Here is a 57671-nt window from a genome sequence, read left to right as displayed (position 1 = left end):
CGGAGAAGCTTTTATACCTAAAGGACGTAATGTCGTTTTAGACTTACCAAGAGGTTCGAAAGTACTGAACGCCACTAAAACTAAACGTCTAGTACCTAAATATGCTGATGGTATAGGAAACATAACGACGGTTTCATCTACGCTAAACTTAGATGCTTTAATTTTAGCTATTAACGAGCTAACGACGGTATTGAGAACTCAACTGATGGCAGGAATGCCTAATGCTAAAGATACTAAACTATCAGATGAAACAAAAGTTGCCGATCCGATTATTCCGGACAGTCTTTCAGGAAAATCAGATCAGTATCTAGGAATTGGAGCTCAATGGTTAACTAATCTAATGAATGGTTGGAACTCAGCGGTTCCTCAATATATGAATAGTGAAATGGCTTTTATTACAAACTATCTCAATGCGCTAAAACTTCAAAACAATCCTAATTATACGCAAGGAGCAACATGGAATAAGAACTTACTGAATGGATGGAATAGTTTAACTGGGACATTTATTGCTACAATCAATTCATTTTGTAATCAAGCAATGGTTACGCTTAGAAACTACAACACTCCTATGTACAACAATGGCCGAATGTGGCAGCAAAATAATCTTAATGGTTGGAATTCATTGTATGGATCATTCATAGCCCGTGTAAATCAGCTTGGTAACGATTCGATTAACAACCTTCGTTCTAAAAGCGGTGGTTTTTACAATGCAGGGACATTCTTGTTGCAATCTTTAATAAACGGAATGAATTCGTTAGGTAATTCTCTTTCTACAACAATGAACAATGTCGCTAATACAATGGTTGGTGGTATGGGCAAAGGGGTTAATGGCGTTATATCGGGAGTTAACTATGTGCTTAAGGAAGTCGAGTCAAGTAAGAATATCGGAAACTGGCCAATTCCACAATACGCTAAGGGAACTGATGGACATCCTGGTGGACTTGCTATGATTAATGATCAAAAAGGCCTAGTTCACGAAGAATATGTTCAGATGCCAGATGGACGTGGTTTTATTGCCAAAGGTAGAGACCTTCTTGTTAATTTGCCTAAAGGTGCTCAGGTCTTAAATGCTTCTTTAACAAAGAAATTAAAGGAACGTTTAAATATTCCACACTACGAAAAAGGTATTGGCAATTTAGATATTGTTGATTTGTTAGATGATGAAAAAAGAATGTTAGAATTCTTAACTAGCAAAGTTGACTTTTCAGGTATTAATGAACCATGGCTTGATATGACTAAATCAGGAACGTCATTAATGTCCAAAGCTGCAAATACAATGCTTCAATCAAAATTAAGTGAATTCTTCACTCATGGCAATTTTGATGGTGCAGTAAATGCCAATGGTGTTTATCAATATTTAGTTGATGTTGCACAGAAAGTAATGGGTAAGTTCCCCGGACTTACAGTAACTTCTGGATATCGAGCAGGAGACGCCTACTATCACGGAAAACGGCAAGCTATCGACTTGGCTTATCCAGGTATATCTGGAGATCCGAGATATACAGCAGCAGCAAATTACGCTTTTGAAAAGTTCCCTTCAAAAATTGCGTATGTCATTACGAATGGACGTGTACGTGACCGCATGGGATTATCTGGAACAGGGTCAAGCGGACAATGGACGAATTGGCCAGATGGCGATCACTTCGATCATATTCATTTAAACGGTTCGATGGGGTCTGGCGATATATTCAATGGAGGAGTTGGAGGAAGTGGTGTTGCACGCTGGCGTTCTTATGTGTCTAAAGCATTGAAAATGAATGGATTACCAGCTACAGCAGCTTATATAAATGCCTGGATGTCCCAAATCCAAACGGAATCTGGTGGTAATGAGAAAGCAATCGGCGGCAATGATGGGCTTGCTGAAGGCAATGCAACAGGATTACTTCAAACGAAACCCGGAACTTTTGCAGCTAACGCTTTTCCTGGTCACGGAAATATTATGAACGGATTTGATAACATGTTAGCAGCAATCAATTATGCTAAGAAACGTTACGGAATTGCAGGTATGTTGCAAGTTATCGGGAAAGGACATGGATATGCCAATGGCGGATTGATTACCAAAGACGGACTATATCGAGCGGGAGAAGGAAATAAACCAGAAATGGTTATTCCATTGACAAGAAAAACAAGAGCTATTGAATTGATGGGTCAAGCATTAGCTTTTCTTTCTGGCGATGACAAGAAACGCTCCAACACTACAAATACAGCTGATAATTCAGCAGAGCTTGTAACTTTGATTAAACAGCAACAAAAACAGCATAATGAGTTAATGATGATTCTTAGAGCGATTCTTGGAAAAGATTTAAGTCTCAAGTCTTCTGACATTGGACAAGCTGCTAATCATTATATGGGCTCTGATTTGAATAAACTTCGATATACGAATGGAGGTGTTTGATAATTGTTTTACAAATTACAGTTCAATCAAAATGGGAAGTTGTTTGATCCGCAAAGAAAAGAAAAAATTGTATGTAAAGAAATCAAACGTCAAGCACCAGTGTATGAAGTGAATTACGAAGATTTTGAAGGGACGAACGGTAGCAGAGAAGCTAATGCTAGTTTTCGTCCTTTTGAATTAGTGCTGACTTTTGATATCTTTTACAAAAATAAGCATGATAAAGAACTGCTATTAACAGAGTTCTATGAGCTAATTTTTGTTGGTTATCAATATTACATTTCCTATGATTTAAGTCCAGGGAAAAGATTCAAAGTAAATCCAACAAATTTTGAAATTACTGAGGAAGAGAACGATTATTCTACGATAGAAATAACCTTTAATATTCCATCAGGGAGTGCTGAATCCATCGCAACCACTTTAACGGATTTCATTCTAGAGGAAGAATGGCAATTCTCGCAAGGTCTAGTGGCGGAAGATTACAAGTATACGCATCAGACTAGTCACTTCATTATTTACAATGCTGGAAGCTTTGAAATTGATCCACGTGAACATTATCTGCGGATCGTATTAGAAGGAGAATCAGAAGGAAATGTGACGATTTTCAATAAAACGACTGGTGATCGATTTATTTACTATCCATCACTTTCTACGAATCTCGGACAGACATTAGTCTTGGATGGCGTGATTCCAAAATTGAACGGTGTAAGTTGTGGGATCAATACGAATCATGGCCTAATCAATTTGGTTGAGGGAGCCAATGAAATCGAGATCCAAAATATTACTCGCGTGAAATCTTCATGGGATTTCCGTTTCTTATATAAGTAGGTGATTGAGTGACTGATTTAATTATTCGAAATTATGAACAAACCAAAGAAGAAATCCTTGTCGGTTATGACAAGGGTTCTTTTTATGAAAACTGGCAACAAAATGAAACGTGGGAGATTGGCTTTACCGTTACCAGCAATTCGTTGAATCAAGAAGTATTTGATTTAGTCGAATACGAGTCTTCAGTTTTCTACAACGGACAGGAATTTGTGATCAAAGAAATGACTCGCAAAGCACTTGGACAGTTGTTGACGAAACAAGTAGTTGCGACACATATCTATTACACGGTTCAAGATGGCTATCAGTACAATACAGTAACTGGTGCGAGATCTATTAGCCAGTTACTCACACATGTATTTAGTGCAGGTAGTCGCGGCTTTACATGGGAAGTCATTGATCCAAACAAGAAATTTCTTACAGTCGAACAAGAAAACTTCGGTAATGCGAATTATTTGAAGCTGATCAATGAGATTCTGTCTGACTATAATGCAGTCGTGATTCCGAATAATAAACATCTAACTTTCTATCCTGCCAGTGAGTACGGCCAGCAGACGGAAGAACAGATTCGCTATAAATACAATACAGATGAAGTGTCATTCGATATTGATACGTACAGTCTAAAAACACAAATCAAAGGCTATGGAAAATTGAAGGATGGCTCAAATACTGAGAATCCTAAAGATAGTGACTATAGATTTACTCCTATCACTTACACAAGTCCTGAATCACAGAAGTGGGGAATCAGGATACAAGATCCTGTTAAAGACGAACGGTATACCGTATCAGGGAACATGCTCGAGCGGTTAAAGACAGACTTGCAAGACTATCCAAGTATTTCGGGATCTGTAACGTTGAAATGGAAAATCAGTCCCGAAAAAGGCGATCATGTCCCATTCATTTATGAACCTTTAAATATCAATACGTACATTCAAGTGGTAGGAATCAAGGCGTATCCAGCAATACCAAATAAGCCACCAGAAATCACATTGAGCAACACAAAGAAAACAATGACGTCGATACTCGCTGAAATGGCACAGAAAGGAGTGATTTGATGGGGTTATTAAAATTAATCAGTAACCGTATCTCTACAGAATGGAAAGAGAAATTCAATAAAAACATTGACTACCTCAATGATCTTGAAAAGAAATTGTCTGATCAAGACAAATCAACGAATAGTCGTATTGATAATCTCGTAATCAACTCGGGTGGTGATTCACCAAACGAAGTGGTGGATGCACGTGTAAATAATAAGGGAGAAATCTTTGATGCATTGCAAGGACGTCTAAAAGCACACGAGAATAAATCAGATGAAGAAATTAGTCAACTTTCTACTGACATGACAAATCAAAAAGAACAAGTAGAACAGTTGAACGATACTATTGCTCGCTTGTATGCGGCGCATGGAACAAATTATGAGATTTATGTATCGGCAGATTCAGGAAGCGATGTAAATGGTACTGGAGAAGAAGAAAAACCATTCAGATCTATTCAAGTTGCAGTCAATCAAATTCCGTTGATCAATAGAAGCAATGTGACTATTTATGTCGATTCGGGAGTTTATTTGGAAGATGTTGTTGTTTCTAACGTGTCAGCTTCTCGTTTATATATTCGGCCAATTGAAGATGACAGTTTAATTAATGGGAGTACTAGCGATTTACCTGTAAAGGTCCGCTCTATCGCGTTTATGTATTGCACAGGTTACTATCAAGTTAGAGGGATTGAATTTGTTGATCAAGCCAACGCTCCCGTTTTCGGTGGAAGAAAGTACTCAATTGCAGCAGAACAAGGCTCATATGTAGCTGTGAATCATTGTTCATTCAAAGAAAATGTAAAAAATCTCACTCATCATACGGTGTACGGTGGAGGTATGTCTAATATTAATATCTATGGAGCTTGCACTTTTGTCAATCAATCGATAGTTGCCTTTTCTTACTTAATGGCCCAAGTAACTTTTAATGCAATACAAGGTAGTGGAAATGATACGTTAGCATATGCTAACCAAGGGTTGATTCGATCTAGTTCTACTTCAATTGCTACTACAGCACATAGAACGGATTCTACTGGATTGATCATTACAAAAGGGACGGTGTTGTAGTAATGGTCTATAAAACAAATGAATCGATCATTGTGATTCAAGCAGAAGCAACTAAGCCTAATGATACGAATGTTGTTTTTTGGTCGCACGATCGTGGAACAGCCAAGCTTCGAATGAAGTTAGTTCGGAAAAACGGCATTCCTCAAAGCTTACCCGAAGGAACTACGGTTCCTATTCGTCTGATATTTAAGTCTGCAACGGCAGAAGGGGGTTATGGAAAACATGACTATCTTGCCACCATTGAAGATCGTGTGAATGGCATTGTTTCTATCGTATTAGCAGATAATATTTTAGGATATGTCGGCAAAGTAGAAGGTAGCGTATATATTGATTTCCCAAACGACTGCTCATTAGATACAGCTGGTCGTTTTACTTTTGACATCAAACGCAGTCAAATCGATGACAGCACGCCAGAACTAGAAGATTATTATTTCAATGGTTTTAGCCAGATAATCGATAAAATCGAAAAAATTCTAGCTGATGGAAAGCAAGAGATTGAACAGAAAATTGCGGAATCCGAAACGCAGATTGATGCGAAAGTAAAAGACACAAACGACAAAATCACGAAAGCCAATCAAGATGTCGCAACTCTCAATACTAATATTGATAAGGCAAATGATCGTATTGATCAAACCAATCAGCAAATCGGCGATCTCGGCAAGTTGAAAAAGATGTACTCCAACAGCATCGACTTCGGGAACTATGATTATTCGGGGAATCCGAATTTGTTGCCAAATTTAAAAGCGAGTGACTTTAATACGCCTACAGGTATGACGGCTGAACAGGTAGGTAGTGCTATAAAGTTTACTTTTGATGGTACTCCATCGTTATCTGCTAGTACAGTACACATTACAGCATTAGCACCGAACACATATTATGCTTTATCCGCTGACATTACAATATTAGATTCAACCGGCGCTGATACAGACCAATTGAGATTGTATATCAGAAAAGAAACTGGAGCTAGTTTAATTAACCTTGTTTTTCCTGCTGGTATGAAACTAAACGAAAAAACTAAAGTTCAATTGACAGGTAACTCTAGTGCAACCAACGACCCATCTAAGTTTGTATATATGTACATGACATTGCACACAACCACAGGTGAGCCGTTCAAAGGAAGCGTATTGGTTGAGAACATAAAGTTAGAAAAAGCTATTTCTGCTGAAAGTAAAGCCACCCCATACCAGCCAAATTTACTTGAGGATCCTTATTGGTTAGGTAAAACACCGTTGGGTGAGAATATTGCTGATCCTAAAGTTAAATTTCCAATAACCACTACACAATATCCTATATACACCCATGGTATTCTAAAAAAATGGACATTGGGCAAAACATATTCTGTAACTATGAAAGCCACAAAGCCAGCTACTCAAAAATTTTATGTATATCTAGCAAGTGGATCAATATATGTAGGAAATATGACGCCGGTTGAAGGTCTAGTTGATGTGTGGACGCTTACTTTTACAGTACAACAAGATCATATAGATCAAGGCGCTGATAAAGTGGTATCTATATATCAGTACCCAGCAGAAACAAAAGGCGAAGTCAAAATTGACTGGCTTAAGGTTGAAGAAAGCAACACCCGAACCCCTAATATTAGTCAGTTTAAATACTTTGGTGAAGGATTGAAAGACAGCAACAATCCCAATGATTACAGCTGGGACATCACGCCTGAATATGCTGAAAAAGGCTTGAATGATACGGTTAGTTTAACCGAACCACAGTCAGTTGAAGGTTTAAAAAACTTCGAGGATGGGTTGCAGGTTAGAGGTAAAGAAGTTGCTGCAATTACTGATTTAGATAAAACAGCTTTCACAACTATTAATAACAAAGACGGTGAAATCGCTGATTTTAATCTAAATGGGGCAGTATTCGGTTTTGGATCAGAAATCAAAACTACGGGAACAAAAGCAGCATTTACACGTAACTCTGACAAAAAATTGGTCTGTCAAATTGCTGGAACGTATATTTTTAATGGACAATTGAGTGTACAAGTTCGAACCGCTATTGACGCTTGGCACTATGTAGATATGCGAGTAAATGGAACAACTGCAGGTTCTCCTTGGGCGCGTGGTGTTCAGAGTTTTAGAAATAGATGGAACTTTTCTGGCATGCTACAAGTTTCGTTAAAAGTCGGCGATGTCATTGATTTCGTTTCAAGTTCATCTGAAACAGGAGCAACAACAGGACAATTTATAAGCTGTCCACTAGCGGTTTTTCAAAGAATAGGAGATTAAAAATAAGAGGAGGTATTTATTATGAAAAACATTTGGAAATACGGACGTACTGGCGGAGAGTACGCAGGAAAAGTATTGGACGACATGCTTGTATCAGTTCCTTACACAGATCAGCCACCACTTGAAGGGGTACGTGCTGATGGTGAACCACTAACGATTGCTGATCAGATGTTTGATCCTAAATTGAACCAATGGATTGTTTTAGCAAACGCACTAGATCACAACGATTTAAACAATCTCAAAGCGATGTACAAGGCTCTGGAACATGAAAATGACAACCTAAAACAGCTAAATGCCAAACTCATGCTAAACGATGTAGCAATTAAACAGGAAAATACTGCATTGAAAGAAAAAGCTGACAGTTTAGCACAAATCAATTCAAAGACAATGCTTGCTTCGCTTCAAAACAGCAAGGATATTAAAGAAATTAAAGCGCAATTAAATCCAGAATCAGAAGGAGGCGAGTAGTATGTTTAGCTTTAGCGATGTGAAAATGATGTTTGACTGGGGATGTTTTACAGAAGAACAGGTTCGTGAATTTGTTCCATTATGCATCACAGATGAAGAAGCAGACGAGATTATCAATAGCGAAGAATAGAAGCGTACTCAAACGAGTGCGCTTTTTGTATAAAGGAGATATGGATAGTGGAAAAATATTTAAACACACTTTCAGTAATGACTGGGGTGATAGGCGGGACAATTGTTGGTTTACTGGGAGGGATGGACAATATACTACATGTTCTAATTTTTCTTGTGGGTGTGGACTTCTTGACTGGACTTGCGAAGGCATGGAAATTAAAAGAAGTAAGTAGCGAGGTCGGTTTCGAAGGATTATTGAAGAAAGTTTTAATCTTCGTGGTGATTGCCGTTGCGGTTGAAGCACAGAAAATTGTTGGAAACTCTATACCTCTAAGAGAAATAGTTATTATGTTCTATGTCGCAAATGAAGGGATCAGTTTTTTAGAAAACATTTCGGTATTCCTTCCGCTACCCGATAAGTTAAAAGAAGTATTTCAACAAATACGAAATGATACTGAAGACAAAGATCAAGGAGGAAACAAATGAAAAAGAAAATTACTATTACTGCGATGAGCCTATTAACGGCTCTTTTTTTATTGCCAATTAATGGGTTCGCCTATACGATTAACAATGAATTTAATTTGGGCCGAAACGAAGGTAGCTCACAAGTAGCAAATAATCAGTACATTTTACTGCATGAAACGGCTAATGAAACAGCAACAGGACGCAATGAAGCGCAGTATATGCAACGTTCATGGACTAGTGCTTACACTGCTTATATTGTGGGAGATGGTGGAATTGTTTACCAAGTTGGACAACCTGGTTATGTGCAGTATGGCGCTGGTTCGTATGCTAATGCCAACAGTCCTGTGCAGATTGAGTTACAACACACACATGATAAAGCAACGTTTGAGAAAAACTACAAGGCATACGTTGAATTGGCTAGAGATTCAGCAATGAAATATGGTATTCCATTAACGTTGGACACTCCTTATAACCAACCGGGAATCAAATCGCATTTATGGGTAACACAAAACATCTGGGGCGATCATACAGATCCTTATGGTTATCTTTCTGAAATGGGCGTAAGTAAAGAAAAATTAGCATATGATTTAGCTCATGGATTTACCGATGAAAATCCGACAACTTCAGATGATAAACCAGTCATTGATCCAACTAGAGCAGGTGCAGCAAATCCTACGCTGACAGATGGAACAAATTACGCCCACATTGATCAGTTTGGGGAAATCGAAAACGCAAACTTGCATGTGGCTGGATGGCACATTGCTAACTATAAATACGAGTATATTTTCATTATGGACTACAATACTGGGAAAGAATTAGCTCGAGTAAGAGCTGATGGAATTTATAGACCAGATGTAAACCAAGCTTATAATACTTCTGGAAATGTTGGTTATCATGTATCTTTCAATATGCGTAATTTTCCTAATAAGAAAGTCTATGTAATGATGCGGGCAACGAATGATCCAGAAGGGAACACTAAAGGCGGAGCACAAGATTTTCATGATAAACGCTGGTATTTAAATATTCCGCAACGATAAAAAATGGTCCCTCGTTGAGGGGCAGTACATATAATTAGGCTACATCTGCAATTTTAGTTATTGTTATAAAGACGGCTAAGATGTAAAATTAACATATATTTATAACAAATGATCGGAGAAGCGGCTGTTGGAAGAATTACATTTATTTTTTGATGATTCAGGCGTCTTGCATAGGAATGCACCTAATAGATTTTTTGTCTACGCTGGATACGCATTCATTGGCAAGGATAATAAAGAAATTGCAAAAAGAAAATATAAAAAAGTGGTTCAACGAATCCAAACCAAACGAGGTAACAGAGAAGAATTAAAAGCTTGTTATTTAGATAAAAGTGAAAAATACGAATTATACAGGGTTTTAAAAAACGAACATAGTATGGGATTAACAGTTGATATCAAAAGGGTACAGTCAAATATTTTAGATCATAAAAAATCAATACACAGATATAAAGATTATGTATTAAAAAGACTGGTCAAAGAAAAAATTAAATTGCTGATAAATAGAGGATTATTGAATCCAGAGGACGACTTAAAGCTATGTATCTGTGTGGATGAGCAAGCCACTGCAAGTAATGGCTATTATAATTTTGAGGAATCAGTATATGAAGAACTAAAAAATGGTGTTCATAATTTTAATTATGGTGTATTTTATGAACCTATTTGGAAAGGTAAGTTAGAAATAAATGTGTCTTATTGCGATTCTAAACATAATTATTTGATACAAGCTAGTGATATATTGGCAAACAGATTATGGACATCGTTCAAGATTGATAACAGAGAAATGAGAAATATACCGGAACATTCTTGTATGAGGTTGCCTTAAAAAATAAGCTAAATTTTTTTAAGCATAACTATTGCATTTAGCAGATAGTTACTTTATGATTAACTTACAGGCGAATTAATTTCGCACTGCCGACACAAGGAATACGATAATAATTATTAAGCGTAATGTAAGTACGCCGTCCCTTGTGGGCCACCTCCAAAAGGTGGTTTTTTTATTTAATTTTAATCAGTATTGTATTTGTATTTTCGTTCTGCAATTAACTCTTCTAAATGCTTAAATATAGTTCTTTATATTAAATCGTGTTAGCCTTGTGTTACCATTACATTCGTGTTATACTAAACAAGTAATCTAATTTGAAACGTAATCTGAGCGATATATTCACACTATAAAAACTCCTTTTACAAAGTAATATTAATTGCAACAAAACACGTATTATATACGTATCAGGAGGAAATATATATGAATAACGGTACAGTAAAATGGTTTAACTCAGACAAAGGTTTTGGATTTATCACTGGAGAAGATGGAAATGACGTATTTGCACATTTCTCAGCGATCCAGGGAGAAGGCTTCAAGTCTTTAGATGAAGGCCAAGCAGTTACTTATGATATTGAAGAAGGTCAACGTGGCCCTCAAGCAGTAAATATTGTAAAATAATGTTGAACTTTAAACACCTCATTTGAGGTGTTTTTTTATTTTAAGCTAGATACCGTAATTATTGCTAGCAATTTAGAGTAGTTCGTTACTAATTAAGGAGCAAATAAAATTATTATAATATAAAAAATTAAGCAAATAATAGACTAAAAAATAACTATGTGAGATAATAAACATAGAAAAAAGCTTCAGATACTCCCTCACCCTAGAGTCTTTCCCCAAAAAGATAAGTATCTGAAGCTTTTTTCTTTTTATGACTTGGAAATAATAGCATAAAATAATATATTTTACAAAGAATAAGTACAATCTAGTTTTTTGCTATTAAATGTGTAATAATTAATGTGCCATCACAACAAAGAATGAAAACCATTATTATCTAGTCTATGTCCATTCTTTTTGTTTGCAGTAGTTGTGATGGCTTCTCGTACCTTTAGCTCAATTGGTTAGAGCAGACGGCTCATAACCATCCGGTCGTAGGTTGAGTCCTACAGGGTACATATAGTAATTAAGTTAGTTCTGTGTTAAAATTATTTAGAAGAGTATTTATGTAAATAAAAGCTTTCTTCAGCCACCTTCGGGTGGTTATTTTTTTATACACAATCTTATGTCTATTTCCTTCATAAGTTATGATGACATCTGTTCAGAGCTACTCGAAAGAATAGTTTTTTAGTATTGATTTTTTATAGGATGAGATTATAATAATAGTCGTAATAGCTGATGAATCAATTTCCCAATCTTTTTACGCATTTAAACAGCGAAGCGTCTTCGGACGCTTCTTTTTTGTACTACAATCAATATTTATATTTGGATTACCTCCAGATAGTTTCTTTGTATAAAAAAACGACTCATAATGAGTCGTTTAATAGATCAGAGTAATAAGTCATTGATTTCTTTAAATTCTTTATCAAGTTCTTTTTCATCATATTTTTCATATTTATCAGCTTCATGAAGAACTTTTTTAATTTCATGAATAGCCTTTCGTTCAACTAACCATTTTTTTAGGTTATGTTTTTTTTCTGGATTTTCAGATAACGTATCAAGTTCGTCTAACTCTTTATCCAGTTTATTGACAACAGAAACAATTTTGTTTACAACTTTTTCTTCTTTGTTTTCTAAATTTGACATTTATCTTCACGTCCTTTTTATTTGATAATTTAAGTATAGAACTTTGATATAGTTTATACAAATAAAAACGCTTCTTTGTGTATTCTGTGCTTTTCTTTTGGAATGAGGAAAACTTTGGAGTAATATGAACGTGGACAGAAAAATATTTAGGAGGAATAAACTATGTGTACGTCTATTACTTATGTAACAAGTGATCATTATTTTGGAAGGAATTTTGATTATGAAATATCTTACAATGAAGTAGTCACTATTACTCCAAGAAATTATAAGTTGAATTTTCGAAAGGTAAATGATTTGGATACTCATTATGCAATGATTGGTATTGCCGCTGGTATAGCTGACTACCCTCTTTATTACGATGCGACAAATGAAAAAGGATTGAGTATGGCTGGACTAAATTTTTCTGGGTATGCTGATTATAAAGAAATACAAGAAGGGAAAGACAATGTATCTCCTTTTGAATTTATTCCTTGGATTTTAGGACAATGCTCAACAGTAGGAGAAGCTAAAAAATTGTTAAAAAATATCAATTTAGCAAATATAAATTATAGTGACGAACTTCCTTTATCCCCTTTACATTGGCTATTAGCTGATAAAGAAAAATCAATTGTCATTGAAAGTATGAAAGATGGACTTCATATATATGATAACCCTGTGGGCGTTCTTACCAATAATCCTTCATTTGACTATCAATTATTTAATTTAAACAATTATCGTGTCTTATCGAGTGAAACTCCTAAAAATAATTTTTCAAATCAAATAAGTTTGAATGCCTATAGCCGCGGTATGGGAGGGATAGGCTTGCCTGGAGATTTATCCTCAGTATCTCGTTTTGTTAAAGCGACTTTTACGAAGCTGAATTCTGTATCTGGAGATTCAGAGTCAGAAAGTATTAGTCAATTTTTCCATATCTTAGGTTCAGTAGAACAACAAAAAGGTTTGTGTGATGTTGGTGATGGAAAATATGAATATACAATTTATTCTTCTTGTTGCAATGTTGATAAAGGAATCTATTATTATCGAACATATGAAGACAGTCAAATTACTGCAATTGATATGAATAAAGAAGACTTAGATAGTCATAAGTTAATTAGTTATCCAATTATAGAAAAACAACAAATTAAATATATAAATTAGTTAGTGTGTTGTGATTGATTATTTAATATAGATATAATACAAAAAGGCAAAGATATTTTCAAAACATTTTTTCTTGATGTGATATCCTTGTCTTTTTTGTAATGTTTTTAACTTATTGCTTTTGCAAAATTTATTTACCTGTTTTCTGGATCAACGATAGTGTATATTATGCTATCCTTGTTTGGATTTTAGGACGTTTAAAGAGGCACTTTTTTACATAACTTAATCCATAGACCTTTTAAGCCTGCTGTGAGATAATAATAAAGAAGAGTTTAAAGCGCACCCCAAACCACTTCCCCATAAGTGTATTACGCTTTAAACTCTTTTATATTTGAATTCACTAAGAAGCATACCATATTTTTGAAAAAAAGTGAGAAAAAAGGCTTATAATTAGGATTTAGAGTAATTAATTAGATGTTTATTTTATAGGACTGATATTATAGATTACAAATAGTATCGTATTTCGCAATCTTAAAATTATCTTCTTACTATGAATAAGATAATAAAATTTGTATTTGTCCTTTTTAGGTAACTTATTTTAATCTATATACCTTTCTGGATCAACGAAAGTATACTTTATATAGTCATAACGCCGATGATCGCTTCGAGCGTCTGGCACGTCAGTCACGACATCAAACAAAAAATATACGTCTTTCTTCATTCTAGTTTTCGCAGCAGGGATTTTAAAGTAGTTCTTATTAGAATAGTAGAGATTGATTAATAAGCTATCTTCGATTGCTAAAAAGAAAACTTCTGAATTCCATACTTTATAAAAATCTTTGATAAATCTATTCGAAGGGTCAAATTTAAACCATAATTGCGTCTCATTAAAAAGCATAACCATTACTCCGATCTATTTTTAAACTTAGTTTCTACCTCTAAAATATATCGAGTTTTTATTTTGCCTTCAGAGAATACTGTTTCTTTTTTTGCAGTTACAGGTTGGTTATTTTCGGAAAAAGCTAATATAGCTAAGATTGAAACATCCATCTGGAATTTATCTTTTTTGCTGCTTTTCTCATAAAAGTCTGCATATTCGTCACTGATATTTTTTCTAATAAATTCTTCCATCATAAAAATCACCTCAAAACGATTATACGAACTTACGTTCTTATTGTAAAGCGATATTTGAGGGGCAAAAAGGGGGCAAAAATGCGTTTACCTTTGATATATCTCAGATTGAACATAGTGTTTATTTTATGTCGGTATTGTTGATTTATAGCTGTTTTGAGGGTGTTAGATACATAATAGAATATAGTGGTTTTGTTTACGTGCATTACACGGAAAAGCTGCTCGTATCAAAGAAATCCGTCGTTAATCATTGTTATCAGACAGAGAAAGAACCCTTGGTATTCAAGGGTTCTTTTTTGTTCTTATCATGGAATGCAATATTCTTGATTCAGTATTTTTTAATTACTCGACTGGGCGAATAACTTATTAGGATGAGTCTATCGACAAATATTAGTAAAAAAAAGAGCCATATGATAATATCTTTCTTGAGAGTAACCGCTTTAACAAAAAAATATAGAATATTCTAACATAAATGGAGTATTCTTAGAATCAAAAGGAGAAAGAAGATGATTTATACTTATACGGAGCAAGAGAAAATGAAAGTTTTGGAGACATTTATGAAGGATGGAAAAGTAAAACAAGTACCAAGCGCAACAAAAAAGAAATACATCCTGCTGAAAGAAGTCTTGAAACGATTCGAACATGGAGTAATCTATACAGAAACAGAAGTCAATTCGATATTGATGGACGTATTTTCTAGTGCTGATTATGTCGAACAAAGGCGTTACCTAATCACATTCGGTTTTTTCAAAAGAAGTTCGGATGGTCGAGCGTATCAGTTGATGGGAAATGAAAATTAGAAGTTTTGATGTATACTAATTGAAAAAAATTCAAGTATGCGGCGTAGAACCAATGTCGCATACTTGAATTTTTTTTGTCATCTGTATCTATAATACAAAACCAAGAACGTTATTCAAAATATGGATAGCCATGATAAAAGCTAATGAGCGATTCGCAGTTAAATAAGCAATCGTCAGTAAAATCGTTCCAGGAGCGTACATGAAAAAATCAATTGGATGCGTTACATGAATAAATGTAAATAGAAAAATAGAAATCAAAGAAGACAAAATTAAACCAATAGATTGAGAAAGCCAATTAATTAAAAGATGACGAAAAATAAGTTCTTCTAAAATCGGGCCAAGGAAAGCAAAAACAATCAAAGTCAAAAATAGCGGCGTTTGTTTTCCTAATTGCGATAAAGATTCCTGATTGGCTGATTGGTTAGTAGGACCTAAAATGTGTTGCATGAAGACATCTACTAAAAAGATCAAGCCTACCCAAAAAAATATACTAGCAATTCTCAGCCAAGTTTTTTCTTTGAAATAAGAAAAACTTTCTATGATCTCTTTACGAAACAAAATGATTCCAATAATAGAAGGAATACATAAGTTAACCGCGAACACAACAAACTCTGAATGTATTAAATCACTGTTCGTTACCATAGATAATAAGGCTAATGGAAGGATCCCTAATTGAAATCCTATGAATAAAAAATAAAGAATGAATAAAGATAATTCTCTTTTATTTGTACGAATAAATGTCAAAACGTACCTCCTAAAATTAGATTTTGGACAAATGTCCTTTAAAAAGATAACAAGATTTTGTTCTTGAAACAATATATATGCTTTTATTCTTCCCCCCCTAGCTTCCAAAATTAAGCAATACTTCAATTCATCAAGTTTTATCTTTTTTTTTTAATAATCGTAAAAAAAGAGTATTTTTTATTTAAAAATAAATCTTTTCTATTAAGCGTGAGGAATAGAATAATCTTAGAATAAAAAGAGAATAGAAATGATCCAAACTTTCCATGCATCAATAAAATAGTAAAAATTAGATTTTGAATAACGTGCACGTGCTTATTTGATAACGTTTTTTTATTGAGAGGAGGGATGAAAATGATCAAGAAAACTCAAAATAAAATCCAACGTATATGTCAAAAACATTTTGATTCTAGACTAAAAGCTGTATCTCGAAGAAAACACTTGCGTTCCATTGCAGTTTCGATAATCGTGATTCTTACTTTCTTAGGAAGTTTATCCAATAGGAATGTAACCGTTTATACAGAAACGTCAAGTTTTGCTAACCAAACGACAGAGGAGACAAATAGTCCACCCCATTCTGAAATACAGTCAACAGAAAGTACCAATCAGTCTAGCAACAACGAGACAACCTCAACCACATCCTCGACTCAGCTGATTGATCCGACAGAAAAAGAAATTGCAGCAGCAAAAGCAGCAGGGGAAAAAGCTTATTCAGAAACAGGTAGAAGTCAGACATTCAGTGCTGTTGCGGCCACTACGAATTTCAACGGACATACCATACCAGATGGATATACAGTGATATATGCCAAAGATGGAGTCATTGTTGCGGTTAACGGAACGATGAGTGCGGATAAAACCATGTTACAAGGTGTTACCAAAGCAATCGCTTTTATTGATAACCGTCCAGATATCCATAATCTGTTTATTGGCTCCACAGTAAATGGTACTACTACCACCTTCCCAAAAAGTATCTATATGGGGGTGGCTACCGCTGGAAATACGATCGATTCCGTTACACCCAATGCGGATAAAAGTTATTCTTTTACACCCTCAACATGGGGAGGGCTTCCTGCCGGAGGAGGTATGAGTACTTTTTCAATCGGTATACAGTTAGCAAACGATATTCCATTCACAGGGTACTCGATCAAAAATGGACAGATCGTTGATAACAAGGGGAATATTTCAGTTGTTCCAACCTATCAAGCAGCGGCGGTTCAGGTCAATGCAAACCAACCTGGAACATTCTCTTATACTGTTAATGGTGGGATAGCACAAACTGGAACATACGGGACTACACTATCTGGAATCCATGTGGGGGACAAAGTGGTTATTATTCCAACAGCAGTAACGGGCTATTCTTTTGCACAAACAAACGGTTCTTTCACAGCCCTAGAAAGTAACGTCGATACGGTGACCTATACAGGCAAACAAACACCAATCACTATTAAGTATCAAGACTATTTTGGACAGACGATTGCTCCTTCTAAAATAATGAATCTTACTTACGGAAGTGCTGCACAAGACCTGACGACTAATGTGCCTATTATCAGCGGATATACCTTTACAGCTGTTTCAGCAACAGAAACAAAGAACCAATCAGCAACGAGTGTTTCAGCTAGTTTAGATACAAATGGAAATGTAATCGTAAAGGACGCAAATGGAAAACAGATTTCTGAAGTCATCCTATATTATAAGACAAATGCAACAGTATCAATCAATGCAAATGGCAGTAAGTACTATGATGGTCTTTCTGTTGTACCGATCGTTAAATATACCTTTAATGATAAAACAGAATCAACATTCCTTTTAAACAATGATCTCAGTATTGAGCAAATCACATGGAATCCAACTGATTTCAAAGCGATGAATGAAAAGGGAGTTGAAGTAACTGCGCCTACTGAAATTGGAACCTATACGTCTTGGCAATTGACAGAAAGCGGATTAGCTAAACTAGCTGCCAGAACAAACTATCTATTTACTATCGTGCAGACATCTGATATCTATACGATCAAGCCAATCAGCGGTACGGTAGAGCTCGGTGGCAGTAAGACATATGATGGAAAAGCAGGAATCCCGTCGATCCATGTCAAGCTAGCAGAAGGTGTCACCAGTTCGGTTACTCCAGTGCAAGTGACACTTAGCAACACGGACTACACAGTAGATGCACAATCAGCAAAAAATATGGTTGATGTTGGCAGCTATGCAATCAAATTAACGAAAAGCGGAATAGATAAGGTCAAAGCAGCAAATCCCAAGATGTCATTTACTGATATAGCTAACACATCAGGAACCTATACCATCAATAAAGCTGATGCAGTGATTACTGTCGATGACGCTGCCTTTAATTATGATGCCCAAAGTCACTCGATACCGGTTGGAAATGTCCACGTTACTGGTGTTGTCTCAGGTGAAGCATTGGATTATACACTAACAGCTAACAGCCGGACAGATATCGGAACACAAATAGTAACGATTAGTTTAGGGGAAGGAACTGTAAACAATAATTATTCGATTACCGCAACAGATACCGCTGAGTTGACGATCAATCCGACTCTCTTGCTTCCTTCGACAGGCGGGATAGGTCTACTGCCCTTTGTCTTTTTAGGAATGATCTTTATTTTTTCTGGCTTCTTTTATTTTATCCATCGTAAGAGCAAAGCAGGTGAACAGTGATGAAAAAAACAAAAAACGTACGTGTGGATAGGTTTGCTGTTCTCTTTTTTATCCTACTGGGATTTTTTATTGGTTCTCCGACTGTGTCAGCCAGAGAATCATCTATTACATTTACTTTGCATAATCGAATGTTCGAAAGCGAACAGATGCCCAGTATCAGTCAAAACGACGGAATGGCTAGTCCAGATAACTTTCAGGAGGCAAAAGGGTTGAACGGTGTTACTTTTGCTATATATGATGTCTCGGATGAATTTTACAAGCTGCGATCAGAAGGAAGTAGTGTAGAAGATGCACAAAGAAAGCTAGCACAAAAAAGTGACAGTGGAAAAATACTGGCAGAAAGTGTAACAAAAACAGTAGACGGGGAAGAGGGCGTTGCTTCTTTTCGTGTATCGGACAAAGACGAGCAAGGTCGTGACGCTGTTTACCGATTTGCGGAAATAAAATCTTCAGATCAAGTAAAAGAAAAATCAGCACCATTTGTCGTCGTGCTTCCTGTGACAGATTCATCTAATCATAAATTGACGATCATCCACTTGTATCCCAAGAGCGAACAAAAAATACCTGCTGCACTCACATTAACAAAAAAAGTAGAGAACAAGCAGACAGATTTTGCAGATGGGGATAAAGTACCTTATCTCATCACTACCACAATTCCTGAGAACATCAACGAGATAGGAACCTATACGATCACAGATACAGCTGATCCTCAGTTGTGGCTAAAACCAGAAACGATCGATCTTTTGATTGGGGGAGAAAAGATTCATACATTTCATACACAAAAAACAAAACATGGTTTTGTATTATCAGATTCTGGAAAAGATCTCAGTTCGTTTGCTGGGAAAAAATTAACGATCCGTTACCAAATGTCATTGAAAGAAAACAGTGAAAAAACGACATTTGACAACGAGGTACGTTTGACGACTGACAATCAAACAGTAGAAACACATCTTGCCATCCAAACAGGTGGCAAACAATTTGTCAAAGTGGATGGGCAAACGAAACAAAGACTGGCAGATGCTCAATTTCTAGTCAAAAGAGATAACCAATATTTAGCGCAAGAAAATGGGATAAATCACTGGGTAGCCAAAGATGATCCGAGAGCATCGATTTTTACTTCCGGTAAAGATGGAACATTTTCTGTCCATGGTTTGTCTTTTGGAAGCTATGAACTAGTTGAGATCAAGCCGCCTAAAGGATATGTATGGAGTCCAGCACCAATTCTCTTTGAAGTTGAAGAAGGCAGTTATGATCCGCTTCATCCTATACCATTGGAAATCATCAACGAACCAGAAGCAAATCGGACAAATAACGGAAAAACGCCAGTTCAGATGCAGACGAATGGCCCATCAAATGAAAAAAGTGGAGGAAGCTTTCCAAAAACAAACGAAGAGATGCTTGGAAATTTTTCAATCTTAGGGTTGTTGCTAGTCCTTTCAACAGGGGCAGCTTGGTTTTATAAAAAAAAACAAAAAGGAAACAATAGGAGGGAAATAAAATGAAAAACATCAAAACAAAAATATGGGCACTTCTAGGAACTACTATTATGTTGCTTCCTTTCGTTCTCAGCCTAGGAACTGCAGATGTTTCTGCAGCCGTATCACCTACACCAGAAAATGTCACGGTTAATTTGCATAAATTGAAATTCACTTCAGCACCAGAAAATCAAATAAACAACGGAACGGAATTGACATTTCCGAATAGCGAACCATTGAATGGCGTAGAATTCAACGTATACGACATCACCGCTACGTACTATCCAAGTAAAGATACAGCAGTTCCAGCAGACGCTACACCTTTTGCAAGTGTAACGACTTCTGGTGAAGGATTAGCTAACTTGACTCTTCCAGGTAAATCTGATGGGAAAGATGCTGTATACGTCTTTGTAGAAACACCAAAACCTGGTGTCGAAACGTCGCCAAATATCGTGTTAAGCTTACCCTTTTACAACCCTGATTCATCAGACCCTGACAAACCTTTAGACACGATTCATCTATATGCTAAAAATGTCATCAAAGAAAGCAAGATCAAAATCCAAAAAGCTGGGAACTTTTCAGGGGTAGATAAGTTAGCAGGGGCGCAATTCCAGATCAAAAATTCAGACAATCAATTTGTGACTGGTTTTGATGAAAACACTGGTGTCGCTCTTTATGGCCCTGCCGAATCAGCATTAACATTCATAACTAATACTGAAGGATCCATCAGTGTCAATGGGTTACTAGACGGCAATTATACTTTAGTTGAAACAAAAGCACCAGATGGTTATCAATTGACCAATCCACAAAAAGAAACCTCATTTGTAGTAGAAAACGGAAAATTGCAACAAACAACCGGTATCATCCATGGCGCGGATGAAGCCAATCTTGGGAATCCAAACGGTGTAGTCAATCGGGAAAATACAACTACGGATAACACGATTACTGTAGAAAATGTCCAAAACTACGGTGATTTCCACTTCATCAAACAAGATGTGAACACGCAAGAAAAATTAGCCGGTGCAGAATTTTCTATTCTAAGAGCAAAAGATCCAACTGTTAAATTAATGAAAAAAATAGCAAACCTTGCCTCAGGAGAATACCCATATGCTTGGTCAGATGAAGTCACAGGTTCTGACTGGGAAGAAGTGAAACTGATTTCTGATTCAGAAGGGGAATTTTCAATCGAAGGGCTGAAACAAGGGGCATACTGCCTTCAAGAAACAAAAGCACCAGAAGGCTACGCATTACCTAAGAATGAAGCTGCGTACACTGAATTTACAGTAGATGATGATCCAACAACTTCTGATGAAACAACGATCGATAACCAACCTAAAGGAATCTTGCCTTCAACTGGGGGTATGGGGATCATCGTATTCATCTTGGTAGGTATTGCTTTAGTTGGAGGAGCAGTGATCTACTTCAAAAAACGCCATCAAGAAACAGAAGCTTAAACTATTGGAAACAAAAATCATACGATAAATAAACGACAGTGATTCAAATGGGGAGAAAGGTTGTGACAGAAGTGGTCGGTCTCTTGGTATTAAGTCAAATGTATGCAACAATGTGAGGAACCATTTTCACAAAATTTATCTTAATACTCGAAACTAAACTGCTTTTTCACAACCTCTTCTTTAAACGGTGTTCTCCTGCCAACTCCTCGGTCACAAGTCACAATATTCATCAAACATGAGAAGCTGTTTTTTGAAATTGTTCCTTGTGACTCAGAGCTGAACGGCAGGCTCACGACCTCTTTCTTAAACGGTGTTCAATCAGCTGACCTTTGGTATTAGCTGAGCAAACGGCAAAATATGAGGAACTATTTTTCCGTTTGCTTCTCTAATACTCAGGTCAAGGCGCTGATTTCACAACCTCTTCATATACATATTAGAAAATAGGTGGACATGATGAAAAAAAGCAGAATAAGAATACTGGACATCTTCATGGCAATCATTTTAGTCGTTGGGATCGGGATCTTTTCTTATCCTTTTGTAGAAGATTCACTGAATGATTTTCTTGCCCAGCAAATGATCATCCATTATCAAAAGCAGGCATCGAGTAAGAACTCAGAAGAAATAAAAAAACAGCAGGAAAAAATGACAAAGAAAAACCAACAGTTGGCAGAGCAAAACGTATCACCAGGGATAGGCAGTTTCAACCAAGCAGTTGATGCAAAAGCATTAAAAGATTTACCTAGTAATGCCTTTTTTATGGAACATATGCTTGGAGTCATCGAAATCCCAAAAATCAATGTCAGCTTACCCATATTCAATCAGACAACGGAAATATTTTTGCAAAAAGGAACGTCATTATTGGAAGGAAGTTCTTATCCGATTGGCGGGAAAAGCACCCATGCCGTTCTTTCTGGGCATCGTGGACTCCCAGAAGCAAAATTATTTACAGATTTGCCTAAGTTGAAAAAAGGAGACCAGTTCTTCATCCAGATCAATGGAAAGACATTGGCGTATCAAGTAGAAAAAATCCAAGTGGTCTTACCTGATCAAGTAGATTCTTTGGGTATCCAAAAAGGTAGGGATCTCGTGACTTTGCTTACCTGCACTCCTTATATGGTCAATACACATCGACTGCTTGTGACGGGGCATCGTATTCCTTATCAAGCAAAAGAGGCAAAAAAAGCGATCCAAGGAATTGATCAATGGAAAAAATGGAAATTTTTTATTTGGTTTATCGGTATACTACTTGGATCAATCGGCTTAGTTTGGCTACTCATCGCTTATTTAGATTCTTTGGCCATCGCTAAGCGAAACTATCCTTTATCTTTTTATGTAAAGAACACAAACGGACGACCAATCGAAGGAATGGTCTTTTCTGTAAAAACGCTCAACGGCAAACACTATATTACTAGAGAAAAAGTTCCATTTGTGAAAGCTTCTGATGAATACGGACTTGTGAGATTTTCTGATTTAAAAGGCGGGAACTATCGCTTGCAACACGAGGAGCTCCTACTTAAAATCCATGTAAAACATAAACATTCGAAACAATTTTCAATGAAATTGAAAAAAGGAAGATACAAACTGCGAAAAGAAAAAGAGGTGTACTATTTGATTGAGAAAGAATGAATGAAGATGTCCAAAAAAGCAGAGGGAACAGACTAAATGAAAAAAGAGAGAAGCTGACGAAATGGAAGTATAAACTGCTATTTTTGGTTTACTATCTGGAACGCCAGCTTCTATTTTTTTATGTTTCAGAAGAATTTTATTATTATAGTATAACTTTTGAATTAGTTTCCATAACATTTGGAGCAAGGGGTTAAACCACGAGCTTGAGCTTCGCTTAAAGTGGCAGGGGTATACGTACCATTTCCACATTTATGTGTATGGTATTTTGAACCGGTCGGTGTGACATAGACAGTTTGTTCATTATTTTGCTCAGGAGCTGCGGCTTGTGCCTGCTGAGAGGCCTGTTCAGCTGCTGCCTGCTGTCGCGCCTGTTCAGCTTGCTGCTGTGCGATTGCTTCTTGCCTCGCCTGTTCGGCTTGCTGCTGTGCAATTGCTTCTTGTTGCGCTTGTTCTGCTTGTTGTCGTGCAATTTCTTCTTGTTTTTTCCGTTCTTCTTCTGCTTCTTTTGCTTTGATTGTGGAATCAATTGCAGCAAGACGGCTTGTCAACTCTTGTTTGTTTTCAGGTAGCGCTTGGATAGCTGCTGAAGCCGTTGCATAGTTTTCTTTTGTAGGATTTGCTTCAGCTTGTGACAAAGCAGATTCCGCTTCTGTCACTTTTTTTTCTAGTGCAGCTTTTTCCGCTTTTTGTTTTTCTTCTTCTTTTTTCTTTTCAATTTGTTCTTGTTCTTTCGATGTATCTGCCGTACTTTCGGAGATCGTGGTACTGCTGCTGGAAGCCTGAGCTGAACTTGTGCTTTGAGTAGTAGACGTAGTAGCACCACACCCACTTAACAAACTTCCTGCGACCAAAAACAACGCAACTAATTTTTTCACTAAATTTCCTCCTTAAGTAAAAAACAACCGTTTTCAATAAATGTCCTTTTCAATTGTTTACTTACTTGTTATAATAATTGTGTTATGAATAGTGATTGAGGAAACTTAATCTAATCCCGTGTTGATACACGGGATTTTTTGCTATAGTTCTGTTATTAAGTATGTAATAATAAAATATGTACGTTATTTTATTATTAGATTATTGACATTTATATAATAAACGATTAAATGATTCATATCAAGAGAATGGTTAGGAAAAAAAGAGAAATAATAACAGATTTATGCACCATTAACTGTTTTGCAGTGGGATATTTGTATCCGTTTTTTTCTTGTATGTAGTATAGTAAAGTAGATACAGGAGGAGAAGATATGCAGACTTTTTTAACAAAAGTTTCTCAAAAGAAAATTAAAATGATTCATTTACTGCTTGAAACAGAACGTTGGTGTTCAATAGAAGAGCTACAAAACGAATTGAAGGTATCAAGTAAGTCTATCTTGAATTATCTAACAGATTTAGAAGAATTGTTCCAACAATATCCTGATAAGGTCATTTTGAAGAATGAGAATAATCGGCGCTTTTCTATGGAAAAGCAGGAGAACTTCCCAATCTACACTATTTATCTTCATTTCTACAGAAAATCATATAATTATCATTTGATTGAATTCATGTATCAACATCCTGAGAAAAATTTGGAAGATTATGCAGACGCTCAATATACGAGTGTATCCACAGTTTTTCGTTACGCGAAGTTATTAGTAAAGTACTTTGAGAGGTATCGGATCACATTCCATCCGTTTAAACTAGAACTTGAAGCAAAAGAACAGTATATTCGAAGTTTCTATTATTACTTTTATTGGCATTCTACTCGAACTGGCGGCTGGCCATTCAAGTTTCCAAAAGAAAAAATCGAGAACTATCTCTTGAAGTTTGAGAGAATCTATCATATCCAGCTAGATCCTCTTCAAAAACGAGTATTTTCTTATTGGCTGACTGTTATTTTAGAAAGAAGCTCATTTGCTTCGATAATAGTCGATAAAACAGATCAACAAGTCATCAAGAAAGATCCATTCTTTTTGTTGATCGGACAATGGCTCGAAGCAATCGAGAGCCCTTTATCGGAAGATGAACAGTATTTTTTGTATCAAGTGATTTATTCATTCGGCGTCATTGACGGAAATCCAACATACGAGAATAGTTATGCAAAGACACATGAAATTAGTGACAGCTTGTGTTACAGAACCTTAGTAGCTTTAGAAAACGCTGTAAAGAAAGAATTTGATTTTCGATTGGATACAGATGATCAAGAATTAGTATTCAATTTTGTTGCTTTCCATGAAAGAAGCCGTTTCTTTTTTGGGAATACAGATCTTTTTTTCAATCGCTCTTATGCAAAAGAAATCAAAGCAGAAAATCCAAGGATATATAAAAGAATCAAGCAACTCCAAAAAACGGTGAGAAAATATGCTGAAAAAGAGGTACTGCAAGTAATAGATAATTGGGAGCAGCTTTTCTTGAATTATTATTACATTCTTGACTATTACGATTTACTCTTAAGCGCAATGGATCCGATAAAAATTCTCATACAGGATGATCTGCATCACACGCATCGTCTTTGGCTGATGAACAAGATCCATCGATTATTTGGTCATTCATACTTACTAGCTTTTTATGACTATCAAACTGCAATCACAGAAGTAGATTTGGTTATCTCAAATTATTATTTAGATACACAAGATATTCCATTGCTTTTAATGAAAAATCTTCCGACCGAACGAAATTGGCGGCAGTTGGAAGAATTACTTTATCGAATCGCTCAAGAAAAATAGCTAGACTTAAACTTCGGTGGCAGATTTTCTCTTTAGAAAGTTCAAATTTTTGAATTTCTGAGAGAATCTGCCTCTTTTTTGCGTATAAATACTGAATTAATCATATTACTTTTATTTTTTTTCCTTTTTTTAGAAATTTCTTAAACTAGAAAAGACGTTCTCTCCGTGCCAAAATTAGCCTTGGTTAAATTAAACCAATTATTATTTAGGAGGAATTATAGATGAAAAAACAAGTGATTGCGTGTACGGCTCTAGGTTTGTTGGCGCTCAGTATCTCAGGGGGCTATGTTTTTGCAGAAGAGGACGATCATACACTTTCTGCAACAACGAACCAAGCAGATGTGACGTTAAAGGCTGGATCTGGAAATGATGTCACGCCTATCGTGCCAAATGATACGCATGATGATGACCCAAGCACTGGAGATACAGGAGCATTATCTATTCCATTTGCATCGAATATTACTTTTGGACAACAAGAAATAAAACAGGGAGATGCAGATTATTTTGCCTTGAATCAACGTCCACATGTCCAAGTCAATGATACTCGTGGAGGAGCAAAAGGTTGGACATTAGGCGTTTCGATCTCACCATTTATTGGAGAAAACGGACATGAGCTAACTGGCGCACAATTATCATTAGCTAATGGAAAAGTAGTGACAAAAGACAATCAATCCACACCGCCAACATTAGCAGATACGCCAAAACAAACTTTTGTTTTGAATAATGACTACCAAAACGTGATGCTTGCGAAAGAAGGAGAAGGGGCAGGCGCCTTTGCAGCAGTATTTGAAGGAACAGATGGCAGCAATGAAAACGTCAAGCTTCATGTACCCCGTGCGGGAGTGGAAGCACAAAGCTATACAGCAGAACTAACTTGGGTGTTGACAGATGCTCCAGCATAAAACAAGAAGATGGGGATATGTCTTTCCCATCTTTTTTAGTAGCTTGTTTCTGTTGATCTTACTGTATTTCTCTGCTAGTTCATTTGCTGATCAAAACAAAGTCAGTTTTGATGCAGAAGCGATTTTACCTGAAAACCAGATTTCAGAAGCTAGTTATTTTGACTTGAAAGTACAAGCTGGTATACAGCAAAAATTGACAATTCAATTAACGAATACAAGTAATCGTCAAGTAAATGTCAAAGTAGAAGCGAATAACGCTGTGACCAACTCTAATGGTGCAGTGGATTATTCCAAGCACGGGGAAAAGTTACTAGGAAGTCCGACTTTCGAAGAGATTGCTTCGAAGCCACAAACCATTACGTTAAAACCACAAGAAATAAGACAAGCAACCTTCCAGTTAGATATACCTAAGCAAGGATTTGACGGTACGATACTAGGTGGATTCTATTGTTATGAGGAAACAAAAGAAAAAGAAGAAAAAAATGATGGATTCAGTTTGGCAAACAAGTTCGCCTATACGATCGGTGCTCAATTAAGGTGTTCAGATAAAACGATCGATCCTGAATTTGCATTGTCTAAAGTAAAATCAGGTTTGCAAAACGGCTATCTTACGTTATTTGCTACTCTGGAGAATAAGCAGCCGGTCCTAATGAGTCAAATGCAAATGGAAGCAGAGATAACGAAAAAAGGAAAAGATGGTGTCTTGCATCAATTGTCGAAAAAAATCTCTATGGCTCCAAGAAGCAAATTTGAGTTACCAATCAGTTGGGAAAACAAACCATTGAAAAAAGGTTTCTATGAATTAACGATCCATTTGAAAGACGCTTTAGGGAAAAAATGGACACTGGTAAAAGCATTTGAAATCAAAGGAGATGACGAAAAACTGAATAAAGAAGCAGTACATGTAGAAAAAGAAGATGAACCAACGAATACCATGATGTATTTCTTCCTTGCTTTTTGCCTAATCGTCATCATCTGTCTGGTCTGGTATATTTCTAAATTGAAACGAGAGAAAAGCTAGTTTAGGAGGAGATAGACATGAAATGGGCAATTAGGTTAGGATTCTTCGTACTCATGTTCGGAATAGCATTACCAGTTTCTGCAACTGAAAAGACAACGAGTGAAGCTGGTATCTCTTTTTATCAAGAAAATAACCAAGGTAAGCATGTTCCGATGGAAAAAGTAACGATTACAGAAAATAGTACAGAAAAGCCGATGGCCATGGAAGAGACGTTATTTCCGAAAACAAATGAGAATACTTGCTGGCTGCTCATCATATTAGGCGTTTGTCTAATCATGATTGCAGAAATGTTATACCACATGAAAAAAAAGAATAAGCAAAGCAGGAGGTAAGAAAATGGCTAAGTCTAAAAAAATAGTACTGTCGGTTTTTACGCTTATTGTCCTGCTATGGCTATCGCCAAAAGTAGCAGCAGCTCCTAGACCTCTCACGGATTTAGGTTATTTCCGATGGGCCAATCAAATCACGACTCCTGCGGACAATACATTCATCATGCATTATGGTGAGCATACTTCTGTGGAGCCAATTGAGGGAAAAGTGACGGGAAAGATTGTCACAGTTGACTGGAGTACAAGTAAAAGTAGCGCCTTGATCAAAAATGTCGGTTTCTATAAGGGGCAAGAAGTGAATCTGAAAGTAACGCTTGAAAGAAATAAAAGTAACTTAGATGGCGGATCGGTTTTTTTTACTGAAGGGAACTTTTTAAGTATCGATATTTCTGGTGAAATGATCATAACCTATGACTTTTTAGATACGAGTGGGAATCCTTTAACGATTGAGACCTCTTTCAACTATTATGGATTGAATGTCAATAAGTATGTAGGGTATCGCAATCCTAGCCGAGTAATCAAATATTTATGTACAAATAATCCGACGAATATCGTTTATGACGTGTATGGAGATGGGGACCGTCAGTGGGGAGACTATTGGGGCTATTATAAAAACATCACACCAAACGTACCTTGGAGAGATCCTAGACAAAGCTTTGAGGTAATCACAAATCCAGTCTCCCAACTTCACGTTGTGGTGCACAACAATGACAGCACACCATCCTCAGTTATATATCGAACAGATTTCTTGGCTAAGCCAGAGTTTCCTTCTGCTTATGCTACAGATTCTTTTTTTGAAAAAGCAGACCAAGATGTTTGCTTAAAGGCAAAGCAAACGATTCCTAATATTAGCCAATGGAAAAAAGCCAATCAACTCCAAGTTCGATTCGGTTTAGAGCAAATAGCTAAAACCCAGCAATACAAAGCAAAAAAAGTAAAAGTGACGAATTTTAGTGGAGAAGATATAACGGAATTATTCAGCAGTAAGGTCGAAGGGCAGGAAATGGTGATCACTGCGAAAAATCCTGAAGATCATCGATTGTATGATACCGTTTTGCAATATGAAGTCGAGTTGGAATGGACAGGCAAAGAAAATGTAGTTGAAACTTCGGCCATCATAAATGATCGGTTACCGCTGCCTTTTAAAGTCAAAACGATTTTAAATGGACAGGAGACTGCAGAAAATACAGGTACTAGTCTCGTCAATTATTTAGGAGAAGTCCACATTCAATTTTTAGATGAACAAGATAGGTCTTTGAGTCAAGAAGTGGTTAAGACCGGTATCCTTACGACAGATTATGATTTATCGAAGGATTATCCTGAGATAAGCGGGTTCTTTCCGAAAAAAAATGAAGAAACTGATCATGGGAGATTCCATCCAGAAACACAAACGATCATCCATCGCTACCGCAAAGGCGAACCCTTGAGATTTGAATTGTTGAATAAAGAAAATCCTTTGATGGTATCCAGATTTAGTAAAAGTTGTACCATCAAATTCACATTTTCTCATGAAGGAGATTCAACTATCTATTTGATGGCTAAATGTAATGAGGAAGAAACAAGACTACAGACCTACTCACATGTACCAGAAAAAGTAGAAGACGAAATAAAGATAGCTTTTCCAGAAAATTGGATTGGAAAAGAAGTTTCATTCTATGTAATGACTGACGACAAAGAACAGTCGCCGCCAGATAGAAGGAAACTAGCAGTCGAAAAAGGCCCGCAATTGCTTTTACCTAAAAGCATCGATTTTGGGGAACAAGAAATACCTGCCAATGACACATTTGTTGCGGCAGTAAACCAGAGAGAAATTCAGGTTGAAGATTCTAGCCATTTAGAACAAAGCAAATGGACAATCAAAGTCCGAGAAGAAAAACCGCTGATCAATGATAAGTCTAAGCAGTTATGTCCCTTGTTTTTCACTATCCAAGGAAAAACAATCGAATTAACTGGAAGTGATCAACAGATTTGGCAAGGAACGGGGAAAGCAAGTTTTGGGCAAATAGGAAATATCCAACTGAAACTAAGACCTTCAGATGAAGTTGGGGATTATGAAGGAACTTTAGTTTGGACAATGGAAGATGTGCCGATATAAAGTAAGAGGTTGTGAAAATCAGCGCTTTGAACGAATACTGAAGAGCAAACTGATTGAACACCGTGAAACAGAGGTCGTGAAAAAGCTGCCCTGCATCAAGTAATAAGACCAGCCAAACGGAAACAGTGTCTCATGTTTTTGATTTGGCTAGTCTTATTACCGCAGATGCAAGCTTTTGCCACACCTTTTTCTTGTCATTTATAAAAGCAAATGTCAATGCTGCAAGCTTTCCTTTAATGCTGTAACACCAGTAAGAGTTGTCAAGACCAGCAGACTGACTAGGTAAATACCGCTCAAAAACAAGATTACGGCAGTTAAACTATAATGATCCATCAAGAAACCGATGACGATAGAAGAAAAACCACCAACAGCTCGTCCAAGGTTCATAATGAAATTATTCGCCGTCGCGCGGATTTCTGTTGGATACAAACTACTAATCACTGCGCCATATCCACCATACATGCCATTGATAAAGTAGCCGACTATCACAGCGGCTGCTACCAAACTCCACTGGCTATGGGCTAACACAAGTAGATAGACAGATAAGGATGAACAAATCAAAAACAAAGAAAAGGCTAGTTTAGGCCCCAATTTATCCATGATCATGCCAAAAGTCATCATCCCCAAAGACATGCCTAAAATAGTACTGACCATCCACAATGAAGACCCAGAAACCGAAAGCCCTAATCGATTTTGCATAATTGAAGGCAGCCAATTCATTAACCCAAAATAGCCGGCAATTTGGACAGTTACCATGATACTAAGGCCACATGTTTGCCAAGCAAGATGTTTTGATTCAAACAGTCTGCTAAGTTTGGTTTTCTTTTCGGCGGATTGTACAGATTTGAATTCCTTTGGTTCAGTCAAGCCGCGACGAATGAACAAGACCATCAACACCGGCAGTACACCTACGACATACAACATCTTCCAACCAAACGTTGGAATGATCACAGCAGCTAAAATCGCAGCCAAAGCCGCACCGACCTGCGCACCAATACCAGCAACCGAAGAAGCTCGTCCAATTTGTTTTTTTGAAAAACTTTCGGAAATCAAGGACATACACGCCCCATATTCTCCTCCCGCTCCTACACCTGCGATAAAGCGAAAGAGATAAACCAAGTAGATGTTTGAAGCAAAATACATCAATAAAGAAGCAATCGAAAACAGAAGGACCGTTTGAGAAAATACTTTCACACGTCCATATTTATCAGCTATGATGCCAAAAAAAATACCTCCAATGAGCATCCCCAAATTAGTGATCGTTGAAATGAAACCCGCTTGCGTACCACTAATGTGAAAAGAAGCAATCATTGAAGATAATGAAAAAGCTAAAAACATAATATCCATATTCTCTAAAGCAATTCCCGCCGATGTCGATAATAATACCTTTCGCTGATACGTTGTCATTTTTATACCCCTTTTCCTAAAATTTCCCTAAATTGTTAAAAGTATATCCAAAAAAGAATAAAAAAACAAGACTTTTTTATTTGAAATAATACACAAACAACCGATATAGATAATCCAGCCTAGTTTTAATAGAAATGAGTATTGACTTGGAGTACACTTAAAGTTGTAGAATAAATAAAATACATAAGTAAAGTGGCAAGAAATTAAGAGAAAGAGTGATCAGATGAATATCAAACAAGTCAGTGAAGAAAAGGGCATTTCGGCCGATACATTGCGCTATTATGAACGAATCGGGTTGATTCCACCAGTTAATCGGACAAAAGGCGGAATCCGTGATTATACAGAAGAAGACCTAAAATGGGTCGACTTTACGATCTGTATGCGAAATGCCGGATTATCGATCGAGTCTTTGATTGAATATATTCGCCTATCTAGCGAAGGAGAAGCAACTGTATTTGAGCGGCGTAAGCTTTTGATTGAAGAAAGTGAACTTTTAACGAAAAAAATAGCTGAAATGCAAGAATGTTTGGAACGTTTACAAGGAAAAATCAAGAAATATGATCGTGTGTTATCTAGAAATAAAATGGAATGTATCAAGTAAAAAAATCAAGGAGCATCGCTATGGAGTTACGCTTACTAAAATATTTTTGGACAATTGCAGAAGAAGGAACAATCTCTCAAGCCGCAGAAGTTCTACATCTTACACAACCAACCTTAAGCCGACAACTGAAGGAGTTAGAAGAGGAACTAGGAACAGAACTGTTTGTGCGTGAAAACCGCAAAATGATCTTGACAGGAGCAGGTTATTTTCTAAAAAGCCGGGCAGAAGAAATTTTAGATTTAACAAATCAAACCACTCAAGAATTCGAGAACAGAAAAAAACAATTATTCAGCGGACGATTTACGATTGGCTGTGTGGAAGCTGATAATTCGAATACATTGGCACTATTACTAGAAAAGCTGATCCGTGATTATCCCAACGTTCAATTTCATATCCACAGTGGAACAAGTGATGATATCACGGAGCGACTAGAAAAAGGCCTGTTAGATTTAGCGATTTTGCTAGATCCAGTAGATACAGAGAAATACGAAACGATTTTGTTACCAAGAAAGGAAAAATGGGGATTGCTCATTTCAGAAAATTCTGTTTTAGCAAAAAAAGATGCGATAACAAAAGAAGACTTTGCGAATGTACCTCTTTTGATCTCAAAGCGTCCAGAAATACAGCGAATGTTTGCTGACTGGTTAGGCATAAAAAAGGAGCAGTTGCTGATCACAGGAACGTACAATTTGATTTTCAATGTATTTGCGCTAATTGAGAATCAGGTAGGCGCTGCTTTAGTCATAGAAGGTGCTGTAAGTCATCATTCAAAGCGAGTGACATTCGTTCCGCTTGACCCAATGATTGAAACGAACTGTATGCTAGTCTGGAAAAAGAATCGGATTTTATCCCCTGTAGTCAATGAATTGATTCACCGTTTCAAAGAAGCTTTTGAACAGTAATAAGTATCTCTAATCGAAGAAATTTCAATACAAAAGCGAGACGTATGACAGTCTTGCTTTTGTATTTTTTCATTTTTAAATCAAAAAAAATAAAGAGATTTACATAACTTGTTAAATAAGCGCTTACAAACATAAGAAGAACGGAAATGAATCAGCTATAATAACCGTTGTTCTGGATTGTAATCATTACAAAGAAATGAAGATTATAACTTTGGAGGTGTTCGAAAAGAAAAATGGGAGGAGCTTTCATGAAAAGAGTTAGAAAATGTTTGACATTGGTTTTTGTGTTGAGCTGCTTGATACAACTTTCTGCTTTCAACCAAGTAGTGTTTGCTGCAAGTGAAAAAAGTAGTGTAGGTATCACTTTTGAAGGAAGTGTTCCGCAAAGCTCAACCGATCCATCCGTACCATCCTCGCAAGATGCCGAACAATCGGCAAATCAATCCAGACAAAAGAAATACCCAAAAACCAACGAGATTCAGCAATCATTTATTACTTGGGGTGGAATATTTCTTTTAGTAATCAGTTTGTTATTAATATTTTGGAAAAGAAAGAGGAATAGAGAATGAAAAAAACAATTTTAGCTACAGCATTAATTAGTACAACACTTTTGGCAGGAACATTAGCTGTACATGCAGATGGCCTAAATGGGAAAAGTACTGCAAAGATCGGTTTGACGGCACAAGATCCAGATCATCCTGTAGGTCCAATTGATCCAATCGACCCTGATGATAATCCTCCTTCAAATGATCCAACTGGAAATACTGGGGACTTGCGTATCGATTATATGTCAAAAATCGATTTTGGAAAACAAACGATTTCAGGAAAAACCGAAACATATACTGCTGAAAAACCAGCGTTAACAACCGAAGTCCAAGTTTCAGATCTACGAGGAACTGGTGCTGGCTGGAATTTACAAGTTAGTTACGATACAGAAAAACCAGGATTTACTTCAGAAGATAAAACATTGAATGGTGCAGAACTAACATTACCAGTGGGTACACCAGAAACCGTGGAAGACAATAGTTCTGCAGCTCCTGCTACAAGCAAAGTAGTAGTGAATAATGATGCGCAAAACATCATGTCAGCAGCTGCTAATACTGGTTTAGGGACATGGGCAGATGAAATGGAACCAGGTAATGTCACTCTTAAAGTCCCATCAGGTAACTTAGTGGGTGATTACACAGCTACACTTGTCTGGACTTTGTCAGACGCACCAGCTTAATTAAACATTTATTACGTACAAATAAGGAGAGAATAACAACGATGAAAAAACAAGTATTTTACACATTAGCAGCGACAGTATTGCTATCAAGCTCATTATTAAGCACATTGAACGTACAAGCAGATGAAACAGAGCCAACCAAAGATTCTGCCACTTCTACAGCAAAGATTACATTTACAGGTGGAAATGATGATCCAGTTGATCCATTGATTCCAGATAATCCTGACGACCATGGAACAGGCGATCATGGACCATTATCAATTGACCATGTATCTGATATCACTTTCGGTACACAAGAAATCTCAGCAAGTGAGCAAGTTTATCATGCAGAAAATACAGAAGCCAATGTCCAAATCACTGATAAACGAGGGGTAGAAGGTGGCTGGATATTAACAGCAGCCGCTTCTCATTTTACAGCGGAAGATCATTCAGAATTAAAAGGTGCGGAATTATCATTCAATGGTGGGAAAATCCAAACAACTTCAGATAACACTAGCGAAAACCCAACAGCACACGATGTGGTTTTTGACAATACGGAAGCAAAACCAGTAATGACCGCCGACAGTTTGCAAGGACAAGGTTCATGGGTAGACGTCTTCCAAGGGACTAAAGGAGACAATGATAAAATACAGTTAAAAGTGCCTTCAGGTTCTGTTGAAGCAAAAGAATACACAGCAACGATCACTTGGACACTCACAGCAGGCCCAACTGCTTAGAATGGAGAGAAAAATGAACAAACTTCAATCATTGTTTGTTGCTGCTCTTAGTTTATTAAGTATTGTAGTGATGCCATTGACGACATACGCTGATTCAAATGAATCAGCGTATAGCGTCAATGCAAATATTCCCGACTTTCAAAAAAATAAAAACGTTTCTTACTTTGATTTGCAATTAGATCCAAATCAAAAAAAAGAGATTTCAATCCATTTAGCTAACTCAGCAAAAGAAAAAGCGGTTTTTAACGTAGATGTTAATAATGCTGCCACAAACAGTAACGGGGTCATTGACTACGGACAAACAGATTTGAAGAAAGATCCGTCTGCTAAATATGTATTGAATCAGCTAGTCACTCCTAAAAATCAAGAAATTGAATTACAAGCTGGTGAATCCAAAGATGTGACTTTCCAAGTTCAAATGCCAAAAGATCGATTCAAAGGAATCATTCTTGGTGGAATACACATCAGTAAAAAAGATAATGTGAGTGAAAAAGTAGACGGAACAGCAATCCGTAATAAATATGCGTACGTGATCGGTGTGAAACTGCAAAACGATACAGATGCCGTCACGCCCGATTTGAAACTGAACTCAGCAAAAGCTGGTCTGCAAAATTCCTATACGACTGTGTTTGCTAATGTGCAAAATCCAACACCTGGAATCATCAGCAAAGTTAATTTTGATGCGAAAATCACGAAAAAAGGGTCAAAAGATGTTCTTTATGAAACAAAAAAGGAGAATATGTCGATTGCCCCTAATACGAACTTTGACTTTCCAATCAGTTTAAATAAGGAGAAAATCGAAGCTGGAGATTATACGGTGACGATCGATGCCAACGAAGGCAATACAGATAAAACATGGCATCTGACAACTGATTTTACGATCCAGTCAGAAAAAGCCAAAAAGATCAACAAAGAAGCAGTGACAGAAGACAAAGGAATCCCATATCTCCCAGCTATCATCACAGTCGGAATCTTGTTATTATTGATCATCGCATTTTTAAGTTACAAATTACTTAAACAAAAAAAGTAGGTGAGAATATTGAAAAAAAAGGTGAATAAAAATATCCATCTATTTTTACAAATATTTTCGATTCTGGGTCTTGTTTCTCTCTTTCTTATTTTTGAAATACAAGAGGTTAGAGCCGAATCAGTAAATGATGTTATTTTAAATGCGCCAGATGGTACAAGTTTAGCAGATGCGTTTAATTTAGTGCCAGTTGGGAGCAATAGTCATGCTACGATTGCTAAGAATAAAAATGGAAACGATGTATGTGTTCTCACTGATGATAATAGGGATCAAAGAGCTGCGTTGTGGTCAGCCACTAACTATCAATTAGACTTGAACAAAGATTTTGATACAAAAATGAAATTGTATTTAGGAAACAAAGGAAGATACGCAGCGGATGGTATTACTTTCACGCTTCAAAACGATCCAAGAGGTAATAATGCTTTTTCAAGTTCAACAGAAGGTGGAGCTTTAGGCGTTTATTCTTCACAAGAAGCTAGAAACAGCACTGAAGCTGCACAAGAAGCACTACAAAACAGTTTTTCTATTGAATTTGATACGCATCAAAATGAAGGTAAAGGTAATGCATATGACGAAAATAGCCACAACTATAAACCTGGTCCAAATCATATTGCAGCAACTATGCCAGGAAATCCAGAGACCTATGATGTATATTCAAGTTGGCTTACACAGAAGGTAAAAGTACGTCACAATTTGCTGACAGAGCCGATCAATCTACCAAATGGCTCTCTCTCCAATGGACAATGGCATGATTTTGAAGTCCACTATGATCATATTACAGAGCAAATTACCTATGTATTTGATGGACAAAGTAGGGTTTGTAATCTTCCACGAACTGTATTTTCCAGTGACTATGTTTATTGGGGGTTCACAGGAACTACAGGTGATGATTCTAACGTTAATGCTGTAGTATTTTCAGAACTGCCTAAAGCTGTTAACGTAGAAACTACTACAGATGTATTGAAAAATAACACAAGTGTCATTAATAAAGATGTAAACATGGGTGACACTTTGACTTATTCTTTAAAAGCAACTTATTTAGGCGGAATTCAAAATTGGACAGATGTAGTGGGAGAAGAATTTCTTAATCCATATGTGGAATATGTCCCTCATACATTAGCAGTTAAGTACCCAGAAACAGGTACGATAACGAAGGAAGAACCACAGATTACACCAGAAAATCATCTAATCGTTCCTGAATTGACCAATGATTTAGGAGACGTGCATGAAAATAAATGGACAAGTGTAGAAATAACGTTTGACGTAAAAGTAAAAAATATTGATTCTAATCAAAAAATAATTAAAGCAGAAGATTATACAGAATTTATTGGGGATAATTATACAGTACGACCGTATGAAACTTCTTACCAAATTTTAAATGATGAAGCTTTAAGACCACAAATCAAACTTTCTGATTCTTTGGCAAATGCCTCCGTCAGTGTGTTTCCGACAGATCAGTCATTGACGATCGATGGGGAATGGAAAGATAAAGACAGCAATGCTGTTTCTTTATTTTATAAGCTGAATGGGCAAGAAAGAGTCTTGCAAGACAATGTCAGCAATACAGCAAAAGACTCATGGCTTCCTTTCTCACAAGAGATTTCTCTCGCTGATCTTAACACTGGTGATAATCAAGTAGAAGTTTATGCCAAAGATGCAGAAGGTCAGCTATCTAATCATGAAAGTTTTAAAATCATATTGAAACAAGGAAACGTCAGCTTTAAATCGATCGATCCGGAGATCCAATTCAATAAGATGGTTATTTCCGGTACCACTGTTTATTCTTCACCACAAGCAACTGTTGGGGTAGTTGTAGAAGATACGACAGGAATTCCGAAAGATTGGCAGCTTAAAGTCAAACAGACCACATCTTTTTCTGACGGAACAAGAGATTTGCCTGCGCAATTGACCTATCTGAATGGGGAAGAAAAGCTGTCAATCAATGATAGCTCAGCAGTGGGCTTGCCAGTCGTTCAAAACAATGCTACGGATTATTCTCTGCAACAAGATGCGAACCATCAATTCCAGTTAGCTGTTTCACCAGGCGCTTATACTGGTGAATATCAGTCACAGTTGGAATGGACGATCGAAAGAGCACCATAAAAAAATAAGAAGGGGAAACGTGGCTGTTTTTCCTTCTTGTTTTTGTTATGATAGGGGCGAAAGGGTGGAGTTAGTTGATGGAGTCAATCATGTTTGTTCTCATTGCTTATCTAAATTTGTTTATTTGGATGAGTCTGTTGTTTAAAGGGGCGTCAAAATGGCGATTCCTCTTGTTTTATTTGGGGCTAATGATAGCTAATATGTTTTTTGTTCCATACACATTCGTTTTCTTTGCAATCGCTTATGCTGCAATGTGTTGGTTTTTATATCTTTTGGTAGAAAATATTTTTTTATCGATCCTGTTACAAAATTTTTTATTGAATGTGGTAGGTATTTCCTTTTTCTTAGCAATCGATATTCCAAGGTATTTGGGATTTTATACTAGCTATTTGAATCTTTCAGTAGAATTAGTACTAGCAACTAGTTTATTTTTGCTGATCAGAAAAGCAGATCAAAAGTATGATATATTCGATTATTTTAGTGGCTATACGAAAAAACTGAAAGGCTTGACGATTTTATCTGTTGTGATTTATGTGCTGATTTACATCTTTCATTTAGGTATTAGTTTTTACTCGTTGGATTATATCCTTACTTCGATCATCACGCTTTTATATAGTATTTTTTATACTGCTTTTTTTATTGTCTTTATTATATATAAGAAAAAGTTCCAAGTGATCGAACTTTATTTGAAAGACAATCAGGAGACAAAAGAATACTACGAGAAATTAGATGATTTCCGTCATGATTATTTGAATTATATTTCTGCGTTGGAATACAGCTTGATGAATGACAGTCAGGAGAATTCTATCAAACTATTGACCCATTTAAAGGATTATTCTTTAGAAGCGATCGATGATGCGAGACACAATCCCTTGAAGCGAATCAGTGATCCGGCAGTACGCGGGCTTTTTTATCATTTTATGGAAAGAGCCAATCAGTCTGGCATTTCTTATGATATCCAAGTTCTGAATATCATCAATAATATCAAGGCAGATTATATCGATGTTCTTCGTCTGTTATCTATTGCACTGAATAATGCCATTGAGCATTGTGATGAAACAAGAAAAGAAGAGCCAATCAGTATTACGATCAATCAAACAAAGGAGCGGTTTTATTTCAAAATCGAGAATCCTGCTGATATGTCCTCAACAAGCTTAGCTAAATTGATGAAAAGAGGAAGCTCAACGAAAAAAAATGGGGGACTCGGTCTTTATAACTTTTCGAAAATCACGGATAAATATCTAAATGCCAACTATGGAATCAAATATTTAAAGCGTACGAAAATGTTTGTCTTGGAATTGACGATTTATGAGAAGTCAATCAGTAAAACTGTATGAATAGCTAACAAAGTGGAATAAGGAAGTTAAAAACGGGCAGGACAGACATGTCCTACCCGTTTGTTTGTTTTAGTTGGTCAATATGGCGTAACAATTTTTTTACACTAGAAGAACTTAAAAGAAGTGTATCTTTATTTTTGAAATGGACTTCCATCATTTGTTTATCTACTTCTTTGATATTGAATGGGTTGATAGAAAAACTTTTCAGATCATTAAAGAAATGATAGTCTTGGAATTTTTGTTTGATATTTTTCATTTTATCATGAATAACGAAGTTCTCATTTGTTCCATAAAATTCCAAGGTGGAACGAGAACCATTGATCGTTGAGATATAATTGACTTCATCTGGCGCAATCAAAAAGACCTTTGTGGCGCCTTGCAGTTCAATGATAGAGGAAGATTGTTTTTGAGCTTCCAATTTTTCTAAAAGTAGCTGTTTCAATGATTGTGCAACTTCTTCTAAGTTTGATTTATCAAGATAGCGATCTGGGCGAATCTGCTGATTAATGATTTCTAATCCGCGTGTATTATCGTTTGATAGAAAAATAATCGAGCATTCTGGATTCTTGTTCCGTATTTTTTTAGCAAAATCAATGCCACTATGCAATGTCTTTAAATCAATGTCGATAATAAACAAATCAGAAGAAGAAAAGACCAGTGTATCTAAACGCTTATAAATCGTTTCCAACTCGCTGCTCGGGTATATTTGAAGAGAGAGGGCACTCAACTCTTTATGTTTTAGTAATTCTTTCTTCAATAATTCCTGATGAAACAAGTTATCTTCAATGTAGTAGATTTTCATGGTTCGATTCCCCTAAGACAGATTTCATTACGATTAGTATAACAGATTTTTTCTATAAATTTCATCATATAAATGATATTTGTTTTTTTATTAATCAGAAAATATGCACTTTTATCGTTTTAATGGACGGAATAAGCATAATGTTGATCGCGGTATTCTCTTGGCGTAAGGGAAGTTGTTTTTTTAAAGACCTGAATAAAATGGCTTTGACTTGCAAATGAAAGCAATACGCTGATTTCTTTATAGCTCTTGTCCGTAAAAAGCAACAAATGTTTACTTTCGTTGATCTTCCGTTCTTGGATATAGGAATGGATCGTTTGGCCCATTTCTTTTTTGAATAAAGCAGAAAGATGTGTTTTGTGCTTGTCAAATGTCTCAGCTAGCTCGTCAAGCGTTACACGGTCGTAAATATGGCTGTCTATATAATTGATTAGTTGCTTGACTAGCATGGATTTATCGGCTAGAGGTTGCTGATGGATCAGTTCCATGAAACGATAAGTCGCCTCTTTCATATAAGTGTGCCATTCATTAGAAGAATGGATACGGAACAAGCCTTGGATCAAGGCATCTGATAAACTAAAGGCCTGATTGATTGGGACTCCTTCATCGATACTGATACGTGTCAGTATGGCAACAAAAGCAGAAAATTTCAGCTTCAAACCTTCTAATTCATTTTCGGATAACTCGACATGATACGTTTCTTGCATCTTTTTGAATAACCAATCGATCTTTTCTGGCTGATTCCGTTTGATGTATTCTGTGTATCGAAGCTCGAATTGGTAAGAATCAAAAGTGGCTTCTTGCATCCGCCGGTCGTATAGACTGTCCTCCAACCGTTGATCTGTGGTAGAGCGCTGCTTGATTTCTTTTTGGTAAATCCAGTGCAATTCCTCTTTTTTCAATAATTTGTGTGTTAGAAAAGCATAGGCAAGCTGAACGAATTCTTCAAATGCTGCAGTTGTTTCTTTCGTATAGTGAATACCGTAGTGATAGACATGACCTTTGAATAGAAATGTATCGGGAGATTCTCCAATCATGCCGCAAGGACCGATCAATAAGGAATAGGAATTGCTGTCTGTCATAAAATCAAGCTTAGCAAACATAAAAGGAAAGTGATTAAATAAACATACGGGCTGATGTTCTTTTGGTGAAATGAATGTCTCCATGATAGGATGTATATCCCATGAAATCTCCGGATGGCAAACTTTGCCGTTTGAATCAAATAAAACCATGGGAATCAGATATTTTTTGTATAACAAATCCATTATTTTAGAAATCGCTGTCTGTTTCAATTATTTTCCTCCTGTCTATCCTTTTTCTTCCATTGTAACGCAAAAATAACATATTGAATATTAAATTTTTCAGGTATTTTCCTTCTATTTTTATATAAAGTCTTCTTTTGTTGTATAACAAAGAAAATTTTATCGTTATAATTAAAAATGTAAAAACGGTTACAAAAAAGGAGAAACTAATGGATGAAAAACAATTAAAGCAACTAGCCGATTCCTTGACAATAAAAGAAAAAATCGCACAAACAGTCCAGTTGAACGGCGACTTGTTTACTGATAGTGATGTGATGAATACTGGACCAACAAAGGAGTTAGGTTTTCCTGATGATTTTGATTTAAGTCAGATTGGTTCCATTTATAATATCAATGAACCCGAAAAGCTAAAAAAAATCCAAACAAAAATAATGGAAGAAAGTAGTAAAAAAATCCCGCTCCTCTTTATGTCAGATGTTATTTATGGTTTTCGTACCATTTTTCCTATCCCGCTAGCACAAGCGGGATCGTATGATTTTGATTTGATCCAAAAAGCTGCACAAGAAACAGCAAAAGAAAGTTACTTAAGCGGACTACATGTTCTATTTTCACCTATGCTTGATTTAGTAAGAGATCCTCGTTGGGGACGGGTGATGGAGTCTCCAGGAGAGGATGTATATACTGCAAAAGAGTTTGCTAAACACGCTGTCCAAGGATACCAAGGAGACAATCTCCAATTGATTGACAAATACCGTGTTGGTGCATGTATCAAGCATTTTGCAGGATATGGGGCCCCAGAAGCTGGAAGGGAATACAATACCGTCGATATGTCCAACCAACGTCTCTTCAATGAATACCTTGCTCCTTATCAAGCGGCAGTTGAAGCCAATTGTTTACTAGTCATGACCGCATTCAATGTGTTGAATGGCGTGCCTTCTACCGGTAATCGCTGGCTGAATCGGGAGATTCTTCGAAAGAGGTTCGGCTTTAACGGTGTACTGGTCTCTGATTATGCGGCCATTGAAGAGTTGCAAGTACATGGCTACACGAAAGATCAAGCAGACTCAGCTAAAAAGGCGTTAGAAGCCGGTGTGGACTTCGATATGATGACTTCTGTCTATGCCAATTCTTTAGAAAAATTAGCAGAAGAAAACAAAGAAATCTTACAATTGTTGGATGAGGCAGTGTGGCGAATCTTAGTCTTGAAGAACAAACTTGGATTATTCGAAGATCCGTATCGAGGACTCGAAGAAGAGAACACAGGAGAAATCTTGACGGAAGAATCGAAAGAAGTAGCAGTCAAGCTAGTCGAAAAGAGTTGTGTCCTCTTGAAGAATGACGACACACTACCATTAAAAAAACATCAGAAAATCGCAATTATCGGACCTTACGGCAAAAGTCGCCTGACAATTGGATTCTGGGCATCTGTAAGTGGTAAACCACAAGATAGTATCCCGCTCAAAGATGGACTAGAACAGCATTTTTCAAAAGAACAGCTGCTATTTGCAAAAGGATTCAACCTGTTTGATTCCTATGAACCATTTGGACCGTTAAAAGCCGGAATTGAACAACTGAATGGAACGATTGAGGACGAGGAAACGTTAATCCAAGAAGCATTGGAAACTGCTGAAAAATCTGACGTGATTTTGCTGACGATTGGTGAACAATTTTTAGAAAGTGGAGAAGGAGCTTCTAAAACCAACCTTCGATTACCTGAAAAGCAAAAACGTTTGATCAAAGCGTTAGCAGCATTGGATAAACCAATCGTAGGGATTTTATATACCGGACGTCCGCTGGTCCTAACAGAGATCGAACCTTATTTTTCTAGTTTGCTGCTCGTTTGGTATCCTGGAACGATGGGAGGCATCGGTATTGCCAATCTTCTTGCAGGGGAAGCAGTGCCAAGTGCTCGACTTAGTATGACGTTCCCACGGAGTGAGGGGCAGGTCCCAATCTATTATGCACATGCTTCAACTGGCCGACCTTTAGAAACAAGTACGCATTCGACCCGTTTTGTGTCTAAGTATATTGATGAATCCAATGAGCCGCTGTTTGCTTTTGGTGCCGGGAAAACATATGGAAAAGTCGAAGCAAACTGGCAGGAAATACAGGATCAAGAAGATAAGCTGCAATTTGTTTATGAAGCAGTTAATCATTCAGCAACACCAATAGAAACAGTTATCCATATTTATGTAAAAGACAAGACAGCCTCTATTGTGCAACCAGTCAAACGGTTGATTGCGAGTCAAGTCGTTTCCATACACGCAGATGAGAAAAAATTGATTAACTATACAGTATCAAAAGAAGCACTTATGTTTTATAACAATCAAGGGGAAAAAATTTGGGAGTCTGGCGAATTTACTTTTTCTCTCTCGACAGTAGATTCAGAAGATGACCGTACAATTCAATTATAAAAAAGGAGAAGAAAGATGGAAAAATTAGAACAGTTTTTAAGCAGCAGACTATTGCCGATGTCGGAGAAATTACAAAAGAACAAAGTGTTAGCCGCATTGATGGAAGGATTTATCCGAACAAGCCCAATTACATTAGGGATTGCCTTCATTACGATTATTGGAAATTTCCCATTTCCTGGCTGGATCGATTTTTTGAAAAATGTGGGGATTTTTCCTCATGTGGAAGCAATCACTAATGGCGCTACAGGTGTTTTCTCGTTGTATGTCGTATACAGTTTAGCTTTCTCTTATGCAAAACAATTAGGGACCAATGAACGGAATGCATCCATCATCTCTTTGGCAAGTTTCATTATGCTGATGCCGCAATCCGTCATGACGACTGTTACACAAGACGGCAAAGCAGTCGAACAAGCAGTCGGTGCGTTGCGATTGGATTATCTGGGTGGTCAAGGATTGTTTATCGGTATGCTTGTCGCTTTGCTCATTACCCGTTTCTATGCCTTCTTAGCTAAGAAAAATATTATGATCAAATTACCGGAAAGTGTGCCGCCGATGGTCACACAATCTTTGTCACCAGTATTTGTCGTTACAATCATTTTTGTTGTTGTATTTGCTTTGCGAGTATTGTTTGGTTTGACACAATCAGGAACGATTTTCCAATTCTTTATTGATGTAATCAATGCCCCATTGAACTCTTTAGTAGCGAGTCCGTTATCGATCATCATTATCATGGAATTATTAGCTGTTTTATGGTTCTTCGGTATCCACAATGCTGTTTTGCAAGGACCTTTAGGCGCAATCAGTATGACGATGGTCGTTGGGAACATTGCTGCCTTCCAAGAAGGAAAAGCATTACCCTATTTAGTTCCGTCTGTTATCTACATGGGGATGTACGCAGCTGGCTTCATGGGATTCGTGACATTTTTCATGATTAAAAGCAAGTCAGCCAAAATGCGACAGTTAGGTAAATTATCTTTTGTTCCATCCTTATTCAATGTGACAGAACCATTGATGTTTGGGATGCCGATCATCTTGAATCCGATTTTCTTTATTCCACAAATCTTTACACAATTGATTGCAGGATTCGTTACATGGGGATTAACCACTACCATATTGCCGATTTCTTTGAATCCGACGATGTCACTATTACCTTGGACAACTCCTACTTTTGTGAAGATGCCTTTATCAGGCGGACTGAACTACACGATCCTGATGGTTATTTGTATGGCAATCGGTGTGGTGATGTGGTACCCATTCATTAAGATCGCAGATAAGAAAGAACTAGAGTTAGAAGCGGCGTTGGAAAAAGAAGAAGCAGAAACGAAAGCAGAAAAAATCATCAATGCAGAAGTCGAAGCATAATGAAGGGGAAAAGCATGTGGACCTTAAGTATCGATATTGGTGGAACGTATATCAAGTCAGCTTTAATAATGGATACGCAAATAAGAGAAAAAAGACAAATAGAGACACCAAAAACTGATAAGGACAATTTTATCCTTGTCCTTGTCGAATTGATCCGTTCTTATCAGCAGCTCGAACCCATTGAATTTGTCGGATTTTCTGTTCCTGGTGCGGTGAAAGAAGCGTCAACCGTCTTTTTTGGTGGAGCAGTCGCATACCTGAATGAAGTCAATTTAAAGCAAGAAATAGAAAAACAGCTGCCCGTTCGTGTGTTTGTAGAAAATGATGCGAAAGCTGCTGTATTGGGAGAAGCAAGTTTCGGTCATTTAAAAGGGATTGAAAATGGTGCAGGGATCATTCTAGGAACAGGCGTCGGCGTTGGACTTTTGCTGGATGGGCAGGTGAGAAAAGGGCCGCATTGTCAAACTGGAGAAGTTAGTTTCTTGATACAAGATCGTGGGATAAATGGAGCTGAATCATTTGCAGGGATCAATTTGTCAGCTGTTCGATTAGTAGAAGAACTGGCAAAATTATTTCAGTGTGAACCAGAAGGACCTCTTGTATTTGATTATCTATATCAAAAAGAAGATGAACAAGCACAAACTTTATATCGCACATACTGCAATCAAGTAGCGATTCTCTGTTTCAATATCCAATGTTTGTTGGATTTGGACAAAATGATTATTGGCGGCGGAATCAGCAAACAAAAAAGGCTGATCAGTGATATCCAGAAAAATTATGAAGCCATCTTTTCTGTGTCGCCGATGATCGAACAAACGATTACGAAAATGACGATAGAAGCTGCCGCCTTTGAGTCTGAAGCAAATCTGATCGGTGCAGCGAAAGGAGTACGATTGAATGAGATTTCCAACTGATTTTTTATGGGGAGCTTCCACTAGTGCGTATCAGACAGAGGGAGCTTGGGATACAGACGGTAAAGCGCCGTCTGTTCAAGATATGAAAGAAATACCTGACGGAACAAGTGATTTCAAAGTGGCGGTAGATCATTACCATCGCTTTGAGGAAGATGTTCGTTTATTTAAAGAGCTAGGGTTAAAAGCTTATCGGTTCTCGATTTCTTGGAGTAGAGTCATGTCCAATGGAAAGGTTAATCCAAAAGGGCTGGAGTTTTATAAGAAACTCATTGCATTATTGAAGGAAAATGAGATCGAGCCGATCGTGACGGTGTTCCATTTTGATTTGCCTTATGAGATCCATGAAAATGGAGGCTGGGAAAATAGGGCGACGATCCAAGCTTTCGCTGATTACTGCCAACTGCTTTTTGACACATTCGGTCAAGAAGTAAACTATTGGCAAACAATCAATGAACAAAATGTCATGGCTTTAGCTGGATCGATCATTGGTACAAGTAATAAATCAATGAAAGAAAAGTTTCAAGAAAACCATCATATGCTCGTTGCTCAAGCACTGGTCACGAAAAATTATCATGATGGGAATTATCCAGGAAAGATCGGACCCGCGCCGAACATTGCCAGTGTATATGCTGCTTCTGATAAACCAGAAGACCAGTTGGCTGCAATGAATATGAGCGCTTTAAGAAATTGGTTGTTTTTAGATGCTGCGGTTTATGGTGTCTATAACCATAATGCCTGGAATATTTTGTCAAAAATCAATGCCTGTCCTGAAGTAACAGAAGAAGACAAAAAAATCATGTTAGAAGGTACATGCGATTATATCGCTTTTAATTATTACAATACCATGACTGTGTCAGCCTATTATCAAAAAGAAAACAAGATCGATCAGCAATCTGGCTTTGGGATCCCCGGCTTCTTTCAAGCGACAACGAATCCACATTTGCCAATGACTGAATTCGGCTGGCCAATCGATCCAGAAGGGTTCCGTTATACGTTAAATGAGATCTATTCAAGATATCGTCTGCCGTTATTGATAACCGAAAACGGAATAGGAGCAAAAGATGAATTAACAGAAGATGGAAAAATCCATGACAAGTATCGTATCGACTATTTGAAACAGCATATCCAGCAAATGTATCTAGCAATGGAAGATGGTGTAGAGGTGATTGGTTATTGTCCGTGGAGCGCGATCGATTTGATCAGCACCCATGAAGGAATCGAAAAAAGATACGGTTTTATTTATGTTGATCGAACAGACGATTCTTTGAAGACGCTGGATCGTTATAAAAAGGATAGCTTTTATTGGTACCAAAAATTGATTGCTGAAAATGGATTAAACGAAGAGGAGTAAGCCTATGCAGATCGATACGATGACTATTGACAACGAAGCCAATACGACTCTAACGGTTTATCTTCATGAAGAAAAGCCCGAATTTCACCGTATTGACAAACGTCCGTTCATACTAGTGATTCCAGGAGGAGGGTATGGATTTTGCAGTGAAAGAGAAGCAGAGCCGATTGCATTGAAATTTGCTGCTGAAGGTTATCATGCGGGTGTGCTGCGCTATCACGTTGGAGAACACCGTGATTTCCACAAAGCACTGGCGGATGCAGAAAAAAGCATGGATCTGATTGCCTTACTAGCTGAAAAAGCAAAAATCGATCAAACCAAAATTGCAGTGATCGGTTTTTCTGCCGGTGGGCATTTAGCAGCCGCTTTGTCTACTTTGTCCGATCGAAAACCAAGTGCTTGTATCCTTGCTTATCCGGCCATTTTAAGCTCCTTTGCAGAAGCGATGAAGATCCAGGCTCCTTCTTTGGAAATGTGTGTGACACCGCAAACGCCACCTACTTTTTTGTTTTCTACATTCGAAGATAATGTGGTGCCTATCGAGAATTCTCTTTTGTATTTGAGAGCGTTAGAAGAAAATGATGTACCTTTTGAAACACATATTTTTCAAAAAGGAAAGCACGGATTATCATTAGGAAATAAGTGGAGTGGAAATAGTGAAGAGATGGTGGACCCTCGTTTTTCCAAGTGGTTTGAGCTTTGTATCGAGTGGCTGGAAATCATTTGGGTACAAGCAGCTGCAGAAACTACGCAAAAAATAGAAGACATTTGGCAAGTACCGATCAAAAATTTATACGCCATTGAAGCCAATCAATCGATCTTACTTGAACATCTGCCATTTTTAACCGATAGAAGTAGGTTCAAAATCATTCGAAGTTTGTCCTTCAACCAGCTGTGTGAGGTTTCGCCAGAGAAATTTCCAAAAACAAAGATCAGTCAATGGGTAAATGAATTGACTTGGTGCCGTTGAACTTTCCTATCAAAGAATCGATACTCGGAGGAAACAAATGAAATATGAAATAATCAAAAAGAACAATCGGTTCTATTTTCTCATGGATGAAAAACCCTGTCTTCTCTTAGGCGGAGAAGTGCATAATTCAGCAGCTTCTACGGTGCTTTCTATGGAAAAAAATATTTGGCCATTTGTGAACAATCTCGGATTGAACACCCTGCTTGTACCTGTTTATTGGGAAAATATCGAGACAAGTCCGGGAGTATTCAACTTTGATTTGATAGAAGCCCAGTTACAAAAAGCGGCTGAAAATAAGATCAAGTTGGTTTTTCTATGGTTCGGTTTATGGAAAAACGGTTTATCTACTTATGTTCCTTCATGGATCAAGACAGACACAGAAAATTATTTTAGAGTAGTCAACCAAAAGCAAGAGCAGTTAAACTGTATCTCACCATTTTGCACGAAAGCAATTGAAGCAGATTGCCGCGCATTATCTAGCCTATGTCAATTTATCAGTCAGCATCCGCTGAAAGATCAAGTATGCATGATGCAGATCCAAAACGAGGTCGGCTGTCTTGAAACGGCAAGGGATCACTCTAGAAAAGCACGGCAAATATATGGATCCACACTTCCAGAAAAAATCAGAGAATTATATCCTCTAGCAAAAAACTGGCAAGAACTTCCAGAGGAGACATTCATGGCCTACGCCTTTAGTCATGCACTGGAAAAGATGGCAGTAGAGGCAAAAAGATGGTTAGATATCCCGTTGTTCACCAATGCTTGGCTGCATAAAAAAGGAAAACGCGCGGGCGACTATCCTAGTGGTGGGCCTACAAAAAATGTATTAAACGTATGGGCAAAAAATGCACCTAGCTTAACGGCTTTTGCTCCAGACATCTATGAAGAAAATGTTCGGGAAATCATTCAAGATTATCAAATGATTGATCAACCCCTTTTCATACCAGAAACAAGAAAAGATCTAAGCTATCTATCCAATTGTTTCTATGCATTTGGGCAAGGAGCACTTTTGTATTCTCCTTTTGGAATCGAAGATCTTCGAAAAAGTACGGAAGCTATAATAGACGAGGATCAGGCTTTCTTGAAACAGTTAGGATTAGACCAAGCGGCTTTTGACCCGACAGGAAGTTTGCCTTATTTTACTAAGTGTTATCAAATAATCAAAGAACTAACCCCATTTTTAACGGATGAAACACTCAAGATCCATTCTTTTAAAAAGGAAAAGGACACGACGTATCAGTATCAAGATGAAAATTACCGATTTTTGATCAAATATTTAAGTAAAGACAAGAAAGAGCAGCTGAACACTGCCGGTCTCTTTTTTCAATTAGAAAATGATTATTTTTTTGCTGGGTGCAACTTTGCGCTATTCCACGAAGCAGTAGATGAAGAGCGGCGTTCAGAAATTTTGAATTTTGAAGAAGGATACTTTGAAGGCAAAAAATGGATCACAGAGCGTGTTTTGAATGGGGATGAGCGCTATACGCCGTATATCGGTAATATGCCTAAAATCATCAAATTCTCTTTATATACCTATCCGAAAAAAGAACAGGAGGTTGTCCATGAATATCTTGCTGACGAACGAAACCTTTAAACCATCTACAAGTATGCTTGCCCAAGAACCGGAACCACTCGAAAATCTATCTGTTTATCGAAATAGTACAGCCGCATTTCAGTTATTGCTACATGATGGGAAGAAAAATCATTATAGCTTAGACGATCAATTTACGATCCCGGATGCGATTGAAATACCTATATACCGGATAGAAATCAACTCGGAACTGCCAATCAAATCGAATTTTATTGAATATTATTGCGGAAAAGACGATATTTTCTATGGGGATAAACTGTTGGAAGAAAACGCACATACTTATTCTGGTGATCGTTTTGCTCCTATTTATGTAGAAATCCCGGTTGATCGTCAACAAAAATCCGGTATCTATCCGATAGATATCACGATTTATCAAGCAGGGATAACGACAAAAGAAACAGTCATCGGACAGAAACGATTAGAAGTAACCGTAGAAGCCTTTACGTTCAGTGATAAAGTAACTGATTCTTTCCATTTAGACATTTGGCAGCAACCTTCTAATCTTTCTCGTACATTCCAAGTGCCTCTTTGGAGTAATCAACATTTTGAACTGATTCAGACAATGGCTTCAACCTTAGCTGAGTTAGGCCAAAAAACGATTACAGTCATTGCAGGAGAGATCCCTTGGAAAGGATGGTTCAATTATATTGTTAAAGATTTCCCAGCTAACTTGTATGAATACTCAATGGTCAAAGTCCTCAAAACAAAAGAAGGAAATATCCAGTGTGATTTTTCAATTTTGGATAAGTATTTAGCTTGTTTTTTTGAAGCAGGGATCGATAAAGAAATCGATGTGTTCGGCCTTTTAGGTGTTTGGCAGCCGCCCTTCTTTCCTTTGAATAAAGCAGTAGAACATCCAGAAAAACTTGTGATCCGTTATTATGATGAGGAAATGCAGCAAATGGCATTCATCGAAAAACAAGAAGAGCTCAGACAATATTTCCAGCAATTGTTTACCTATTTCAAGAAAAAGAACATTTGGGACAAAGTTCGTCTCATGGCAGATGAGCCAAAAGCACACGAAATCGATACGTTTAAAGAAGCTGTCAAACGTCTAAAAGAAATCGAACCAACGTTGCAGTTGAAAGTGGCATTTGACAAGGAACCAGTCTTACAAGCCTTGATTTCAGAAATCGACTATCCAGTCACATCTTTTTATTGTACTTGTCAAAACCATGGATGGCTGAAGGAACAATTTCCTGGAAAAACACAATACTACATCTGTAATTATCCAGATAAACCAAATACATTCTTACACAGTCCATTGACAGAAAGCCGGTTACAAGGCGCATTAGCTTATTATTTTAGAACGGATGGTCTGCTGAGGTGGGCATATAACTGCTGGCCGGAACATGCAAGAGAAGATATCCGTTATAATACTAGTTCACTTCCAATTGGTGACTTGTGCTTAGTCTATCCATCTGTCTCTGGCAGCCTGCTCTTGTCTCTTCGCTATAAAGAACTGTATCGTGGTGTAGAAGATTTTTATCTGCTAAAAGAAGCGGAGAAAATAAACAAAACAAAAACAGACCAGCTTCTAGCTGATTTTCTTGGAGAGGAAAAGCCAGAAAATTGGATGGAAAACAGCCATCAGTCTGTGCAAACATTATTCAATCAATCGTATCGTCAATTCGATCAGTTAAGAAAGAAATTGATCGCAATTATCACAGATACTTCTCCTTTAATCAAGTAAGAGTGAATGAAAAGCATGACCTGCATGTTGCAGGTCATGCTTTTTGTTTTTAACCGAAATAGGAAAGAATTCGTCGTAAAAATATTTCCAGCACAGTGAGTTTTGTAAATCTTTGTTTAAAGCGGTTTAGGTCTAGCCAGCCGAAAAGAGGCAAAGAACCTTGTTCCTGCTTAGATAAACTTTTTGAATAGAGAAATCACGTGTTTACATAGTTTTTACAATCTTTATTTGAATTAAGAAGGATACAAATTAGAACTTTACAAATAGAAGGTACACTAAAGATGTAGCAAATAAATAAAAGGAGCATAAGATATGTTTGAGTTGAAAAAAATAGAAAAAACAATGGTGCGTATAGTATTAATAGCAACTCTAATAGTGTTAGCAGGTTGTCGTTCATCTAATCAGACAGTAAGTGGTAATCAAAACCAATCCTCTGATACGATCAAAATTGCTTTTTACCCTAATGAATCTGCTGCAGAGTTTGAACCGGCAAGAGAAGCGGTAAAAGCGGTGGTTGAAAAAGCTACAGATAAGAAAGTCGAATTAGTGACAAGTACAGATTACAACGTGGTCGTGGAATCTATTGCAAATGGACAAGTAGACTTAGCTTATATGGGTGCAGAAGGTTATATCGAAGCAAACAAGAAAAATGAGCAAGTAGAAGCCATCTTGACCAATTCTGGGCCAAGCGGAACGCTGGAAGACGCGTTATATTACAGCTTTTTAGCGGTGAAACCAGAAAACAGCAAAGAGTATGAAGAAACAGGTGGCTATACGATTGATCCAATCAAAGACAAAACGATTTCTTTCGTCACGAATACCTCAACTTCTGGTTTTACTGTACCGAGCAACAAAATCGCTGAACATTTTGATTTAAAGAATACAGATGATCTTATCATGGATGGTCTATTCTTTGAAAAAGTGTTGTTTGGTGGGTCTCATCAAGGATCGATGATCAATTTATTAAAAGGTGACGCGGATGTAGCTGCTTTTATGAATATGCCACAATATTTTGATGTGATCCAAGGAGAAGAAAACAAGGCAGGAGTCATTTACGAAGTAAAAAAAGATGCTCAAGCTCCTTTTGACACAGTGCAAGGGGAACAAGCACAAGTCATTTTTTCCATACCGGTCTTGAATGGACCAATTGCAGCAAACAAAGAGACGTTGTCGGAAGGAGATATCGATAAGATCATCGAAGGGATGACTGCCGATAGTACGGCTGAAAACACAGCTATTTTTGCACCAAAAGATGCTGATGTCCCAGGGATGTTCACAAAAGAAGGAAATGAGCGATATGTGGAAGTCACAGATGACTTTTACGATGAAATCAAAGAAATGAATAAATAAGAAGAGATTGGAAAGGACAGCCAAATGCTATTAGAAGTAAAAAATATTACAAAAACCTATCCAAACGGAAATCAAGCATTGCAGGACATTTCATTTTCACTTGAAAAAGGAGAATTTGTTTCGATCATCGGACCTTCTGGGGCGGGGAAATCTACTATCTTGCGTACGATCAATCGATTGATCGAAGCAGATAGTGGGAGGATCCGATTTGAGGAGAGGGAAATGAATGAACTGAAAAGAAAAGAACTGCGAAAGAAAAGAAGACGTATTGGTATGATTTTCCAGCACTATAATCTTGTCAGTCGTCTTACCGTAATCGAAAATGTACTGCATGGCTGCTTGGGTTATAAAACAACGCTCGGTGGAGCTGCTGGGCTTTATCGAGAAGCAGAAAAAGAACAGGCTTTTGATCTTATAGAAAAGGTCGATCTTTCGGCATTTGCGTACACTCGATGTGACGAATTAAGTGGTGGACAAAAGCAGCGGGTCGGAATCGCCAGAGCACTCATGCAAAATCCGGCACTGATTTTATGTGATGAACCAATAGCTTCTCTTGATCCAAAATCTGCTAAAACAATCATGGATTACTTAAAAAGAATAACCAATGAATTGGCGATTACTTGCCTTGTCAACTTGCATCAAGTGGAAACAGCCATCGATTATTCCGATAGGATCATTGGAGTGAATAGTGGAAAAATCGTATTTGAAGGAAGACCGTCTGAGTTAACAAAAGAAAAAATAGAAACGATCTATCAATCTAAAAAATTATTAGTGTAAAGGATGAGAGAATGGAAAAGATAGAGGCAGAAAAATTTTTCAGACAACAAAAAAGATATCGCTTGTTTTATATTTTGCTGATTGCTTTTCTTTATTTTATTTCAGCCCATGGCGTTGGATTTCAGGCAGGAACAGCTTTTTCTGCTATACCCAAAAGTTTTACCTGGCTATTCTCCAACTTTATTCCGACAAACGATTCTCGAGCCTATTTATCGATCATCGTGTCTAGACTCATCCAGACGATACTGATGGCAGTGACTGCTACGACATCAGGTGCTGTAATTGCCTTGATAGCAGCTGTGATTGGTTCAAGAGAAATCGGGTTGAATCGTTTCACAAAAGTGATGGCTAGAGGCATGGCGAGTTTTTTCAGAAATGTCCCTATCGTCGTATGGGCAATGATTTTGTTGCTAAGTTTTAAACAAAACGAATTTACCGGCTATTTGGCGATTACTTTTACGACATTTGGTTATTTGACCCGTTCCTTCATGGAAACAATCGATGAAGTATCTGGCAGCGTCATTGAAGCGATGATGGCATCAGGAGCTTCCTATTTGCAAATCATTTGGCAAGGTGTTTTGCCGATGTGTTTGAATCAGCTCCTTAGCTGGCTCCTTTTTCTAATTGAAAATAATATTCGGGATGCTACACTAGTCGGGATACTGACAGGAACTGGTATTGGTTTTTTATTTGACTTTTATTACAAAAGATTCCAATACGATGTAGTCGGAATGGTTACGCTGACTGTCATTATCGCAGTTATCGTATTAGAGACGACTTCGAATACAGTAAGGAGGATGATCCGCTGATGATGGATTATCAGACAAATGAAACGAATGCCATACTTAATCCAACCTCTTATTCAAAAGTGGCATTCAGGAAAAGAAATCAAAGAATAAAAGTAAAACTATGGCGTCAAGAACGGATCATTGTAAAGCTTATGCTCCTATTTTTATGTTTGGTTTCTGTATATACGGTAATCACGATGGATTATGGGAATGTCAAATTAACAGAAGCAGTTTCTGCTTTTTTTTCCAATATATTCAATATTTTCTTACGTCCACAGTTATCTGGAAGATTTACGGCGTTCTCTTTAATAGAAAGCCTTGGTGTAACGATTGGCCTCTCTGTTTTAACAACGGTGATTGGTGCTTTTCTTGCCTTCTTTCTTAGTCTGTTAGCTTCCAGAAATTTAAGCAGCGGCTTTCTTTCCAATATGATAAGAGGGCTGATGTCGTTTATTCGAGCAGTTCCCACAATTTTATGGGTCATGATTTTTTCTATTTTGATTGGATTAGGAGCGAATGCTGCAGTTATCGGGATGTCTTTTCACAGCATTGCTTATTTGACAAAAGTTTATTCTGAAAGTATCGAAGAAATGGAATCTGGTATGATTGAAAGTTTGAAAGCATGTGGAGCAAGCTGGTGGCAGATTGTTTTTCAAAGTGTTCTCCCTCATTGTTTTACGACGTTGCTTTCTTGGACATTCATCCGGTTTGAAATCAATTTTACAAATGCGATCGCAGTAGGAGCTGCAGCTGGTGCAGGAGGATTAGGCTTTCAGTTGACGATGGCTAGTAACTTTTATTTTGATTTTCGAGAGATTGGTGTAATGGTCTATATGATCTTGACGATTGCTGTATTGCTAGAATTCATTTCTTTGAAATTAAAAGAAAAATATATAGTCAAAACATAAATTTTTATAGAAAGAGGAGAACGGGAATGAAGGCAGATTTACATGTGCACAGCTGCTATTCGAATGGTTTTTTTCATCCAAAAGAGCTTTTGTCTTTAGCAACAACCCAAGAAGTAAACCATTTAGCCATCGTGGATCATCATACATTCGCAGGAATAGAAGCAGTAAAAGAAGTATTCTATGATTCACCTGTTAATTTGATTGAAGGAATCGAAATTAGTGCCTTTGACTTGAAAAGACAAAAAGATGTCCGCATATTGGGCTACAATCTTTCAAATCGGAGCTATATCGAGCAGTTGTGCAGACCGTTACTCCATTTTCAAACAAATCAAACTTTATGTAAGTTAAAAAAACTGCAGGCAGAAGGCTATCGTTTGAAGGAAGAAGAACTTTGGAAGGAAGCAGAGACGGCAACTGCACTTTATCCCTGTCATTTATATCGTTTATTGAAAAAAAGAGGTTATGGTACACAAATGAATCCTCTGTTTTATCAAAAACTCATGACGACAGAAGAAGTTTCTGATGATCGGAAAAAAATAAATGTATATGATGCCATAGAAGCAATCAAATACGGCGGAGGATTGACTGTTTTAGCATGTCCAGGGAAATTTGACAACTATGATTTGATTCCTGAACTCGCTTCATTCGGGATTGATGGTTTGGAGAAATATCATCCAGCTCATCGCTTAAGAGACCTTAAAGTCCTTTCAGAGTTCATCCAAACCTATCACTTTTCTTGTTTCGGAGGTTCTGACTTTCATGGGATAAGAGGAACTGCAGGGTTCGGCAGGACCTTGATTACAGATACAAGAGAATTTCCCGACCAACTACTCTGTAATTGAAAAACAATTTTTCAGAAAAATATCAAAAGATGATTGCAGCAAGGAAGGATAGTGATATAATAACCTCAATTACGTATGAGGGGATTGTGAACAATGATCAACTTTGCTTTATCACAGATCCAAGATTTGCCTAGAATCGTAGAAATTTATAACCAAGCGATTCCTACTCGCTTATCTACAGCTGATTTAGAACCAGTAACAATAGAATCGAAACAGGCATGGTTTGATGCTCATCAAACCAAAGAACGCCCGTTGTGGGTCATAAAAATCGATCAAAATATCGTAGGATGGGTGAGCCTTAGCGATTTTTACGGGAGACCAGCTTATGCAAATACTGCAGAGATAAGTGTTTATATTGATTCAACTTATCGAAAACATGGCTTAGGACAAAAAGCATTATCCTTTGCTGAATCGCAACTGAAAGATTGTAAGATCGACACACTTTTAGCTTTTGTGTTTACTATCAATCAAGCGAGCATCAAGCTGTTCCAAAAAAATGGATTTGAACAATGGGGGCATTTACCTAAAGTTGCAAATATGGATAATCAACGGATTGATTTAACTATCTTAGGAAAATCTTATGAATAACAGCCAATGACCGCTTTTAAGTGTTTTTTTACACTTGAAAGCGGTCATTATCATAGAAGGTTTCAAGTGAAAAGTGTAAAGTGTGGATAAATTTTTTGAATTATCACAGTATTCAATCAAAATACAGTAAAAAATAGACATGTTTATCTCATATGCCATTCTTTTTTCATTTATCCTAGTATCAATGGGAAATAGCAGAAAATTCTAAAGAAATGAGAGCCCTTTATTTTAGGTTGAGTGTTATCGAATGTTGATTTTAAAATAACCAACGATAATAGAGCAATAAAGTAGCGATAAAGTAGCAAAAAATTTTTTTTTTGAGAAATTCTGCGAAAATAAGGGTTAAAGGAAGAATGGGTATGTCAAAACGGTCTTTTTTAGTTATTGGAATTATTGCTTTGCTAGGTATTTTATTTTTCGAAGTCACTTCGGTCGCATCCTTGATCACCGAAGAGAAAGGACAAGTAACTTCTTCGGAGCGTTCGTCACAAGCTTTCAAACAATCAGAACAATCAACGAATA

51 protein-coding genes, 1 tRNA gene and 1 pseudogene (1 of these 53 running past the window's edge) are annotated in these 57671 nt (G+C 37.1%); 45 read left to right on the top strand and 8 right to left on the bottom strand.

The window, feature by feature from the left end; all coding sequences use genetic code 11:
• From HMPREF2988_RS07320 to HMPREF2988_RS07270, 12 genes are all read left to right on the top strand, one after another.
• Positions 1-2395 carry the end of a phage tail tape measure protein gene (locus tag HMPREF2988_RS07320; RefSeq protein ID WP_070770320.1) on the top strand. 4370 nt of this gene lie to the left of the window's left edge, so the window shows 2395 of its 6765 coding nt (coding positions 4371-6765); the start codon falls outside the window, past its left edge; it ends in the stop codon at positions 2393-2395.
• A 3-nt stretch (positions 2396-2398) separates the two neighbouring features.
• Entirely contained in the window at positions 2399-3220 is an 822-nt protein-coding gene (locus HMPREF2988_RS07315) for a phage tail domain-containing protein (protein ID WP_016631248.1), read from the top strand.
• Positions 3221-3228: 8 nt separating this feature from the next.
• Complete coding sequence (locus HMPREF2988_RS07310) at positions 3229-4272, top strand: phage tail protein (protein ID WP_070770319.1); 1044 nt, start codon at positions 3229-3231, stop codon at positions 4270-4272.
• Positions 4272-5315, top strand: a complete 1044-nt coding sequence (locus HMPREF2988_RS07305) for a hypothetical protein (RefSeq protein ID WP_070770318.1) — start codon at positions 4272-4274, stop codon at positions 5313-5315. The genes HMPREF2988_RS07310 and HMPREF2988_RS07305 overlap by 1 nt, the downstream gene beginning before the upstream one ends.
• A 2-nt stretch (positions 5316-5317) precedes the next feature.
• On the top strand, positions 5318-7552 hold the full coding sequence (locus tag HMPREF2988_RS07300; RefSeq protein ID WP_070770317.1) for a BppU family phage baseplate upper protein: 2235 nt from the start codon (positions 5318-5320) through the stop codon (positions 7550-7552).
• 21 nt (positions 7553-7573) lie between these two features.
• Positions 7574-8020, top strand: coding sequence for a hypothetical protein (locus tag HMPREF2988_RS07295; protein ID WP_070770316.1), 447 nt, complete (start codon positions 7574-7576; stop codon positions 8018-8020).
• Position 8021: 1 nt separating this feature from the next.
• Entirely contained in the window at positions 8022-8150 is a 129-nt protein-coding gene (locus HMPREF2988_RS13315; protein WP_083314616.1) for an XkdX family protein, read from the top strand.
• 47 nt (positions 8151-8197) lie between these two features.
• On the top strand, positions 8198-8617 hold the full coding sequence (locus HMPREF2988_RS07290; RefSeq protein WP_240186352.1) for a phage holin family protein: 420 nt from the start codon (positions 8198-8200) through the stop codon (positions 8615-8617).
• On the top strand, positions 8614-9633 hold the full coding sequence (locus HMPREF2988_RS07285; RefSeq protein WP_070770315.1) for a peptidoglycan recognition protein family protein: 1020 nt from the start codon (positions 8614-8616) through the stop codon (positions 9631-9633). Before HMPREF2988_RS07290 ends, HMPREF2988_RS07285 begins: the two co-directional genes overlap by 4 nt.
• A gap of 127 nt (positions 9634-9760) precedes the next feature.
• Entirely contained in the window at positions 9761-10453 is a 693-nt protein-coding gene (locus HMPREF2988_RS07280) for a DUF3800 domain-containing protein (RefSeq protein WP_002325016.1), read from the top strand.
• 420 nt (positions 10454-10873) lie between these two features.
• Positions 10874-11071 (top strand): cold-shock protein, encoded by a 198-nt coding sequence (locus HMPREF2988_RS07275; RefSeq protein ID WP_002293041.1) that lies wholly within the window; start codon positions 10874-10876, stop codon positions 11069-11071.
• A 421-nt stretch (positions 11072-11492) separates the two neighbouring features.
• A tRNA-Ile gene (locus HMPREF2988_RS07270) sits at positions 11493-11565 on the top strand.
• Positions 11566-11935: 370 nt separating this feature from the next.
• On the opposite strand, the gene HMPREF2988_RS07265 is transcribed toward HMPREF2988_RS07270, so the two are convergent.
• Positions 11936-12193: a hypothetical protein gene (locus HMPREF2988_RS07265; protein ID WP_002295273.1), complete on the bottom strand. Its 258-nt coding sequence runs from the start codon at positions 12191-12193 to the stop codon at positions 11936-11938.
• 162 nt (positions 12194-12355) lie between these two features.
• On the opposite strand from HMPREF2988_RS07265, the gene bsh reads away from it, so the two are divergent.
• Positions 12356-13330 (top strand): choloylglycine hydrolase, encoded by a 975-nt coding sequence (gene bsh / locus HMPREF2988_RS07260; RefSeq protein ID WP_002295271.1) that lies wholly within the window; start codon positions 12356-12358, stop codon positions 13328-13330.
• Positions 13331-13868: 538 nt separating this feature from the next.
• Here the strand turns inward: bsh and HMPREF2988_RS07255 are convergent.
• Both HMPREF2988_RS07255 and HMPREF2988_RS07250 read right to left on the bottom strand, forming a co-directional pair.
• A complete protein-coding gene (locus HMPREF2988_RS07255) occupies positions 13869-14168 on the bottom strand; it encodes a DUF5960 family protein (protein WP_002326897.1) in 300 nt (99 codons plus the stop codon).
• A 5-nt stretch (positions 14169-14173) separates the two neighbouring features.
• On the bottom strand, positions 14174-14404 hold the full coding sequence (locus HMPREF2988_RS07250) for a hypothetical protein (protein ID WP_002293960.1): 231 nt from the start codon (positions 14402-14404) through the stop codon (positions 14174-14176).
• A 503-nt stretch (positions 14405-14907) separates the two neighbouring features.
• On the opposite strand from HMPREF2988_RS07250, the gene HMPREF2988_RS07245 reads away from it, so the two are divergent.
• Positions 14908-15201, top strand: coding sequence for a DUF2087 domain-containing protein (locus tag HMPREF2988_RS07245; RefSeq protein ID WP_002335881.1), 294 nt, complete (start codon positions 14908-14910; stop codon positions 15199-15201).
• An 87-nt stretch (positions 15202-15288) separates the two neighbouring features.
• Here HMPREF2988_RS07245 and HMPREF2988_RS07240 read toward each other — a convergent pair whose 3' ends face one another.
• Positions 15289-15945, bottom strand: coding sequence for a CPBP family intramembrane glutamic endopeptidase (locus HMPREF2988_RS07240; protein ID WP_070770314.1), 657 nt, complete (start codon positions 15943-15945; stop codon positions 15289-15291).
• Between the two features lie 345 nt (positions 15946-16290).
• On the opposite strand from HMPREF2988_RS07240, the gene HMPREF2988_RS07235 reads away from it, so the two are divergent.
• The 4 genes from HMPREF2988_RS07235 to HMPREF2988_RS07220 all read left to right on the top strand — a co-directional run bounded on the left by HMPREF2988_RS07235 (position 16291) and on the right by HMPREF2988_RS07220 (position 23170).
• On the top strand, positions 16291-18615 hold the full coding sequence (locus HMPREF2988_RS07235; protein ID WP_070770313.1) for an MBG domain-containing protein: 2325 nt from the start codon (positions 16291-16293) through the stop codon (positions 18613-18615).
• Positions 18615-20117, top strand: coding sequence for a SpaH/EbpB family LPXTG-anchored major pilin (locus HMPREF2988_RS07230; protein ID WP_083314615.1), 1503 nt, complete (start codon positions 18615-18617; stop codon positions 20115-20117). Before HMPREF2988_RS07235 ends, HMPREF2988_RS07230 begins: the two co-directional genes overlap by 1 nt.
• On the top strand, positions 20114-21544 hold the full coding sequence (locus HMPREF2988_RS13775; RefSeq protein ID WP_070770312.1) for a SpaH/EbpB family LPXTG-anchored major pilin: 1431 nt from the start codon (positions 20114-20116) through the stop codon (positions 21542-21544). The genes HMPREF2988_RS07230 and HMPREF2988_RS13775 overlap by 4 nt, the downstream gene beginning before the upstream one ends.
• Positions 21545-21997: 453 nt before the next feature.
• Complete coding sequence (locus HMPREF2988_RS07220; protein WP_070770311.1) at positions 21998-23170, top strand: class C sortase; 1173 nt, start codon at positions 21998-22000, stop codon at positions 23168-23170.
• 161 nt (positions 23171-23331) lie between these two features.
• Here HMPREF2988_RS07220 and HMPREF2988_RS07210 read toward each other — a convergent pair whose 3' ends face one another.
• Positions 23332-24045 carry a hypothetical protein gene (locus HMPREF2988_RS07210; RefSeq protein ID WP_257243311.1) on the bottom strand — a complete coding sequence of 238 codons (714 nt, stop codon included), beginning with the start codon at positions 24043-24045 and terminating at the stop codon, positions 23332-23334.
• Positions 24046-24414: 369 nt separating this feature from the next.
• Here HMPREF2988_RS07210 and HMPREF2988_RS07205 point away from each other — a divergent pair, with 369 nt between their 5' ends.
• The 5 genes from HMPREF2988_RS07205 (at position 24415) to HMPREF2988_RS07185 (ending at position 30219) form a co-directional block, all read left to right on the top strand.
• Positions 24415-25872, top strand: a complete 1458-nt coding sequence (locus HMPREF2988_RS07205) for an AcpB/EbpR/MafR family transcriptional regulator (protein WP_070770309.1) — start codon at positions 24415-24417, stop codon at positions 25870-25872.
• Between the two features lie 221 nt (positions 25873-26093).
• Positions 26094-26774 (top strand): WxL domain-containing protein, encoded by a 681-nt coding sequence (locus tag HMPREF2988_RS07200; RefSeq protein WP_070770308.1) that lies wholly within the window; start codon positions 26094-26096, stop codon positions 26772-26774.
• The gene (locus tag HMPREF2988_RS07195; RefSeq protein WP_070770307.1) at positions 26761-27795 is read left to right on the top strand and encodes a WxLIP family cell surface protein; all 1035 of its coding nucleotides are present in this window, start codon (positions 26761-26763) and stop codon (positions 27793-27795) included. The genes HMPREF2988_RS07200 and HMPREF2988_RS07195 overlap by 14 nt, the downstream gene beginning before the upstream one ends.
• Positions 27796-27812: 17 nt before the next feature.
• Positions 27813-28127 (top strand): hypothetical protein, encoded by a 315-nt coding sequence (locus HMPREF2988_RS07190; protein ID WP_070770306.1) that lies wholly within the window; start codon positions 27813-27815, stop codon positions 28125-28127.
• A gap of 4 nt (positions 28128-28131) precedes the next feature.
• Positions 28132-30219, top strand: coding sequence for a hypothetical protein (locus HMPREF2988_RS07185; RefSeq protein WP_070770305.1), 2088 nt, complete (start codon positions 28132-28134; stop codon positions 30217-30219).
• A 213-nt stretch (positions 30220-30432) separates the two neighbouring features.
• On the opposite strand, the gene HMPREF2988_RS07180 is transcribed toward HMPREF2988_RS07185, so the two are convergent.
• Positions 30433-31626, bottom strand: coding sequence for an MFS transporter (locus tag HMPREF2988_RS07180; protein ID WP_070770304.1), 1194 nt, complete (start codon positions 31624-31626; stop codon positions 30433-30435).
• Positions 31627-31849: 223 nt separating this feature from the next.
• Between HMPREF2988_RS07180 and HMPREF2988_RS07175 the strand changes: the two genes are divergently transcribed.
• From HMPREF2988_RS07175 to HMPREF2988_RS07140, 8 genes are all read left to right on the top strand, one after another.
• On the top strand, positions 31850-32227 hold the full coding sequence (locus HMPREF2988_RS07175) for a MerR family transcriptional regulator (RefSeq protein WP_002302962.1): 378 nt from the start codon (positions 31850-31852) through the stop codon (positions 32225-32227).
• Positions 32228-32247: 20 nt separating this feature from the next.
• Positions 32248-33129 (top strand): LysR family transcriptional regulator, encoded by an 882-nt coding sequence (locus HMPREF2988_RS07170; protein ID WP_070770303.1) that lies wholly within the window; start codon positions 32248-32250, stop codon positions 33127-33129.
• A gap of 248 nt (positions 33130-33377) precedes the next feature.
• The gene (locus HMPREF2988_RS07165; RefSeq protein ID WP_070770302.1) at positions 33378-33698 is read left to right on the top strand and encodes an LPXTG cell wall anchor domain-containing protein; all 321 of its coding nucleotides are present in this window, start codon (positions 33378-33380) and stop codon (positions 33696-33698) included.
• Entirely contained in the window at positions 33695-34354 is a 660-nt protein-coding gene (locus HMPREF2988_RS07160) for a WxL domain-containing protein (protein WP_070770301.1), read from the top strand. The genes HMPREF2988_RS07165 and HMPREF2988_RS07160 overlap by 4 nt, the downstream gene beginning before the upstream one ends.
• Before the next feature lie 41 nt (positions 34355-34395).
• Complete coding sequence (locus HMPREF2988_RS07155; RefSeq protein WP_002308748.1) at positions 34396-35070, top strand: WxL domain-containing protein; 675 nt, start codon at positions 34396-34398, stop codon at positions 35068-35070.
• A gap of 13 nt (positions 35071-35083) precedes the next feature.
• Positions 35084-36100 (top strand): WxLIP family cell surface protein, encoded by a 1017-nt coding sequence (locus HMPREF2988_RS07150; RefSeq protein WP_070770300.1) that lies wholly within the window; start codon positions 35084-35086, stop codon positions 36098-36100.
• A complete protein-coding gene (locus HMPREF2988_RS07145; protein WP_070770299.1) occupies positions 36101-38200 on the top strand; it encodes a lectin-like domain-containing protein in 2100 nt (699 codons plus the stop codon).
• A gap of 77 nt (positions 38201-38277) precedes the next feature.
• Positions 38278-39537 carry a GHKL domain-containing protein gene (locus HMPREF2988_RS07140; RefSeq protein WP_070770298.1) on the top strand — a complete coding sequence of 420 codons (1260 nt, stop codon included), beginning with the start codon at positions 38278-38280 and terminating at the stop codon, positions 39535-39537.
• A 52-nt stretch (positions 39538-39589) separates the two neighbouring features.
• On the opposite strand, the gene HMPREF2988_RS07135 is transcribed toward HMPREF2988_RS07140, so the two are convergent.
• Positions 39590-40339, bottom strand: coding sequence for a LytR/AlgR family response regulator transcription factor (locus HMPREF2988_RS07135; RefSeq protein ID WP_070770297.1), 750 nt, complete (start codon positions 40337-40339; stop codon positions 39590-39592).
• A gap of 119 nt (positions 40340-40458) precedes the next feature.
• A complete protein-coding gene (locus HMPREF2988_RS07130; RefSeq protein WP_083314620.1) occupies positions 40459-41604 on the bottom strand; it encodes a helix-turn-helix transcriptional regulator in 1146 nt (381 codons plus the stop codon).
• Positions 41605-41810: 206 nt separating this feature from the next.
• On the opposite strand from HMPREF2988_RS07130, the gene HMPREF2988_RS07125 reads away from it, so the two are divergent.
• From HMPREF2988_RS07125 to HMPREF2988_RS07060, 14 genes and pseudogenes are all read left to right on the top strand, one after another.
• Positions 41811-44015, top strand: a complete 2205-nt coding sequence (locus HMPREF2988_RS07125; protein WP_070770295.1) for a glycoside hydrolase family 3 N-terminal domain-containing protein — start codon at positions 41811-41813, stop codon at positions 44013-44015.
• Between the two features lie 15 nt (positions 44016-44030).
• On the top strand, positions 44031-45377 hold the full coding sequence (locus HMPREF2988_RS07120) for a PTS sugar transporter subunit IIC (RefSeq protein ID WP_002302944.1): 1347 nt from the start codon (positions 44031-44033) through the stop codon (positions 45375-45377).
• Complete coding sequence (locus HMPREF2988_RS07115) at positions 45377-46291, top strand: ROK family protein (protein ID WP_083314613.1); 915 nt, start codon at positions 45377-45379, stop codon at positions 46289-46291. Before HMPREF2988_RS07120 ends, HMPREF2988_RS07115 begins: the two co-directional genes overlap by 1 nt.
• Complete coding sequence (locus HMPREF2988_RS07110) at positions 46275-47642, top strand: glycoside hydrolase family 1 protein (RefSeq protein ID WP_070770293.1); 1368 nt, start codon at positions 46275-46277, stop codon at positions 47640-47642. Before HMPREF2988_RS07115 ends, HMPREF2988_RS07110 begins: the two co-directional genes overlap by 17 nt.
• A gap of 4 nt (positions 47643-47646) precedes the next feature.
• Positions 47647-48612, top strand: a complete 966-nt coding sequence (locus tag HMPREF2988_RS07105; RefSeq protein ID WP_070770292.1) for an alpha/beta hydrolase — start codon at positions 47647-47649, stop codon at positions 48610-48612.
• Positions 48613-48649: 37 nt separating this feature from the next.
• A complete protein-coding gene (locus tag HMPREF2988_RS07100) occupies positions 48650-50206 on the top strand; it encodes a DUF5597 domain-containing protein (protein ID WP_070770291.1) in 1557 nt (518 codons plus the stop codon).
• A complete protein-coding gene (locus tag HMPREF2988_RS07095; RefSeq protein ID WP_070770290.1) occupies positions 50175-51896 on the top strand; it encodes a DUF4091 domain-containing protein in 1722 nt (573 codons plus the stop codon). The genes HMPREF2988_RS07100 and HMPREF2988_RS07095 overlap by 32 nt, the downstream gene beginning before the upstream one ends.
• Positions 51897-52208: 312 nt before the next feature.
• A complete protein-coding gene (locus HMPREF2988_RS07090; RefSeq protein ID WP_083314612.1) occupies positions 52209-53246 on the top strand; it encodes a phosphate/phosphite/phosphonate ABC transporter substrate-binding protein in 1038 nt (345 codons plus the stop codon).
• A gap of 24 nt (positions 53247-53270) precedes the next feature.
• Positions 53271-54023: a phosphonate ABC transporter ATP-binding protein gene (gene phnC, locus HMPREF2988_RS07085; protein ID WP_010732263.1), complete on the top strand. Its 753-nt coding sequence runs from the start codon at positions 53271-53273 to the stop codon at positions 54021-54023.
• An 11-nt stretch (positions 54024-54034) separates the two neighbouring features.
• The gene (locus HMPREF2988_RS07080; protein WP_070770289.1) at positions 54035-54832 is read left to right on the top strand and encodes a phosphate/phosphonate ABC transporter permease; all 798 of its coding nucleotides are present in this window, start codon (positions 54035-54037) and stop codon (positions 54830-54832) included.
• Complete coding sequence (locus tag HMPREF2988_RS07075) at positions 54832-55719, top strand: PhnE/PtxC family ABC transporter permease (RefSeq protein ID WP_083314611.1); 888 nt, start codon at positions 54832-54834, stop codon at positions 55717-55719. Before HMPREF2988_RS07080 ends, HMPREF2988_RS07075 begins: the two co-directional genes overlap by 1 nt.
• Before the next feature lie 26 nt (positions 55720-55745).
• The gene (locus HMPREF2988_RS07070) at positions 55746-56561 is read left to right on the top strand and encodes a PHP domain-containing protein (protein ID WP_002308779.1); all 816 of its coding nucleotides are present in this window, start codon (positions 55746-55748) and stop codon (positions 56559-56561) included.
• A gap of 93 nt (positions 56562-56654) precedes the next feature.
• The gene (locus HMPREF2988_RS07065; protein ID WP_070770288.1) at positions 56655-57149 is read left to right on the top strand and encodes a GNAT family N-acetyltransferase; all 495 of its coding nucleotides are present in this window, start codon (positions 56655-56657) and stop codon (positions 57147-57149) included.
• Positions 57150-57508: 359 nt separating this feature from the next.
• Positions 57509-57671 (top strand): annotated as a pseudogene (locus HMPREF2988_RS07060) (polysaccharide deacetylase family protein); the annotation flags it as partial.

The organism is Enterococcus sp. HMSC061C05, from assembly GCF_001814765.1.
Taxonomy (GTDB): Bacteria; Bacillota; Bacilli; order Lactobacillales; family Enterococcaceae; genus Enterococcus_B; species Enterococcus_B lactis.
Note: the sequence above shows the minus strand (reverse complement) of the source record. Positions and strands in the feature narration are given on the sequence as shown.

Coding starts and splice junctions, on each gene's coding strand:
- HMPREF2988_RS07305 (WP_070770318.1), top strand. CDS start 4,272: ATGGGGTTATTAAAATTAATCAGTAACCGTATCTCTACAGAATGGAAA.
- HMPREF2988_RS07300 (WP_070770317.1), top strand. CDS start 5,318: ATGGTCTATAAAACAAATGAATCGATCATTGTGATTCAAGCAGAAGCA.
- HMPREF2988_RS07295 (WP_070770316.1), top strand. CDS start 7,574: ATGAAAAACATTTGGAAATACGGACGTACTGGCGGAGAGTACGCAGGA.
- HMPREF2988_RS13315 (WP_083314616.1), top strand. CDS start 8,022: ATGTTTAGCTTTAGCGATGTGAAAATGATGTTTGACTGGGGATGTTTT.
- HMPREF2988_RS07285 (WP_070770315.1), top strand. CDS start 8,614: ATGAAAAAGAAAATTACTATTACTGCGATGAGCCTATTAACGGCTCTT.
- HMPREF2988_RS07275 (WP_002293041.1), top strand. CDS start 10,874: ATGAATAACGGTACAGTAAAATGGTTTAACTCAGACAAAGGTTTTGGA.
- HMPREF2988_RS07265 (WP_002295273.1), bottom strand. CDS start 12,193: ATGTCAAATTTAGAAAACAAAGAAGAAAAAGTTGTAAACAAAATTGTT.
- bsh (WP_002295271.1), top strand. CDS start 12,356: ATGTGTACGTCTATTACTTATGTAACAAGTGATCATTATTTTGGAAGG.
- HMPREF2988_RS07255 (WP_002326897.1), bottom strand. CDS start 14,168: ATGCTTTTTAATGAGACGCAATTATGGTTTAAATTTGACCCTTCGAAT.
- HMPREF2988_RS07250 (WP_002293960.1), bottom strand. CDS start 14,404: ATGATGGAAGAATTTATTAGAAAAAATATCAGTGACGAATATGCAGAC.
- HMPREF2988_RS07245 (WP_002335881.1), top strand. CDS start 14,908: ATGATTTATACTTATACGGAGCAAGAGAAAATGAAAGTTTTGGAGACA.
- HMPREF2988_RS07235 (WP_070770313.1), top strand. CDS start 16,291: ATGAAAATGATCAAGAAAACTCAAAATAAAATCCAACGTATATGTCAA.
- HMPREF2988_RS07230 (WP_083314615.1), top strand. CDS start 18,615: ATGAAAAAAACAAAAAACGTACGTGTGGATAGGTTTGCTGTTCTCTTT.
- HMPREF2988_RS13775 (WP_070770312.1), top strand. CDS start 20,114: ATGAAAAACATCAAAACAAAAATATGGGCACTTCTAGGAACTACTATT.
- HMPREF2988_RS07220 (WP_070770311.1), top strand. CDS start 21,998: ATGAAAAAAAGCAGAATAAGAATACTGGACATCTTCATGGCAATCATT.
- HMPREF2988_RS07205 (WP_070770309.1), top strand. CDS start 24,415: ATGCAGACTTTTTTAACAAAAGTTTCTCAAAAGAAAATTAAAATGATT.
- HMPREF2988_RS07200 (WP_070770308.1), top strand. CDS start 26,094: ATGAAAAAACAAGTGATTGCGTGTACGGCTCTAGGTTTGTTGGCGCTC.
- HMPREF2988_RS07195 (WP_070770307.1), top strand. CDS start 26,761: ATGCTCCAGCATAAAACAAGAAGATGGGGATATGTCTTTCCCATCTTT.
- HMPREF2988_RS07190 (WP_070770306.1), top strand. CDS start 27,813: ATGAAATGGGCAATTAGGTTAGGATTCTTCGTACTCATGTTCGGAATA.
- HMPREF2988_RS07185 (WP_070770305.1), top strand. CDS start 28,132: ATGGCTAAGTCTAAAAAAATAGTACTGTCGGTTTTTACGCTTATTGTC.
- HMPREF2988_RS07180 (WP_070770304.1), bottom strand. CDS start 31,626: ATGACAACGTATCAGCGAAAGGTATTATTATCGACATCGGCGGGAATT.
- HMPREF2988_RS07175 (WP_002302962.1), top strand. CDS start 31,850: ATGAATATCAAACAAGTCAGTGAAGAAAAGGGCATTTCGGCCGATACA.
- HMPREF2988_RS07170 (WP_070770303.1), top strand. CDS start 32,248: ATGGAGTTACGCTTACTAAAATATTTTTGGACAATTGCAGAAGAAGGA.
- HMPREF2988_RS07165 (WP_070770302.1), top strand. CDS start 33,378: ATGAAAAGAGTTAGAAAATGTTTGACATTGGTTTTTGTGTTGAGCTGC.
- HMPREF2988_RS07160 (WP_070770301.1), top strand. CDS start 33,695: ATGAAAAAAACAATTTTAGCTACAGCATTAATTAGTACAACACTTTTG.
- HMPREF2988_RS07155 (WP_002308748.1), top strand. CDS start 34,396: ATGAAAAAACAAGTATTTTACACATTAGCAGCGACAGTATTGCTATCA.
- HMPREF2988_RS07150 (WP_070770300.1), top strand. CDS start 35,084: ATGAACAAACTTCAATCATTGTTTGTTGCTGCTCTTAGTTTATTAAGT.
- HMPREF2988_RS07140 (WP_070770298.1), top strand. CDS start 38,278: ATGGAGTCAATCATGTTTGTTCTCATTGCTTATCTAAATTTGTTTATT.
- HMPREF2988_RS07135 (WP_070770297.1), bottom strand. CDS start 40,339: ATGAAAATCTACTACATTGAAGATAACTTGTTTCATCAGGAATTATTG.
- HMPREF2988_RS07130 (WP_083314620.1), bottom strand. CDS start 41,604: ATGGATTTGTTATACAAAAAATATCTGATTCCCATGGTTTTATTTGAT.
- HMPREF2988_RS07125 (WP_070770295.1), top strand. CDS start 41,811: ATGGATGAAAAACAATTAAAGCAACTAGCCGATTCCTTGACAATAAAA.
- HMPREF2988_RS07120 (WP_002302944.1), top strand. CDS start 44,031: ATGGAAAAATTAGAACAGTTTTTAAGCAGCAGACTATTGCCGATGTCG.
- HMPREF2988_RS07115 (WP_083314613.1), top strand. CDS start 45,377: ATGAAGGGGAAAAGCATGTGGACCTTAAGTATCGATATTGGTGGAACG.
- HMPREF2988_RS07110 (WP_070770293.1), top strand. CDS start 46,275: ATGAGATTTCCAACTGATTTTTTATGGGGAGCTTCCACTAGTGCGTAT.
- HMPREF2988_RS07105 (WP_070770292.1), top strand. CDS start 47,647: ATGCAGATCGATACGATGACTATTGACAACGAAGCCAATACGACTCTA.
- HMPREF2988_RS07100 (WP_070770291.1), top strand. CDS start 48,650: ATGAAATATGAAATAATCAAAAAGAACAATCGGTTCTATTTTCTCATG.
- HMPREF2988_RS07095 (WP_070770290.1), top strand. CDS start 50,175: ATGAATATCTTGCTGACGAACGAAACCTTTAAACCATCTACAAGTATG.
- HMPREF2988_RS07090 (WP_083314612.1), top strand. CDS start 52,209: ATGTTTGAGTTGAAAAAAATAGAAAAAACAATGGTGCGTATAGTATTA.
- phnC (WP_010732263.1), top strand. CDS start 53,271: ATGCTATTAGAAGTAAAAAATATTACAAAAACCTATCCAAACGGAAAT.
- HMPREF2988_RS07080 (WP_070770289.1), top strand. CDS start 54,035: ATGGAAAAGATAGAGGCAGAAAAATTTTTCAGACAACAAAAAAGATAT.
- HMPREF2988_RS07075 (WP_083314611.1), top strand. CDS start 54,832: ATGATGGATTATCAGACAAATGAAACGAATGCCATACTTAATCCAACC.
- HMPREF2988_RS07070 (WP_002308779.1), top strand. CDS start 55,746: ATGAAGGCAGATTTACATGTGCACAGCTGCTATTCGAATGGTTTTTTT.
- HMPREF2988_RS07065 (WP_070770288.1), top strand. CDS start 56,655: ATGATCAACTTTGCTTTATCACAGATCCAAGATTTGCCTAGAATCGTA.